At 73.5% G+C, this 52877-nt stretch carries 63 protein-coding genes and 6 tRNA genes (2 of these 69 only partly in view); 26 read left to right on the forward strand and 43 right to left on the reverse strand.

Annotation, left to right across the window (positions count from 1 at the left end; translation table 11 throughout):
* Window positions 1-447, reverse strand: partial view of a thiamine-phosphate kinase gene (locus ACGFI1_RS04790; RefSeq protein WP_392782930.1) — the 5' portion only. The gene continues 468 nt to the left of window position 1, outside the view; the window shows 447 of its 915 coding nt (coding positions 1-447); its start codon is at window positions 445-447; the stop codon falls past the left edge of the window.
* A 134-nt stretch (window positions 448-581) separates the two neighbouring features.
* On the opposite strand from ACGFI1_RS04790, the gene ACGFI1_RS04795 reads away from it, so the two are divergent.
* Both ACGFI1_RS04795 and ACGFI1_RS04800 read left to right on the forward strand, forming a co-directional pair.
* Complete coding sequence (locus tag ACGFI1_RS04795) at window positions 582-815, forward strand: Lrp/AsnC family transcriptional regulator (RefSeq protein ID WP_138639289.1); 234 nt, start codon at window positions 582-584, stop codon at window positions 813-815.
* Entirely contained in the window at window positions 816-1295 is a 480-nt protein-coding gene (locus tag ACGFI1_RS04800; protein ID WP_364552544.1) for a DUF3515 domain-containing protein, read from the forward strand.
* 34 nt (window positions 1296-1329) lie between these two features.
* Here the strand turns inward: ACGFI1_RS04800 and ACGFI1_RS04805 are convergent, their stop codons facing one another.
* The 10 genes from ACGFI1_RS04805 to ACGFI1_RS04850 form a co-directional block, all read right to left on the reverse strand.
* Window positions 1330-1881, reverse strand: coding sequence for a nuclear transport factor 2 family protein (locus ACGFI1_RS04805; RefSeq protein ID WP_138639290.1), 552 nt, complete (start codon window positions 1879-1881; stop codon window positions 1330-1332).
* Window positions 1881-2075, reverse strand: a complete 195-nt coding sequence (locus tag ACGFI1_RS04810; RefSeq protein ID WP_138639291.1) for a ferredoxin — start codon at window positions 2073-2075, stop codon at window positions 1881-1883. Before ACGFI1_RS04810 ends, ACGFI1_RS04805 begins: the two co-directional genes overlap by 1 nt.
* Window positions 2072-3412, reverse strand: coding sequence for a cytochrome P450 (locus tag ACGFI1_RS04815; protein WP_392782933.1), 1341 nt, complete (start codon window positions 3410-3412; stop codon window positions 2072-2074). The genes ACGFI1_RS04810 and ACGFI1_RS04815 overlap by 4 nt, the downstream gene beginning before the upstream one ends.
* Window positions 3409-4188, reverse strand: a complete 780-nt coding sequence (locus ACGFI1_RS04820) for an SDR family oxidoreductase (protein WP_392782936.1) — start codon at window positions 4186-4188, stop codon at window positions 3409-3411. Before ACGFI1_RS04820 ends, ACGFI1_RS04815 begins: the two co-directional genes overlap by 4 nt.
* Entirely contained in the window at window positions 4188-5384 is a 1197-nt protein-coding gene (locus ACGFI1_RS04825) for a cytochrome P450 (RefSeq protein ID WP_205719477.1), read from the reverse strand. Before ACGFI1_RS04825 ends, ACGFI1_RS04820 begins: the two co-directional genes overlap by 1 nt.
* Window positions 5385-5394: 10 nt before the next feature.
* Complete coding sequence (locus ACGFI1_RS04830; RefSeq protein WP_240808260.1) at window positions 5395-5982, reverse strand: TetR/AcrR family transcriptional regulator; 588 nt, start codon at window positions 5980-5982, stop codon at window positions 5395-5397.
* Between the two features lie 85 nt (window positions 5983-6067).
* Window positions 6068-6151, reverse strand: a tRNA-Tyr gene (locus ACGFI1_RS04835).
* 12 nt (window positions 6152-6163) lie between these two features.
* Window positions 6164-6254, reverse strand: a tRNA-Leu gene (locus ACGFI1_RS04840).
* Between the two features lies 1 nt (window position 6255).
* A tRNA-Leu gene (locus tag ACGFI1_RS04845) sits at window positions 6256-6329 on the reverse strand.
* Between the two features lie 211 nt (window positions 6330-6540).
* Entirely contained in the window at window positions 6541-7968 is a 1428-nt protein-coding gene (locus ACGFI1_RS04850; protein ID WP_392782939.1) for a protein kinase domain-containing protein, read from the reverse strand.
* A gap of 163 nt (window positions 7969-8131) precedes the next feature.
* Here ACGFI1_RS04850 and ACGFI1_RS04855 point away from each other — a divergent pair, with 163 nt between their 5' ends.
* From ACGFI1_RS04855 to ACGFI1_RS04875, 5 genes are all read left to right on the forward strand, one after another.
* Window positions 8132-9571 (forward strand): aldehyde dehydrogenase, encoded by a 1440-nt coding sequence (locus ACGFI1_RS04855; protein WP_392782942.1) that lies wholly within the window; start codon window positions 8132-8134, stop codon window positions 9569-9571.
* Window positions 9568-10302 (forward strand): SDR family oxidoreductase, encoded by a 735-nt coding sequence (locus ACGFI1_RS04860; protein ID WP_301176886.1) that lies wholly within the window; start codon window positions 9568-9570, stop codon window positions 10300-10302. The genes ACGFI1_RS04855 and ACGFI1_RS04860 overlap by 4 nt, the downstream gene beginning before the upstream one ends.
* A gap of 50 nt (window positions 10303-10352) precedes the next feature.
* Window positions 10353-11195 (forward strand): NAD(P)-dependent oxidoreductase, encoded by an 843-nt coding sequence (locus ACGFI1_RS04865; RefSeq protein WP_138636386.1) that lies wholly within the window; start codon window positions 10353-10355, stop codon window positions 11193-11195.
* Window positions 11188-11565: a carboxymuconolactone decarboxylase family protein gene (locus tag ACGFI1_RS04870; protein ID WP_138636385.1), complete on the forward strand. Its 378-nt coding sequence runs from the start codon at window positions 11188-11190 to the stop codon at window positions 11563-11565. Before ACGFI1_RS04865 ends, ACGFI1_RS04870 begins: the two co-directional genes overlap by 8 nt.
* A 66-nt stretch (window positions 11566-11631) precedes the next feature.
* Window positions 11632-13410 carry a beta-propeller domain-containing protein gene (locus ACGFI1_RS04875; RefSeq protein ID WP_392782946.1) on the forward strand — a complete coding sequence of 593 codons (1779 nt, stop codon included), beginning with the start codon at window positions 11632-11634 and terminating at the stop codon, window positions 13408-13410.
* Between the two features lie 9 nt (window positions 13411-13419).
* Here ACGFI1_RS04875 and ACGFI1_RS04880 read toward each other — a convergent pair whose 3' ends face one another.
* The 3 genes from ACGFI1_RS04880 to ACGFI1_RS04890 form a co-directional block, all read right to left on the reverse strand.
* Window positions 13420-14541, reverse strand: a complete 1122-nt coding sequence (locus ACGFI1_RS04880; RefSeq protein ID WP_392782949.1) for a D-alanine--D-alanine ligase family protein — start codon at window positions 14539-14541, stop codon at window positions 13420-13422.
* Between the two features lie 77 nt (window positions 14542-14618).
* A complete protein-coding gene (locus tag ACGFI1_RS04885) occupies window positions 14619-15608 on the reverse strand; it encodes an NAD(P)H-dependent glycerol-3-phosphate dehydrogenase (RefSeq protein WP_138636392.1) in 990 nt (329 codons plus the stop codon).
* 17 nt (window positions 15609-15625) lie between these two features.
* On the reverse strand, window positions 15626-16504 hold the full coding sequence (locus ACGFI1_RS04890) for a lysophospholipid acyltransferase family protein (protein ID WP_392782952.1): 879 nt from the start codon (window positions 16502-16504) through the stop codon (window positions 15626-15628).
* 101 nt (window positions 16505-16605) lie between these two features.
* Here ACGFI1_RS04890 and cofC point away from each other — a divergent pair, with 101 nt between their 5' ends.
* Both cofC and ACGFI1_RS04900 read left to right on the forward strand, forming a co-directional pair.
* A complete protein-coding gene (gene cofC / locus ACGFI1_RS04895) occupies window positions 16606-17283 on the forward strand; it encodes a 2-phospho-L-lactate guanylyltransferase (protein ID WP_138636381.1) in 678 nt (225 codons plus the stop codon).
* Between the two features lie 10 nt (window positions 17284-17293).
* Window positions 17294-17506 (forward strand): cold-shock protein, encoded by a 213-nt coding sequence (locus ACGFI1_RS04900; protein ID WP_387067852.1) that lies wholly within the window; start codon window positions 17294-17296, stop codon window positions 17504-17506.
* An 80-nt stretch (window positions 17507-17586) separates the two neighbouring features.
* Here ACGFI1_RS04900 and ACGFI1_RS04905 read toward each other — a convergent pair whose 3' ends face one another.
* The 4 genes from ACGFI1_RS04905 to leuC form a co-directional block, all read right to left on the reverse strand.
* Window positions 17587-17865, reverse strand: coding sequence for an HU family DNA-binding protein (locus ACGFI1_RS04905; RefSeq protein WP_021598708.1), 279 nt, complete (start codon window positions 17863-17865; stop codon window positions 17587-17589).
* A 158-nt stretch (window positions 17866-18023) separates the two neighbouring features.
* Window positions 18024-18257, reverse strand: a complete 234-nt coding sequence (locus ACGFI1_RS04910) for an SCO5555 family protein (protein WP_240807537.1) — start codon at window positions 18255-18257, stop codon at window positions 18024-18026.
* A gap of 251 nt (window positions 18258-18508) precedes the next feature.
* Window positions 18509-19096 carry a 3-isopropylmalate dehydratase small subunit gene (gene leuD / locus ACGFI1_RS04915; RefSeq protein WP_138636378.1) on the reverse strand — a complete coding sequence of 196 codons (588 nt, stop codon included), beginning with the start codon at window positions 19094-19096 and terminating at the stop codon, window positions 18509-18511.
* Window positions 19097-19108: 12 nt separating this feature from the next.
* Window positions 19109-20506: a 3-isopropylmalate dehydratase large subunit gene (leuC, locus tag ACGFI1_RS04920; protein WP_138636377.1), complete on the reverse strand. Its 1398-nt coding sequence runs from the start codon at window positions 20504-20506 to the stop codon at window positions 19109-19111.
* 112 nt (window positions 20507-20618) lie between these two features.
* Here leuC and ACGFI1_RS04925 point away from each other — a divergent pair, with 112 nt between their 5' ends.
* The 5 genes from ACGFI1_RS04925 (at window position 20619) to ACGFI1_RS04945 (ending at window position 24195) form a co-directional block, all read left to right on the forward strand.
* Entirely contained in the window at window positions 20619-21338 is a 720-nt protein-coding gene (locus tag ACGFI1_RS04925) for an IclR family transcriptional regulator (protein WP_364552571.1), read from the forward strand.
* Window positions 21339-21459: 121 nt separating this feature from the next.
* A complete protein-coding gene (locus ACGFI1_RS04930; protein WP_392737160.1) occupies window positions 21460-22089 on the forward strand; it encodes a MerR family transcriptional regulator in 630 nt (209 codons plus the stop codon).
* 96 nt (window positions 22090-22185) lie between these two features.
* Window positions 22186-22575, forward strand: a complete 390-nt coding sequence (locus tag ACGFI1_RS04935) for a YidH family protein (protein WP_138636374.1) — start codon at window positions 22186-22188, stop codon at window positions 22573-22575.
* Window positions 22572-22880: a DUF202 domain-containing protein gene (locus tag ACGFI1_RS04940; protein WP_138636373.1), complete on the forward strand. Its 309-nt coding sequence runs from the start codon at window positions 22572-22574 to the stop codon at window positions 22878-22880. Before ACGFI1_RS04935 ends, ACGFI1_RS04940 begins: the two co-directional genes overlap by 4 nt.
* Before the next feature lie 88 nt (window positions 22881-22968).
* Window positions 22969-24195 carry an NAD(P)-binding domain-containing protein gene (locus tag ACGFI1_RS04945; RefSeq protein WP_392782957.1) on the forward strand — a complete coding sequence of 409 codons (1227 nt, stop codon included), beginning with the start codon at window positions 22969-22971 and terminating at the stop codon, window positions 24193-24195.
* Window positions 24196-24214: 19 nt separating this feature from the next.
* Here the strand turns inward: ACGFI1_RS04945 and ACGFI1_RS04950 are convergent, their stop codons facing one another.
* Window positions 24215-25129 carry a LysR family transcriptional regulator gene (locus tag ACGFI1_RS04950; protein WP_386867377.1) on the reverse strand — a complete coding sequence of 305 codons (915 nt, stop codon included), beginning with the start codon at window positions 25127-25129 and terminating at the stop codon, window positions 24215-24217.
* Window positions 25130-25232: 103 nt separating this feature from the next.
* Here ACGFI1_RS04950 and ACGFI1_RS04955 point away from each other — a divergent pair, with 103 nt between their 5' ends.
* The 5 genes from ACGFI1_RS04955 to ACGFI1_RS04975 are packed head-to-tail and all read left to right on the forward strand — an operon-like array spanning window position 25233 to window position 28996.
* Window positions 25233-26063: an SAM hydrolase/SAM-dependent halogenase family protein gene (locus ACGFI1_RS04955; protein WP_392782961.1), complete on the forward strand. Its 831-nt coding sequence runs from the start codon at window positions 25233-25235 to the stop codon at window positions 26061-26063.
* 27 nt (window positions 26064-26090) lie between these two features.
* Window positions 26091-26960, forward strand: a complete 870-nt coding sequence (locus tag ACGFI1_RS04960; RefSeq protein WP_392782964.1) for an ABC transporter substrate-binding protein — start codon at window positions 26091-26093, stop codon at window positions 26958-26960.
* Window positions 26921-27838, forward strand: a complete 918-nt coding sequence (locus ACGFI1_RS04965; protein WP_392782967.1) for an amino acid ABC transporter permease — start codon at window positions 26921-26923, stop codon at window positions 27836-27838. Before ACGFI1_RS04960 ends, ACGFI1_RS04965 begins: the two co-directional genes overlap by 40 nt.
* On the forward strand, window positions 27835-28584 hold the full coding sequence (locus ACGFI1_RS04970) for an amino acid ABC transporter ATP-binding protein (protein WP_392782970.1): 750 nt from the start codon (window positions 27835-27837) through the stop codon (window positions 28582-28584). The genes ACGFI1_RS04965 and ACGFI1_RS04970 overlap by 4 nt, the downstream gene beginning before the upstream one ends.
* A 13-nt stretch (window positions 28585-28597) precedes the next feature.
* On the forward strand, window positions 28598-28996 hold the full coding sequence (locus tag ACGFI1_RS04975) for an NUDIX hydrolase (protein WP_138636368.1): 399 nt from the start codon (window positions 28598-28600) through the stop codon (window positions 28994-28996).
* Between the two features lie 12 nt (window positions 28997-29008).
* On the opposite strand, the gene ACGFI1_RS04980 is transcribed toward ACGFI1_RS04975, so the two are convergent.
* From ACGFI1_RS04980 to ACGFI1_RS05025, 10 genes are all read right to left on the reverse strand, one after another.
* The gene (locus ACGFI1_RS04980; RefSeq protein ID WP_392782973.1) at window positions 29009-30385 is read right to left on the reverse strand and encodes an NADH-quinone oxidoreductase subunit N; all 1377 of its coding nucleotides are present in this window, start codon (window positions 30383-30385) and stop codon (window positions 29009-29011) included.
* 12 nt (window positions 30386-30397) lie between these two features.
* Window positions 30398-31879, reverse strand: coding sequence for a complex I subunit 4 family protein (locus tag ACGFI1_RS04985; protein ID WP_392782976.1), 1482 nt, complete (start codon window positions 31877-31879; stop codon window positions 30398-30400).
* A 4-nt stretch (window positions 31880-31883) separates the two neighbouring features.
* A complete protein-coding gene (locus ACGFI1_RS04990; protein ID WP_392782979.1) occupies window positions 31884-33503 on the reverse strand; it encodes an NADH-quinone oxidoreductase subunit 5 family protein in 1620 nt (539 codons plus the stop codon).
* Entirely contained in the window at window positions 33500-33805 is a 306-nt protein-coding gene (gene nuoK / locus ACGFI1_RS04995) for an NADH-quinone oxidoreductase subunit NuoK (RefSeq protein WP_387067884.1), read from the reverse strand. The genes ACGFI1_RS04990 and nuoK overlap by 4 nt, the downstream gene beginning before the upstream one ends.
* Entirely contained in the window at window positions 33795-34301 is a 507-nt protein-coding gene (locus ACGFI1_RS05000) for an NADH-quinone oxidoreductase subunit J (protein ID WP_387067887.1), read from the reverse strand. Before ACGFI1_RS05000 ends, nuoK begins: the two co-directional genes overlap by 11 nt.
* Window positions 34302-34314: 13 nt before the next feature.
* The gene (locus tag ACGFI1_RS05005) at window positions 34315-35178 is read right to left on the reverse strand and encodes an NADH-quinone oxidoreductase subunit H (protein ID WP_392782984.1); all 864 of its coding nucleotides are present in this window, start codon (window positions 35176-35178) and stop codon (window positions 34315-34317) included.
* A complete protein-coding gene (locus tag ACGFI1_RS05010; protein WP_392782987.1) occupies window positions 35171-36001 on the reverse strand; it encodes a hypothetical protein in 831 nt (276 codons plus the stop codon). The genes ACGFI1_RS05005 and ACGFI1_RS05010 overlap by 8 nt, the downstream gene beginning before the upstream one ends.
* Window positions 35992-36336: an NADH-quinone oxidoreductase subunit A gene (locus ACGFI1_RS05015; protein ID WP_392782990.1), complete on the reverse strand. Its 345-nt coding sequence runs from the start codon at window positions 36334-36336 to the stop codon at window positions 35992-35994. Before ACGFI1_RS05015 ends, ACGFI1_RS05010 begins: the two co-directional genes overlap by 10 nt.
* A 70-nt stretch (window positions 36337-36406) precedes the next feature.
* Complete coding sequence (locus ACGFI1_RS05020) at window positions 36407-36712, reverse strand: hypothetical protein (protein ID WP_392782993.1); 306 nt, start codon at window positions 36710-36712, stop codon at window positions 36407-36409.
* 425 nt (window positions 36713-37137) lie between these two features.
* Window positions 37138-37338 (reverse strand): hypothetical protein, encoded by a 201-nt coding sequence (locus ACGFI1_RS05025; protein WP_392782996.1) that lies wholly within the window; start codon window positions 37336-37338, stop codon window positions 37138-37140.
* A gap of 110 nt (window positions 37339-37448) precedes the next feature.
* Here ACGFI1_RS05025 and ACGFI1_RS05030 point away from each other — a divergent pair, with 110 nt between their 5' ends.
* Both ACGFI1_RS05030 and ACGFI1_RS05035 read left to right on the forward strand, forming a co-directional pair.
* The gene (locus ACGFI1_RS05030; RefSeq protein WP_392782999.1) at window positions 37449-38633 is read left to right on the forward strand and encodes an ATP-binding protein; all 1185 of its coding nucleotides are present in this window, start codon (window positions 37449-37451) and stop codon (window positions 38631-38633) included.
* Window positions 38634-38684: 51 nt separating this feature from the next.
* On the forward strand, window positions 38685-39320 hold the full coding sequence (locus tag ACGFI1_RS05035) for a response regulator transcription factor (protein WP_301176787.1): 636 nt from the start codon (window positions 38685-38687) through the stop codon (window positions 39318-39320).
* A gap of 12 nt (window positions 39321-39332) precedes the next feature.
* On the opposite strand, the gene ACGFI1_RS05040 is transcribed toward ACGFI1_RS05035, so the two are convergent.
* Window positions 39333-39794 (reverse strand): hypothetical protein, encoded by a 462-nt coding sequence (locus ACGFI1_RS05040; RefSeq protein WP_392783002.1) that lies wholly within the window; start codon window positions 39792-39794, stop codon window positions 39333-39335.
* Between the two features lie 178 nt (window positions 39795-39972).
* On the opposite strand from ACGFI1_RS05040, the gene ACGFI1_RS05045 reads away from it, so the two are divergent.
* Both ACGFI1_RS05045 and ACGFI1_RS05050 read left to right on the forward strand, forming a co-directional pair.
* Entirely contained in the window at window positions 39973-40533 is a 561-nt protein-coding gene (locus ACGFI1_RS05045; protein ID WP_392783004.1) for an ArsR/SmtB family transcription factor, read from the forward strand.
* A 113-nt stretch (window positions 40534-40646) separates the two neighbouring features.
* Window positions 40647-42692, forward strand: coding sequence for an MMPL family transporter (locus tag ACGFI1_RS05050; RefSeq protein ID WP_392783008.1), 2046 nt, complete (start codon window positions 40647-40649; stop codon window positions 42690-42692).
* A gap of 217 nt (window positions 42693-42909) precedes the next feature.
* Here the strand turns inward: ACGFI1_RS05050 and ACGFI1_RS05055 are convergent, their stop codons facing one another.
* From ACGFI1_RS05055 to ACGFI1_RS05110, 12 genes are all read right to left on the reverse strand, one after another.
* Entirely contained in the window at window positions 42910-43557 is a 648-nt protein-coding gene (locus tag ACGFI1_RS05055) for a phosphatase PAP2 family protein (protein ID WP_392783011.1), read from the reverse strand.
* Window positions 43554-44588, reverse strand: a complete 1035-nt coding sequence (locus tag ACGFI1_RS05060) for an NAD(P)-dependent alcohol dehydrogenase (protein WP_449201603.1) — start codon at window positions 44586-44588, stop codon at window positions 43554-43556. Before ACGFI1_RS05060 ends, ACGFI1_RS05055 begins: the two co-directional genes overlap by 4 nt.
* 110 nt (window positions 44589-44698) lie before the next feature.
* Window positions 44699-44771, reverse strand: a tRNA-Glu gene (locus tag ACGFI1_RS05065).
* 430 nt (window positions 44772-45201) lie between these two features.
* Window positions 45202-45274: transfer RNA gene (locus tag ACGFI1_RS05070), tRNA-Glu, on the reverse strand.
* A gap of 27 nt (window positions 45275-45301) precedes the next feature.
* Window positions 45302-45373: transfer RNA gene (locus ACGFI1_RS05075), tRNA-Gln, on the reverse strand.
* A 100-nt stretch (window positions 45374-45473) separates the two neighbouring features.
* Window positions 45474-46112: a DUF2461 domain-containing protein gene (locus ACGFI1_RS05080; protein WP_392783015.1), complete on the reverse strand. Its 639-nt coding sequence runs from the start codon at window positions 46110-46112 to the stop codon at window positions 45474-45476.
* A 3-nt stretch (window positions 46113-46115) separates the two neighbouring features.
* Complete coding sequence (locus tag ACGFI1_RS05085; RefSeq protein WP_138642349.1) at window positions 46116-46883, reverse strand: fumarylacetoacetate hydrolase family protein; 768 nt, start codon at window positions 46881-46883, stop codon at window positions 46116-46118.
* 22 nt (window positions 46884-46905) lie between these two features.
* Window positions 46906-48162: a cellulose binding domain-containing protein gene (locus ACGFI1_RS05090; RefSeq protein ID WP_392783018.1), complete on the reverse strand. Its 1257-nt coding sequence runs from the start codon at window positions 48160-48162 to the stop codon at window positions 46906-46908.
* A gap of 83 nt (window positions 48163-48245) precedes the next feature.
* Window positions 48246-48617: a hypothetical protein gene (locus tag ACGFI1_RS05095; RefSeq protein WP_138637834.1), complete on the reverse strand. Its 372-nt coding sequence runs from the start codon at window positions 48615-48617 to the stop codon at window positions 48246-48248.
* Between the two features lie 183 nt (window positions 48618-48800).
* Window positions 48801-49205, reverse strand: a complete 405-nt coding sequence (locus ACGFI1_RS05100; RefSeq protein WP_392783021.1) for a DUF6292 family protein — start codon at window positions 49203-49205, stop codon at window positions 48801-48803.
* Window positions 49206-49354: 149 nt separating this feature from the next.
* Window positions 49355-49798: a hypothetical protein gene (locus tag ACGFI1_RS05105; protein ID WP_392783024.1), complete on the reverse strand. Its 444-nt coding sequence runs from the start codon at window positions 49796-49798 to the stop codon at window positions 49355-49357.
* Between the two features lie 46 nt (window positions 49799-49844).
* Window positions 49845-50033 carry a hypothetical protein gene (locus ACGFI1_RS05110; RefSeq protein WP_138637831.1) on the reverse strand — a complete coding sequence of 63 codons (189 nt, stop codon included), beginning with the start codon at window positions 50031-50033 and terminating at the stop codon, window positions 49845-49847.
* Between the two features lie 241 nt (window positions 50034-50274).
* Here ACGFI1_RS05110 and ACGFI1_RS05115 point away from each other — a divergent pair, with 241 nt between their 5' ends.
* Together ACGFI1_RS05115 and ACGFI1_RS05120 are read left to right on the forward strand one after the other, a co-directional pair.
* Entirely contained in the window at window positions 50275-51162 is an 888-nt protein-coding gene (locus tag ACGFI1_RS05115; RefSeq protein ID WP_301176780.1) for a GntR family transcriptional regulator, read from the forward strand.
* Window positions 51163-51295: 133 nt separating this feature from the next.
* Complete coding sequence (locus ACGFI1_RS05120) at window positions 51296-51955, forward strand: GNAT family N-acetyltransferase (protein ID WP_392783029.1); 660 nt, start codon at window positions 51296-51298, stop codon at window positions 51953-51955.
* 48 nt (window positions 51956-52003) lie between these two features.
* On the opposite strand, the gene ACGFI1_RS05125 is transcribed toward ACGFI1_RS05120, so the two are convergent.
* Entirely contained in the window at window positions 52004-52315 is a 312-nt protein-coding gene (locus tag ACGFI1_RS05125; protein WP_205719344.1) for a hypothetical protein, read from the reverse strand.
* 345 nt (window positions 52316-52660) lie between these two features.
* Here ACGFI1_RS05125 and ACGFI1_RS05130 point away from each other — a divergent pair, with 345 nt between their 5' ends.
* Window positions 52661-52877 carry the 5' end (the start) of a Crp/Fnr family transcriptional regulator gene (locus tag ACGFI1_RS05130; protein ID WP_392783031.1) on the forward strand. 1076 nt of this gene lie beyond the right edge of the window, so only the first 217 of its 1293 coding nucleotides appear in the window; the start codon lies at window positions 52661-52663; its stop codon lies off the right edge, out of view.

Genomic DNA, 52877 nt, shown 5'->3' on the forward strand with positions numbered 1-52877 from the left:
GAGCGGCGCGGCGCCCCCGAGATCGCCGAGCGCGGTGATCGCGAGGGTGATCCGCGGCGCGGACACGACGTCGCCGCCCGCGACCGAGGCCCCGGCGGCGCGGCACTCGTCGGCGAGCCCGTCGTACAGCGCCTCCGCCCAGTCCGCGGGGGTCTCGGGCGGGGCCGCGAAGCCGACCAGGAGGGCGGTCGGCCGGGCGCCCATCGCGACGACGTCGGCGAGGTTCTGCGCGGCGGCCTTGCGCCCGATGTCGTACGGACCGGACCAGTCGAGGCGGAAGTGCCGCCCCTGCACGAGCAGGTCGGTGGTGGCGACGACGCGCCCGTCCGGCGCGGCGACCACGGCCGCGTCGTCGCCGGGGCCGAGCCGGACCGCCGGGCCCTGCGGCAGCCGCCGCGTCAGCCGGTCGATCAATCCGAACTCGCCCAGCTCGCCGATCGTGCCCATCCGCGTCCGTTCCCCCGTGTTCCGCCTGCTCGCGCCGCCCCGCCGGGGCACCCGGCACCCCGGAACCCCGCGACGGCGCGTAACACGATACGGTGAACCGTCCGACGGCAGATTCTCCGCTTGGGGAGGACGTGATGGTGCAGGCCTACATCCTCATCCAGACCGAAGTCGGTAAGGCCGCCGAGGTGGCGAGCCACATCTCCGGCGTGACGGGCGTCACCCTGGCGGAGGACGTCACGGGGCCCTATGACGTGATCGTCCGCGCGGAGGCGCGCAACGTCGACGAGCTGGGCAGGCTCGTGGTGGCGCAGATCCAGGCGATCGAGGGCATCACCCGCACGCTCACCTGCCCGATCGTGCACATCTAGATGGTCTTTCCGGGGGGAGCGGGGCGGCGGCGCCTCGCGGCGGTGCTGCTCGCCGGGCCGATGGTGCTGGCCGCGGCCTGCGGCGACGGTGCCGTGCAGGTGCCCGTGCCGAGCCCGGACGCGGCCGTCGCGCGGCTGTGCGAGGGGCTGCGGCTGCCCGCGAAGGTGCGCGGGCAGGAGCGCCGAGACACCTCCCCCGACTCGCCGCTCACCGCCGCGTGGGGGTCGCCCGCGATCGCGCTGCGCTGCGGCGTGCCCCGGCCCGCGGCGCTGCAGCCCGCGTCCGAGCTGGTGACGATCAACGGGGTCGACTGGTTCGGGGTGCCCGCCGACCGACCGGTCACCTTCACCGCGGTCGGCCGGCAGGCGTACGTCGAGGTGACGGTGCCGCCGAAGTACAACCCGGCCGGGGACGTGCTGATCGAGCTCGGGCCGTCGATCAAGGCGACGATCCCGCCGAAGCCGGAGGGCCAGATCTGACCCGCCGGCCGCGGTCACCCGGCCGGGCCCGCGGTCACCAGATCGGGACGGGGCTCTCGCCGCGCCGGTAGTAGCCGGGGATCGGCTCGCCGGCCGCGGCCCGGTCGAGGCGCCGCTTCATCCCGTCCGACAGCACCCCCGCCTTCATCATCTCGACGAACACCGAGGTGACGTTGCCGAGGTCGAACCAGTCGCGCTGCCACGACCACCGCCGGTTCCCGGCATAGCGGAACCAGGACCCGCCGATGCCGAGCACCTCGTAGGGCGTCCCGTCCGGGCGGGCGGCGTCGGCGACCTGCTTCCAGAACCCGACGACCTCGCCCTTCACCTCGTCGACGAGGATGCTCTGGTACGGGTACGTCCAGCCGTCGAGGCCGCCCATCTCCGAGCCGAGCGCGAGGTCGCGGATCTCGTCCCGGCCGACGGCCATGAAGTCCTGGTCGGGGCCGATGTTCCAGCCGTAGGTGGCGTCCTCGGTGTAGAGGTCGGCCAGCGGACGCCAGTCGCCGGCCTCCTCGCAGCGGCGGTTCTCGGCCAGCCAGTGCTCGACCATCGCGTCGAGCTCTTCACGGGGGAACGAGGGCATCACGTCTCCAGCAGTCTGAGGGCCTGGGTGGGGCAGTAGCGGACGGCGGCGGCGACCTCGGGGCGCAGGTCGTCGGGGGGTTCGGCGTCGAGGACCCGCACCTTGCCCTTGTGCGGGACCTCGAAGACGTCGGGGGCCTCCAGTTCGCACATGGCGTGGCCCTGGCACAGGTCCAGGTCGGCCTCGACCCTCACCGCCGCCTCCTGCGGTAGCGGACGGCGCACGGCTGGGCGAGCTGGACGACCATCTTGGAGTGGTCGTTGCGGTAGGTCTCCGGCGGCTGCGCGGCCTCGAACTCCCAGTCCCGCAGCAGCACCGAGAAGATGGCCTTGAGCTGCATCATCGCGAAGTTCGCGCCGACGCAGCGGTGCCGGCCGGCGCCGAACGGCACCCACGTCCAGCGGTTGAGGAGGTCCTCCTCGCGGGGCGCGATGTAGCGGTCGGGGACGAACGCGTCCGGGTCGGGGAAGTCGCTCTCGATCCGGTTGGAGACGGCGAGGCTGCAGCCGACCATGGTCCCGGCGGGGATGCGGTGGCCGAGCACCTCCTGGTCGGACTGCGCGACCCGCAGCAGCAGGATCAGCGGCGGGTGCAGCCGCAGCGCCTCCTTGATCGCCGACTCCAGCCGGGGGATGGCGCGCAGCGCCTGGAAGGACACCTCGCGGCCGTCGGCGTACAGCTCGTCCAGTTCCTCGACGACGCCGCCGAGCACCTCGGGGTGGCGGAGCAGCTCGATGAGCGTCCAGGCGGCGGTGCCGGACGTGGTGTGGTGCCCGGCGAACATCATCGAGATGAACATGCCGGTGACCTGGTCGGCGTCGAACTTCAGCGTCCCGTCCGGGTCCTTGATGGACATCAGGACGTCGAGGAGGTCGCGGTCCTCCTTCGGCGGGCGCGGGTCCCGGCCGTCCATGATCCCCTGGACGAGCTCGACGAGCGCGGCCCGCGCGGCGTCCCGCTTGCGGAAGCTCTCGATGTCGGCGTGCGGGTCGACGTAGGCGATGGCGTCGGTGCCGCGTTCGAGGTCGTGGTACAGGTCGGCGAACCGGCGGTCGAGCTGCTCGCGGAACTTGCGCCCGATCAGGCACGCCGACGAGGTGTAGATCGTCAGCTCGGCGAAGAAGTCGAGCAGGTCGATCTCGCCCGCGTCGCCCCAGCCGGCGATCATCCGGTCGACCTCGGCGGAGATCGTCGCGGCGTGGCCCTTCATGAACGAGCCCTTGAGCGCCTGGTTGTGCAGGGCCTCGCGGCGCTGCTCGGGGGTGGCGTCGAACACCACGCCCTCGCCGAAGATCGGCGTCATGAACGGGTACGCCTCGGCCTGGTCGAGTTCCTCGTCGGGGGCGCGGAAGAAGAACTCGTTGGCCTCGGCGCCCGACAGCAGCACGACCCGCCGCCCGGCGAGCACGAACTCGCCGACGTCGCCGCACTCCTCCCGGACCCGGCGCATCAGCCCGATCGGGTCCGAGCGCAGCTCCTCCAGATGGTCGGGCCCGCCCGACACGGTGCGCGGCTCCACCAACGCTGTCATGACTCCTCCAGGGGGGCTTCGGGCTGAACTTCGACGAGCCGGAGATGGGCGCCGCGGGGGGTCGCGACGATCGCGGCGACGGCGGCGGCGACGTCGGAGGGGCGCAGGAAGTACGGGTGGCGGGCGTGGCCCCACTTCACCCAGTCCTCCAGGACGGCGCCGGTGGTGTCGGCGTCCCAGGTCATGCCCATGCCGGTCGCGGTGGGGCCGGGCCGGACGATGGACGCGCGGACGCCCGTCCCCTCCAGTTCCATCTGCATCGTGCGGGCCATGCCCTCGACGCCGTTCTTGGCGGCGACGTAGGCGCCCGTCCAGGAGCGCGGGGCGGGGACGGTGTCGGACGAGATGAACACGATGTCGCCGCGCCGCCGTCCCACCATCCGCGGGACGAAGTGCGACACGAGCCGGTGCGCGCCGACGAGGTGGACCTCGATCTGCGCGGCGAACGCGTCGGAGCCGATCTCGTGGAGGCGCCCGGCGGCCAGGTCGCCGGCGCCGGACACGACGACCTCGATCGGGCCGAGGGCGTCGCCGGCGGCGGCCGCGAACGCCTTGACGGAGTCGGCGTCGGCGACGTGCAGCGGGTGCGCGAACGCCTCTCCCCCGCCGGCCCGGATCGTCGCGGCCAGTTCCTCGCACTTGTCGAGGCGCCGCGCGCCGAGCGCGACCGGGTGCCCGGCCATCGCCAGCGCGGTCGCCGTCGCCGCGCCGATCCCGGACGACGCGCCGGCCACGACGGCGGGCCGCCGCTCGGGATGGGGGTCGAACCTGGGCATCACCGCACCTCCACGCGGACGGGCAGGGACGCGAAGCCGCGCACGTTCACCGAGTGGACCCGCTCGGCGTTCGCGTGGTCGACCTCGTAGGACCGGACGCGCCGGACGAACTCCGTCAGCGCGATCCGCGCCTCCAGCCGGGCCAGGTTGGCGCCGAGGCAGAAGTGCCGGCCGCCGCCGAAGCTGACGAGCTGGGAGGTGTCGCGGTCGAGGTCGTAGGCGTCGGCGTCGGCGAACACGCGCGGGTCGCGGTTGGCGGACCCGACGAGCAGCAGCATCCGGTCGCCCGCGGGGACCCGCCGGCCGTGCAGTTCGACGTCCTTCACGACCTTCCGGGCCAGCATCTGGCTGGAGGTGTCGTAGCGGAGCGTCTCCTCCACCCAGTCGTCGACCCGCGCCGGGTCGCCGAGGGGCTTCGCCGCCTGGCCGGGGTTGCGCGCCCCCCAGTACAGGGCGTTGGCGAGCAGCTTGGTCGTGGTCTCGTTGCCGGCGACGACCATCAGGAACAGGAACGCGATGACCTCGGTGTCGTCCAGCCGGTCGCCGTCGAGCTCGGCCTCCAGCAGCGCCGAGGTCAGGTCGGCGGCGGGCGTGCGGCGCCGTTCGGCGACCATGTCCTGGTAGTAGCCGACGAGGGTGAGCGCGGCGTCCATCCCGGCGGGCGGGACGTCGTTGAGGCCCTCCTCGCGGTGCACGACCGTGTCGGCGAGGCGGCGGACCTCGACCCGGTCGGCCTCGGGGACGCCCATCATCTCGGAGATGACGTCCATGGGCAGCAGCCCGGCGAAGTCGGAGACGAAGTCGAACTCGCCCTTCTCCAGGGCGGGCTCCAGATGGCGGAGGGTCAGCGCGCGGATGCCGTCCTGCATCTCCTTGACCCGCCGGGGCGTGAAGCCCTTGGACACCAGCGCGCGCATCCGCGTGTGGCGGGGCGGGTCGAGCGCCAGGAACGACATCGTCCGGTGCGCGTGCGGGCCCCAGGCGCTCGGCTCCACCGAGACGCCGTGGGAGTTGGAGAACGTGCCGTGGTCGCGGAACGCCGCCGCGACGTCGGCGTGCCGGGACAGCGCCCAGAAGCCGATCTCGTCGTTGCGGTAGAGGGGCGCCTCCTCGCGGAGGCGCGCGTAGAGCGGGTAGGGGTCCTCGTGGACGGCGTAGTCGAACGGGCTGTAGGAGACCTGCGCAGCAGGGTCCACGGCCGTCACCTCACTCGGGGGGTTCGGGCAGGATGAGCTCTGCCATCTCGGCGAGCCGGTCGGCCATGCGGGCGTAGGACGTGTAGCCCATGCCCGCGTGCACGAGCGCGCCGGTGTAGGCCAGCTCCAGCGCGCCGAGGATCTTGGGGTCGTCGTGGTCGCGGAGCGCGGCCCGCAGCCGCTCGCGGATCGCGACGCCGATCCGCACCCGCAGTTCCCGGACGTCGGGGTCGGTGCCGAGCAGCGCGGTGGTGCACGCCGCCGCCAGCTCCGGCTCGTCCGACACCAGCAGGGCGATCTCGCGCAGCACCTCCACCACGCGTTCGAGCAGCGTGCCGTCGGCCTCCACCGGCGGCAGCGCGCTGAGCCGCCGCCAGAACACCTCGGTGATGAGATGGTTCTTGGAGGCGAAGTAGGTGTAGGCGGTCGCGGGGGCGACCCCGGCGCGCCTGGCCACGTTGCGGACGGTCAGTCCCTCGTAGCCGGTCTCGCCGACCTCCTCCACGGCGGCGTCGGTCAGCCGCCGCACCGTGTCGGCCTGCCGCTCGGTGAGGCGGCGGCGGGTGGGCTCGGTCGTCAGCTCCTGGTTTCCGGACACGTGTCCAGACATTAGTTCAGCGATGCGGGATGCGCAACGGCGGCACGCGGCCGGGCCGGTGGGAGGACGGCAGGTGGTGTCGAGGTGGGGCGGGTGGGATTCGAACCCACTCAGCGCGAGGCACCTGGGTTACAGCCAGGACCGACTCTCCGAGCGTCGGCGCCGCCCCTTGACGTTGTCGTACCTCCGGAGGGATTCAGTGCCAGCCCTGGCCGACCAGATCCAGCACACGGCACCTCATGCCGCTGTCTCTGCCGTTGGACTACGGAGGCGTGCGGCTCCCGGGAGTCGAACCCGGAACGTCCACTTCCTGAGAGTGGCCCCTCTGCCGGTTGGGGTAGAGCCGCGTGGTCGCGAGGCTGGCGTCACTCGCGGCGGCTCGGCCGGGGTTCCTCAGAAGGCGGGATACCGGCCGGGGCGGGCGTGCGACGCCGAGGGCAGTCGAAGCCGATACTGCTCCAGAGCCATGGCCGGTCCTCCTCTCAGCCGTCGTGTGCGGGCCGACGACGTCCACGGTGCCATCGGCGGCGGGACGGCCGCAACGGGTTTTCCCGGCGGTCAGGTCTCGTCGGGCAGGGACCAGCCGAAGGCGACCAGCGCCCAGAACGCGACCATGATCCAGCCGAGCGCGATCCCGGTCACCGCGAGGCCGAGCCCGCGCTCGCCGGAGCGCCGCACCCGCACCCACGCCAGGTGCCCGGCGATGATCGCGGGGATGGACGGCAGCCCGCACGTGATCAGCCCGACCGCGCCCATCGACACCGCGTAGATCGCGAGGCTGTTCATCGGCGGCTTGCCCGGCGGAGCCGCGTACGGGTGCGGAGGCGGCGTCTGGTGACCGTGATGACCGGTGTGCTGCTGCCCGTACACGGCCGAGCGGGCGGCGATCGCGTCGGCGTAGCGCGTCCAGGACTCCGCCTCGGCCGTGCGCCCCTGGCCGTTCAGCAGCACCGCGAGGCTGCGCATCGCGGACGGGTCGCCGGCCTGCGCCGCGTGCCGGTACTGCTGCTCGACCAGCGCCTCCGCCTCCCCCGCGGCGAGCGGCGGCGCAGGCGGCGGGACGATCGAGGACGTGTGCGCACCGGCCGCCTGCGGGTGCTGCGGCGGCTGGGTGGGCCGAGACGGCGGCTGGCTGGACTGAGACGGCGCCCGGGTGGGCTGCTGGACGGGCGCGCGGGCGTCCTGCCGGACGCCGCTGGAAATCAGGCCGTCCAGCAGCGCCTGCGCGGACGGCCGCCGCGCCGGGTCCTTGGCGAGCGCCGCCCGGACCGCGCCGAGCAGCATGCCGTCCAGCCCGCTCAGGTCGGGCTCGCCGCTGACGATCTGGTGGATGACCGCCGGGATCGAGGTGCCGCCGAAGCACGTCCCGCCGCGCGCCGCGAACGCCACGGTCGCACCCCACGCCCACACATCCGACGCGGGGCCCGCGCCGCGGCCGTCGAGCTGCTCGGGCGACATGAACGCGGGCGTGCCCACGATGCCGCCGGTCGCGGTGAGGCGCGTGCCGTCCACGGACCGGGCGATGCCGAAGTCGATGACGCGCGGACCGAACGTGGACAGCAGCACGTTGGCGGGCTTCAGGTCGCGGTGCACGACGCCCGCGTCGTGGATGGCGGTGAGCGCGGTCGCGATGCCGACCGCGACGGCCTCCAGGTCGGCGCCGCGCAGCGGGCCGTCCTTCGCCACGGCGGCGTCGAGGCTCGGGCCGTTGACGAACTCGGTGACCAAGTAGGGCGGATCCGCGGCCGGGTCGGCGTCCAGGACCGGCGCCGTGCAGAAGGGGCGGACGCGCTGCGCCGCCGCGACCTCCGCCTGGAACCGCGCGCGGTACTGCCGGTCGGCGGCGAACTCCCGCCGGATCACCTTGAGGGCGACCTTGCGCCCGGACGCGTCCAGGCCCGCGTACACCGTGCCCATGCCGCCCTCCCCGAGGCGGTCCACGACCCGGTAGGGGCCGATGCGCTCCGGCAGGTCGGCGTGCGGCACGGACGTTCTCCTCGGGACGGCGGTCAACCCTCCAAGACTGGCATATCCGGACACCTCGCGCGGCCCGTCCGGCCGTCCCGCCCGGCGCCGCCCGGCGCCGGGCCCTTGCGCTCTGGGCGGGGCTGAACTGTAGTCTGGACAAGTGTCCAGAACTACCGATCGCTTGCTTCTGCTGGACGGGCGGCTCGTCCCCGGGACGGGCGGCGCCTTCGAGACGATCAACCCCGCGACCGAGGAGGTGCTCGGCACCGCCGCCGACGCCGCCCCCGCCGACATGGACCGCGCGATCGGCGCCGCCCGCCGCGCGTTCGACGAGACCGGCTGGGCGACCGACCACGCGTTCCGGGCGCGCTGCCTGCGCCAGCTCCGGGACGGCCTGCGGCGGCGCGCCGACGAGCTGCGCGACCTGACGATCCGGGAGGTCGGCGCGCCCCGCTTCCTGACGTTCGGGGCCCAGCTCGACGCGCCCGTCGACGACCTGGGCTGGTTCGCCGACCTGGTCGAGTCCTACGCGTGGGAGCGCGACCTCGGCCGGGCCGAGCCGATGGGGATGGCCAGCCACCGGCGGGTGCGCCGAGAGGCGGCGGGCGTCGTCGGCGCCGTCACCCCGTGGAACTTCCCCCACCAGATCAACCTGGCCAAGCTGGGCCCCGCGCTCGCGGCGGGGAACACGGTGGTGCTGAAGCCCGCGCCCGACACCCCGTGGTGCGCGGCGGTGCTCGGCGAGGTCATCGCGGAGGAGACCGACATCCCGGCGGGCGTCGTCAACGTGGTGACGTCGTCCGACCACGGGCTCGGCGCCCAGCTGACCCGGGACCCGCGCGTCGACCTGGTGTCGTTCACCGGCTCCACCGCGACGGGACGGGAGGTCATGGCGAGCGCGGCCGGCACCCTCAAGCGGGTCTTCCTGGAGCTCGGCGGCAAGTCGGCGTTCATCGTGCTGGACGACGCCGACCTGCGGGCGGCGTGCTCGTACGCGGCGTTCTCCGGGGTCGCGCACGCCGGGCAGGGCTGCGCGATCACCACCCGGATCCTCGTCCCGCGCGAGCGCTACGCGGAGGCCGCCGAGATCACGGCGGGGACGCTGGCCAAGCTCGGCGTCGGCGATCCCCAGGACGACCGGACGATCTGCGGCCCGGTGATCTCCGCGAGGCAGCGCGAGCGGATCGAGGGCTATCTGGAGCTCGCGGTCGAGGAGGGCGGCTCGTTCGCGTGCGGCGGCGGGCGCCCGGAGGGCCGCGACAAGGGCTTCTGGATCGAGCCGACGCTGATCACCGGCCTCACGAACGAGGCCCGCGCGGCGCGGGAGGAGATCTTCGGCCCGGTGCTGGTCCTGCTGCCGCACGACGGCGACGACGACGCGGTGCGGATCGCGAACGACTCGCCCTACGGGCTGTCGGGCGCGGTGCACGGCGGTGACGTGGAGCGGGCGCGCGCGGTCGCGCGGCGGCTGCGCACCGGGACGGTCAGCGTGAACGGCGGCGTCTGGTACGGCGCGGACGTGCCGTTCGGCGGCTACAAGCAGTCGGGCATCGGCCGCGAGATGGGCGTGGCCGGGTTCGAGGAGTACCTGGAGACCAAGGCGATCGCGGAGGGCTTGTGAGGTTCGAGGGAAAGGTCGCGGTCGTCACCGGGGCCGCGCAGGGCATCGGCGAGGCGTACGCGCGGGCGCTGGCGGCGGAGGGCGCGCAGGTCGTCGTCGCCGACGTGGACGAGCGCGGGCAGGGCGTGGCCGACGACGTCAAGGGGCTGTTCGTCCGGACGGACGTGTCCGACCCCGCGTCGGTGGAGGCCATGGCGGCGGCCGCGAAGGAGCGGTTCGGCGGGATCGACCACCTCGTCAACAACGCCGCCATCTTCGGGACGATGAAGCTGGACTTCCTCTTCACCGTCGACTGGGACTACTACAAGAAGTTCATGTCCGTGAACATGGACGGTGCGCTGCTGTGCGCGCGCGCCTGCTACCCCCACATGCAGGAGCGCGGCGGCGGCTCCATCGTGAACCAGTCGTCCACGGCGGCGTGGCAGTACTCCGGCTTCTACGGGCTGGCGAAGGTCGGCGTCAACGGGCTGACGCAGCAGCTCGCGCACGAGCTGGGCGGCATGAACATCCGCGTCAACGCGATCGCCCCCGGCCCGATCGACACCGAGGCCAACCGGACGGTCGTGCCCGGCAACATGTCGCAGAAGATCGTCCAGGACAAGATGGCGCTCAAGCGGATGGGCGCCCCCGAGGACCTCGTCGGCGCGTGCCTGTTCCTGCTGTCCGACGACGCCGCCTGGATCACCGGCCAGATCATCAACGTGGACGGCGGCGAGGTGTTCAGGGCATGAGCGACGCGAACCGGGGGGCGCGGGGGGTCGTCCCCCCCCACGGAGCACGCATGACGGTCGCGTTCATCGGGCTCGGCCAGATGGGCGCCCCCATGGCCGGGCATCTGACGGGCGCGGGCCTGGTCGTCCACGACGCGCGCCCGGAGGCGGTGGCGCCGCTGGTGAAGGCGGGCGCGCGGGCGGCCAAGAGCGTCGCCGAGGCCGCCGCACACGCCGACCTGGTGTCGGTCATGGTGCGGGACGACGCGCAGGTGCGCGAGGTGGGCGCGGAGGTGCTCGCCTCGGCCCGCCCGGGCACGGTGCTGGCGATCCACTCGACGATCCGGGCGGCGACGGCCGAGGACCTCGCGGCGCGGGCCCGGCGCTACTCGATCGAGGTCGTGGACGCGCCGGTCAGCGGCGGCTTCATGGGGGCGAGCGCGGGCACCCTCGCGGTGATGGTCGGCGGGACGGACGAGGCGTTCGAGCGCTGCCGGGAGCCGTTCGGCGCGTGGGCGGACCTCGTCCTGCACATGGGGCCGGTGGGCGCGGGCACCCGCGCGAAGCTGGCCCGCAACATGCTGCACTTCATCTCGTTCACCGCCGCCGCCGAGGCGCAGCGGCTCGCGGAGGCGTCCGGGGTGTCGCTGCGCAAGCTCGGGCGGGTCGTCCGGCACACCGACGCGATCACCGGCGGCGCCGGCTCGATCATGCTGCGCCCGACGACCGCGCCGCTGGAGCCGGGCGACGACCTGTACGACATCCTGTGCCACACCCGGGACCTCGGCGAGAAGGACCTGTCCCTCGCCCTGGAACTGGCGGACGAGCTCGGGGTGGACGTCCCGCTCGCCCGGATCGCCCGCGACCGGTTCGGCCCCGGGCTGGGCTTGCCGAAGGGAGATAGCCATGGATGAGCGGCGCGAGCGCGGGCTGGAGATGATGCGGCAGGTCTACGGCTGGGAGGTCGGGGACGGGCCGGGCGACTTCTTCGGCATCACCGTCGACCACCTGTTCGGCGACATCTGGACGCGTCCCGGGCTGAGCATGCGGGACCGGCGGCTGCTGCTCGTCGGCGCCCTCGCGGGGCAGGGGCTGAACGACGTCCTGGACATCCAGATCCCGGCGGCGCTCGGCAACGGCGAGCTGTCGCCGGACGAGCTCCGGGAGATCGGCATCTTCCTGACCCACTACATCGGCTGGCCGCTCGGCTCGCGGTTGAGCGTCCAGATCGACACCCTCATCGCGAAGCACGAGAAGCAGCAGCGGAAGAAAAAGGACGAATAACGGAAACCGGGCGGCCGGTACGGGCGTCCAACGTCCATGCGGGGTCGAATCTCGGCAACGGCCGCAGTGACGCTCCTGGCGGCCGGCTGCTCCGGTACGCCCCCGTCCGGGCCGCGCCCCGACCCGGCGCCGGCGGTGCGGCTCGTCGCCTACGCCGGGTGCGACGCGCTGCTCGACGACCTGCGCCGCGCCACCGTCGACCGGGTCGGCCCGGACGGGCTGAGCGACGCGCCGATGCTGCCGGCGGACGGGACCTGGGCGCTGAGCAAGGGCGGCCGGCTGCCCGCCGAGGCCGCCGGGCCGCAGGAGCACTCGGCGACGAACGCCCACGAGCCGGGCGCGGACGAGCCCGACCGCGTCAAGACCGACGGCCGCCGGATCGTGGCGGTCGCCGCCGGCCGCCTCCGGGTCATCGACCCCGCCACCCGCAAGATCGCCCACACGCTGGACCTGCCGGGCTCCGGCCGGTTCGACCGCGCCGAACTGCTGCTCGGCGGCGACCGCGCGCTCGTGCTGACGAACCGCACACCGTCCTACGCCGGCGACGCGCCGCCGCCCGGGTACCCCGGCCGCGCCATGCGCCTCACGCTGGTCGACCTCGCCGGCCCGCCGAAGATCATCGGGACGATGGACTCCGACGTCCAGTACCTGGACGCGCGGCAGAGCGGCTCGACGGTGCGCGTCGTGGTGCGGTCGGAGCCGCGGATCGCCTTCCCCGGCGGGACGGGCCGGGAGGACGCGATCGAGGAGAACCGGGTGGAGGTCTGGAAGGCCCCGCTCGACGCCTGGCTCCCGGCGTTCACCCTCGGCGACGGCAGGGCGTACCGCGCGCCCTGCGACCAGGTCAGCCGCCCGTCCTCGTACAAGGGCTCGTCGATGCTGACCGTGCTCACCCTGGATCTGGACAAGGGGCTCGGTGACCCGCAGCCCATCGCGGTCACCGCGGACGGCTCCACCGTCTACGGCAACGGTAAGAGCCTGTACGTCACGGGCATGCCGCCGGAGCTGTTCAGGTGGTCGACCAAGAAGCGCCCCGAGCCGCACACCGACATCTACAAGTTCGACCTGGGCGGGAGCGGGCGCCCGCGCTACGCCGCGTCAGGGTCCGTCAAGGGGTTCCTGCTCAACCAGTACGCGATGTCCGAGCACGGCGGGAACCTCCGGCTCACCACGACCACCGACCGGGACGGCGCCAAGTCGCAGAGCTCGGTGCACGTCCTCGCCCAGCACGGCGCCCGCCTCGACCAGGTCGGACGGCTCGACGGGCTCGGCAAGGGCGAGCGGATCCACGCCGTCCGTTTCCTCGGCACCACCGCCTACGTCGTGACGTTCCGGCGGACCGACCCGCTGTACGCGGTGGACCTCACCGACCCGCGCCGCCCCCGCCGCACCGGCGAACTCAAGATCACCGGCTATTCGGCGTACCTGCACCCGGCGGGCGGCGGCAGGCTGCTCGGCGTCGGCCAGGCCGCCGAGACGTCCGGCCGCACGACCGGCCTCCAGGTGTCGCTCTTCGACGTGTCCGGCGCGCCGCGCAGGATCGCCGCCTACACGCTGCCCGGCGCGACGTCCCAGGTCGAGTTCGACCCACACGCGTTCCTGTACTGGCCGAAGTCCGGACTGACCGTCGTCCCGGCGTCGCGCGGCGACGGCATGGCGGACGCGGAGGCGCTCGTCCTCACGGTGACCGGCTCGTCCATCACCCGGGCGGGCCGCATCCGGCAGCCGGGCGGCGTCGTCCGCTCCCTCGTCGTCGGCGACACCCTGTGGACGTTCTCCGACGACGGAGCCCGCGCGACCGGCACGGCCGCGCTCGACGAGGGCCTCTGGCTCCCCTACCGCTGACGCGCCCGGCTAGCGCAGGCCGGTCGAGCGCTTCAGCGCCGTCTGGATGAGCCGGTCGACCAGCGCCCGGTAGTCCAGCCCGGTCGCCGCCCACATCTGCGGGAACGCCGACGCCGGGGTGAAGCCCGGCATGGTGTTGATCTCGTTGAGGACCCACCGGCCGTCCGGCGTGTAGAAGAAGTCGACGCGGGCGAGGCCCTCGCAGTCGAGCGCCTCGAACGCCTGCACGGCGACGCGGCGGACCTCCTCGATCGCGGCGGGCGGCAGGTCCGGCGGGATCGCCATCGAGGTGGAGCCGTCGAGGTACTTGGTCTCGAAGTCGTAGAAGTCGTGCTCGCCCGCCATCAGCACCTCGGCGGGCAGGCTCGCCTCGGGCGGGCCGTCGTCCACGCCCTGCAGGACGCCGCACTCGACCTCGCGGCCCTCGATCCCGGCCTCCACAACCACCTTCGGGTCGTGCTCGCGGGCCGCCTCGACCGCCGCCTCCAGGTCGGCCTCGTCGGTGACGCGGGTGATGCCCATGCTCGACCCGGCGCGGGCCGGCTTGACGAACACCGCGGCGCCGTCCGCGAGGCCCAGCTCCTTGATCTCGTCGATCTTGCGCTTGCGCTCGCGCCGCCACTCCCGGTCGCCGACCAGCACGTACGGGCCGACGGGCAGGCCGCGCGCCTGCCAGACGAGCTTCATGTACCCCTTGTCCATGCCGACGGCGCTGGCCAGCACCCCGGCGCCGACGTAGCGGACGCCCGCCAGGTCGAGCAGGCCCTGGATCGTGCCGTCCTCACCGTAGGGGCCGTGCAGCAGCGGCAGCACGACGTCGACCTCGGCGAGCGTGTCGGGGACCTCGCCCGGCCGGACCACCATCAGCCCGCGGCTGTCGGGGTCGAACGGCAGCGCGAGGGCGCTGCCGGCGCCGGTCACCTCGGGCAGCCGGCCGCCCTCGATCGCGAGCGGCAGGTCGGCGGGCGGCAGCACCCAGCGGCCGTCGCGGGCGATGCCGATCGGCACCACCTCGTACCGGTCCCGGTCGATGGCGGCCATGACGGCGCCCGCGGTGACGCACGAGATCGCGTGCTCGGAGCTGCGTCCGCCGAAGACCACGGCCACGCGGATCTTAGAAACCTGGGACATGAGGTCCGACCCTACCGGTGATCAGTCCGGCTCGGCCACGAGCGGCCGGGCGCGGCGGGACGCGGGGCGGCGGCACGTCACACCCCGTACCGCTCGGGCTTCGGGGACCGCGAGATCAGCGAGACCGCCGCCTCCTTGATCGGCATGCCGTGGTGCAGCACGGCGGTGACCGCCTCGGTGATCGGCATCTCGACGTTGTGCTTGCGGGCCAGTTCCAGCACCGCCTCGGACGACTTCACGCCCTCCGCGGTCTGCTTGGTGACGGCGATGACCTCGTCGAGGGTCATGCCGCGGCCGAGGTTCTCGCCGAACGTCCGGTTCCGCGACAGCGGCGAGATGCACGTCCCGACGAGGTCGCCCATGCCGGCGAGCCCGGCGAAGGTGTGCTCGTCGGCGCCGAGCGCCGCGCCGAGCCGGGCGATCTCGGCGAGCCCGCGGGTGATCAGCAGCGCCTGGGTGCTGGCGCCGAAGCCGAGCCCGACCGACATGCCGACGCACAGCGCGACGATGTTCTTCACCGCGCCGCCGAGCTCGCAGCCGACCACGTCGGTGGAGGTGTAGACGCGGAAGTACGGGGTCATCGTCGCGGCCTGCAGGCGCCGCGCGACGGCCTCGTCCACGCAGGCGGCGACGGCCGCGCCCGGCTCCCCGCTCGCGATCTCGCGGGCCAGGTTGGGGCCGCAGAACACGCCGACCCGCTCCTGCGGGACGTCGGCGACCTCGCGGATCACCTCCGACATCCGCCGGGCGGTGCCCATCTCGACGCCCTTCATCAGGCTGACGAGCACCGCGTCCGGCGGCAGGTGCGGCACCCACGCGCCGAGGTTCTCGCGCAGCGTCTGCGCGGGCACGGCGAGCGCGACGAAGTCGGCGCCCTTCAGCGCCTCCGCCGGGTCGAGGGTGGCGCGGACGCCCGGCGGCAGCGTGACGCCGGGCAGGTAGTCGGGGTTCTCGTGCCGCTCGTTGACCGCCTCGACGACCTCGGGGCGGCGGCCCCACAGGACGACGTCGCCGCCCGCGTCGTGCAGCAGCTTGGTGAACGTCGTCCCCCAGGATCCGGCGCCCATCACCGCGGTACGGAAGGTCACGAGCCGTCCGCCTTCCGGTCGGCGGTGCCGCGCGCGGCGGGCGCGCGGCCGCCCGGCCCCGGCTCGGCCGGCTCCGCGGGCGCCGGCACCGCGGCCTGCGCGGCCTGCGCGGCCTGCGCGGCGCGGCGGCGCTCCTCCAGCACCAGGTGGTGGTCGTAGCGCTCCTTCGGCGGCTCCTCGCCGCGCAGCTCGCCGAGGAGGCCGGCGATCGCCGCCATGATGTCGTCGGTGGCGGCGCGCAGCGTCTCCTTGCTCAGCGGCAGACCCTCGTACGCCGACAGGTCCACCGGCGGCCCGGCGATCACCTTCATCGTCTTGCGGGGCAGCGGGTGGAAGCCCTTCTTCAGGCTGCCCGCGAGGCCCTTCTGCTCGCCCTTCTTGTACGGCATCAGCTCGTGCGCCCCCCAGCTCGCGACGGGGACGACCTTCGCGCCCGTCGTCAGCGCCATGCGGGCGACGCCCGTCTGGCCGGTCATCGGCCACAGCTCCGGGTCGCGGGTGCAGCTGCCCTCCGGGTAGAACATCAGGCACTCGCCGTCCAGCAGTGCCCTCTCCGCGTCCTTCAGGGCGAGCGAGGCGTCGGCGCGGTCGCGGTACACGGGGATCTGGCCGGTGCCGCGCAGCACGCTGCCGATGAACTTCACGTCGAACAGCGTGGACTTGGCCAGGTAGACCGGGTAGCGGCCCGACTCGTAGACGAAGTGGGCGAGCGCCAGGGGGTCGGACTCGGAGATGTGGTTGGCGGCGATGATGACGCCGCCCTTCCCGGGTACGTTGCCCCGGCCGCGCCAGTCCCGCTTCAGGAGCCCGAACAGCAGCGGGCGCAGGATGACGATGGTGAGCTTCCGCCAGCGCGGCGAGTACCCGTGGCTCATGCCCGTCCCCTCCTCATTCCTTCCCCTCCTCGCTTCATCCCCCGGATGAACGTGGGGTGTCATCAAGTGTCGCGGTTGCGTGCGCATAGTGTCGAGTTGCCATGTCTACAACAGCACGGGCCCGCGCCGCGCGGAACGCGCCCCGCCCGCCCTGGTCGCTCGTCGTCCCCGTCAAGGTGCTCGCCAGGGCCAAGACCCGCATGTCCGCCGCGGCGGGCCCGCACCGGGAGGCCCTCGCGCTCGCGGTGGCGGCCGACACGGTCGCGGCGGCGCTGCGCTGCGACCGGGTCCGCGACGTGATCGTTGTCACCGACGATCCCCTTCCGGCGGCCGAGCTCGCCGCCCTCGGCGCCCGCGTGGTGCCCGACGTGCCGGACGCCGGCCTGAACCCGGCGCTGGTGCACGGCGCGGGCCGGGGGCGCGAGCTGTTCCCGGACGCGGGCGTCGGCGCCCTCTCAGCGGACCTTCCCGCGCTGCGGCCGGATGAACTCGCCCGCGTCCTCGACGCCGCCGCGGCCGCGCCGCAGGCGTTCGTCCCGGACGCGGCGGGCGTCGGCACGACGCTGTACACGGCCCGGCCGGGCGTGCCGTTCGCCCCGGCGTTCGGCGGCGGGTCGCGGGCGGCGCACCGCTCCCGCGGCGCCGTGGAGATCGTCCTGCCCGGCATCGACAGCGTACGCCGCGACGTCGACACGCCGGAGGACCTCCGCGAAGCCCTCGCGCTCGGCACCGGCCCCCGCACCGCCGAGGTCGCGGCCCTGCTGCCCTCGGTGGCCTAGAGTTCCGGGCATGCAGGGAACGGTGAAGGCGTTCGACGCGGAGACCCGGTCGGGGAGCGTCCTCCTCGACGACGGCACGGAGCTGGCGTTCGACGCGGAGGCGTTCGCGGCGGGCGGGCTGCGGCTGCTGCGGTTCGGCCAGCGGGTGAACCTCGCGCTGGAGGGCGGCCCGGGCGGCCGGGTCACCGCCGTGACGCTGTCGACGTTCCCGCTGCCCACCTGACGTTCCCGCTGCCCACCTGACCCGTGGACGCGTCAGCGCCCGGGACCGTTCGGACGGTCCCGGGCGCTGACGCGGCGTGGCTACTTCTTGCCGGCCACCAGGTTCTTGAAGTCCGCGCCGGCCTTGAACTTCGGCACGGACGTCGCGGGAACCTCGATGGTCTTGCCCGTTGCGGGGTTGCGGGCCGTACGGGCAGGCCGGTCGGCCTTCTCGAACGAACCGAACCCGGTGATGGCGACCTTGTCGCCCTTGGCGACGGCGTTCTGGATCGCCTCCAGGATGGCGTCGACGGCCTCGGCTGCGGCCTTCTTGCTGCCCAGCCGGTCAGAGATGGCGTCGACCAGCTCACGCTTGTTCATGGGTTACTCCTCTAGTTCCCCCCTTGCCCGAACGAAACTAAGGGACCCTCAGCATGGACACAATCACCTGCACGCAAGAGTTGGCGTGTCGCTGGCGTTTTTGTCGGCCTCGCCCCCGTCTCGCCGGGTGACCGGACCGGATCCGGCCACTGCGCACGCTAACCGACGTCGGCCCCGTCTTGGAAATCGGCGAGGAACGCGTCCAGCCTGCGAGCGGCCAGTCCGGCGTCCCGTTTCGCCAGATCGGTGATCGCCAGCAGGTGCCGGATGAGCCGCTGCCGGGTCTCGGCCGGAAGCGGCGCCACCGCCCGATGAGCGTCACGCAACTGGCGCGCGAGCAGCATCAACGCGGGGTCGTCCCACTCCGGCCCGGTCCACGGGACCGCGCTCAATTCCATTCCCCCAAACGGTCGGCGAGCATGGCACACCCAAAATTGTCCCTGGTGCCGCCGACCACCGACACGCCCGGGGTCCCCATGAGCGCGGCCCGCGCCTTTCGGAGGGGCCTCGACAGGGTCATGTGGCCCCGCCTAACGACGCAGGCGACCGCCACGCCGCCGCGCACGCCAGAGCGAGGCTGACGTGCAACGGCGGCGTGGGGTCGCCTGCGTCGTGACAGGGTTCCAGGGGTCGCCCCCTGGGCTTACACGGTGGTGGGGAACCAGTCCTGGCGGGACTTCTCGAACTCGTTGATGGCGTCGGCGTGGCGGAGGGTGAGGCCGATGTCGTCCAGGCCCTCCATGAGGCGCCAGCGGGTGTAGTCGTCGATCTCGAAGGACGCGGTCTCCCCCGCGTAGCGCACCTCGCGCTTGTCCAGGTCGACGGTGATCTCCAGCGCCGGGTCCTTCTCGATCCGGGCCTGGAGGTCCTCCACCTGCTCGCCGGTCAGGATGACCGGCAGCAGCCCCATCTTGGTGGAGTTGTTCCGGAAGATGTCACCGAAGCGCGGGGCGATGATGACGCGGAAGCCGTACTGCTGGAGGGCCCAGACGGCGTGCTCGCGGGACGAACCGGTGCCGAAGTCGGGCCCGGCGACCAGGACGCCGGCGCCCTCGTACTGGGGCTGGTTCAGGACGAACTCGGGGTCCTCGCGCCAGGCGGAGAACAGGCCCTTGTCGAACCCGGTGCGGCTGACCTGCTTCAGCCAGACGGCCGGGATGATCTGGTCGGTGTCGACGTTGCTGCGGCGCAGCGGGACCGCGCGCCCGGTGTAGGTGGTGAACGCTTCCATCGTGGGTTCCCTCTAGAGGTCGGCGGGGGCGGTCAGGCGGCCGGTGACGGCGGTCGCGGCGGCGACGGCGGGCGACACCAGGTGGGTGCGGCCGCCGGGTCCCTGGCGTCCCTCGAAGTTGCGGTTGGACGTGGAGGCGCTGCGCTCGCCGGGCGTGAGCTTGTCCGGGTTCATCGCCAGGCACATGGAGCAGCCGGCCTCGCGCCACTCGGCGCCGGACGCGGCGATGACCGCGTCCAGGCCCTCCTCCTCGGCCTGCTTCTTGACCTTCATGGAGCCGGGGACGACCAGCATCCGGACGCCGTCGGCGACCTTGCGGCCCTCCAGCACCCCCGCGACGGCGCGCAGATCCTCGATGCGGCCGTTGGTGCAGGAGCCGACGAAGACGGTGTCGACCCGGATCTCGCGCAGCGGCGTCCCGGCGGTGAGGCCCATGTAGTCGAGGGCGCGCTCGGCGGCCTGGCGCTGGACCGGGTCGGCGAAGGACGCGGGGTCGGGCACGGACTCGCCGAGCGGCAGGCCCTGGCCGGGGTTGGTGCCCCAGGTGACGAACGGGGTCAGCGAGGCCGCGTCGATCACGACCTCCTTGTCGAAGACGGCGTCGTCGTCGGTGCGCAGGGACGTCCAGTACTCGACGGCCCGGTCCCAGTCCTCGCCCTGCGGGGCGTGCGCGCGGCCCTTGAGGTACTCGAACGTGGTCTCGTCCGGGGCGATCATCCCGGCGCGGGCGCCGGCCTCGATGGACATGTTGCAGACCGTCATGCGGCCTTCCATCGACAGCGAGCGGACCGCCTCGCCGCGGTACTCGATGATGTGGCCCTGGCCGCCGCCGGTGCCGATCTTCGCGATGATCGCGAGGATGAGGTCCTTGGCGGTGACGCCCGCGGGCAGCGCGCCCTCGACGGTGACGGCCATCGTCTTCGGCTGGACCTGCGGCAGCGTCTGGGTGGCGAGGACGTGCTCGACCTCGCTGGTGCCGATGCCGAAGGCGAGGGCGCCGAACGCGCCGTGCGTGGAGGTGTGCGAGTCGCCGCACACGACGGTCATGCCGGGCTGGGTGAGGCCGAGCTGCGGGCCCATGACGTGGACGATGCCCTGCCCGTCGTCGCCCATCGGGTGCAGCCGGACGCCGAAGTCGGAGCAGTTCTTGCGCAGCGTCTCGACCTGGGTGCGCGACACCGGGTCGGCGATGGGCTTGAGCAGGTCCGTGGTCGGGACGTTGTGGTCCTCGGTGGCGATGGTCAGGTCGGGGCGGCGGACCTTGCGGCCGGCCATCCGCAGCCCGTCGAACGCCTGCGGGCTCGTGACCTCGTGGACGAGGTGCAGGTCGATGTAGAGGAGGTCGGGCTCACCCTCGGCGCGCCGCACGACGTGCGCGTCGTAGACCTTCTCGGCCAGTGTTCGGCCCATCACTCCCACCTCACCTGTAAGGATCGTCGGTGCCCGGCGCAGGTCGCCGGCGCACCGTGGTCTCGGTCACCCTGACTTGCAATCTCACATTACGAGACGTCAATATCAAGACATGGACAACTCTAGCGGAGTCGGCGTACTTGACAAAGCGGTTCTCGTACTGAACGCGCTGGAGGCCGGCCCGGCCTCGCTCGCCCAGCTCGTCCAGACGACCGGGCTGGCCCGCCCGACCGCGCACCGGCTGGCCGTCGCGCTGGAGCACCACCGCCTCGTGCACCGCGACACCCAGGGCCGCTTCATCCTCGGGCCGCGGCTCGCCGAGCTGGCCGTCGCCGCCGGCGAGGACCGGCTGCTCGCCATCGCCCAGCCCATCCTGGCCCAGTTGCGCGACCTCACCGGCGAGAGCGCCTCCCTGTTCCGCCGCCAGGGGGACGTCCGGGTGTGCGTGGCCGCCGCCGAGCGGACCAGCGGCCTGCGCGACACCATCCCGGTCGGCGCGGCGCTGCCGATGACGGCGGGGTCGGCCGCGCAGATCCTGCTCGCCTGGGAGGAGCCGGACCGGCTGCACCGGGGGCTGCGCAACGCCAAGTTCGAGGCGACGACGCTGGCGTCGGTCCGGCGGCGCGGGTGGGCGCAGAGCGTCGGGGAGCGCGAGCAGGGCGTGGGGTCGGTGTCGGCCCCGATCCGCGGCGCCGGCGGCCGGGTGATCGCGGCCGTCTCGGTGTCCGGGCCGCTGGAGCGGCTGACCCGCTCCCCCGGCCGGCTGCACGCCGGGCCGGTGGCCGCCGCCGCCGAGAAGATCTCCGAGGGGATGCGCCGCACCGCGTCCTGACCCGGCGCACCGGACGACGGGAGAACCGAACAACCAGAACAACCCGGACAGACATTGGATAGTGCCAGTATCCAATCCCCCGGCCTCGCTACCGTTGGCCTCCGGCGAAGGGGGTTCGACGGTGCAGATCTCCGAGCTCAGTGATCGGAGCGGTCTGACGATCCAGACGATCAAGTTCTACATCCGGGAGGGACTGCTCCCCAAGGGCTCGACCGTCAGCGCGACCCGCGCGGAGTACGACGGCCGCCATCTGGAGCGGCTGCGGCTGATCAACGCCCTGCGCGAGGTCGGGGACCTGCCCGTCGCGGCGATCCAGCAGATCATCGCGGCCGTCGAGGACGACCGGGTCAGCCTGCACGACCTGTTCGCCACCACCCGGCACGCGATCGGCCCGCACGTCGCCGCCCCGCACGACCCGCACTGGCGCGCCGCCCGCGAGGACGTGGACGCCCTCGTCCGCGAGCTCGGCTGGACGGTCGGCCCCGACGCCCCCGCCCGCGACCTGCTCGCGCACACGTTCACGGCGCTGCGCCGCCTCGGCTTCCCCATCACGCTCACGGACCTGCGCCCCTACGTCAATGCCGCCACCGAGGTCGCCGAGCACGAGATCGGCCGGGTCGGCGAGGGTGCGCCCCGCAGCCGGACGGTCCATACGCTGCTCGTCTCCACCGTGCTCTACGAGCAGGTGCTCACCGCCCTGCACCGGCTGGCCCAGGAGGACGCCTCGGCCCGCCGCTTCGGCACCCGCTGAACCACCCCCCACCAGGCATTTCCCAGATTATCAGTCGGAATTGATTTTCCGTCCCGAAAATGGCGGGGGCACTTTCATCGCCTATTATGAATGGCGATGACCGCGACACGGCACTCGTCCTCCCCGCGCGGCAGGTGGGCCGACCGCCTGCTCGCCGAGGGCGACGACCCCGACCCCAGATTCACCCTCGCCAACGAGCGCACGTTCCTGGCCTGGATCCGCACGGCGCTGGCGCTGATCGCGGGCGGCGTCGGCGCGGCGCTCGCCGGCGACTTCCTCGAACCGGTGCTGCGGCACGGCCTCGCGATCGCGTTCGCCGGGACCGGCGCGCTCACCGCCGTGCTCGCGTTCCGCCGCTGGCTGCGCACCGAGCGCGCCCTGCGCCGCGACGAGACGCTGCCGCCGCCCGCGCTCGCCCCGGTCATGGCCTACGGCATCGCGATCGCCGCGATCGCCCTGCTGGTCGCGCTCCTGGTCACGCGGTGAAGCTCTGGGACCGGGGGGCGCAGCCGGAGCGGACGGCGCTGGCCTGGTCCCGCACCACCCTGTCCCTGACCGTCGCGGGCCTGCTGTGCGTGCGGCTCGCGCCCTCGGCCGCCGGGATGGCCGCCGCCGCGGCCGTCGTCTGCGGCAGCGCCGCGCTGCTGGTGCGGCGCACGCGGGCCGGGCTGCGGACGCGGGCGCACCGGCTGCCCGCGGGCGGCGGCGCGGCCGACCCCGGCTCCATCGTGCTCATGACGGGCCTGGCACTGCTGCTGGCCCTGGCTGCGATCCTCTTCGCCTTCGGCTGATCCGGCTGAGCCATGCGTTGTCCGCATGGCAGGCGTGCGAACCCTTCGCTGGTGTCATGGCATAAAGGCGCCTAGCGTCGATCGCGCCATGACAAGAATCGCTTTTCTCGGACTGGGGCGCATGGGCGCCCCCATGGCCGCGCGGCTGCTCACCGCCGGCCACGACCTGGCCGTCTGGAACCGGACGCCCGCCCGCGCGGCGCCGCTCGCGGGGGCCGGCGCCACCGCGGCGGCCACGCCCGCCGAGGCCGCCGCCGGCCGCGACCTGGTGATCACGATGCTCACCGACGCGGACGCGGTGGAGGCCGCCCTGTTCGGTCCCGCCGGGGCGGCCGCCGCGCTGGCGCTGGGCGCGGTGATCGCCGACATGTCGACGATCGGGCCGGACGCCGTCCGCCGCGTCCGGGACCGGCTGCCCGCCGGGATCGGCTTCGTGGACGCGCCCGTCTCCGGGAGCGTCCCGCAGGCGGAGGCGGGCGAGCTGGTGATCCTCGCGGGCGCGGCGGAGGCCGACCTGGCCCGCTGCGCGGCCGCGTTCGGGGCGCTCGGGCACGTCCGGCACGCCGGGCCGCCCGGCGCGGGCGCCGCGCTCAAGCTGGTGGTGAACGGCGCGCTCGTCGCGGGCTTCGCCACGCTGGGCGAGGCCCTCGCCGTCGCCGACCGGCTCGGCGTCGACACCGGTCTGGCCCTGGAGCTCCTGTCCCGCGTCAGCCCGCAGGCACGCCGCCTGCTGGACGGGGAGGGCCCGCCCCGCTTCACCCTCGCGCTCGCCGCCAAGGACCTCGGCCTCGCGCTCGACGGCGCCGCGCAGGGCGGCGTCCTGTCCGCCGTCCAGGCGCGCGCGCAGGCCGCGCTCGGCGACGGGCTCGGCGGCCGCGATCTCACCTCACTCACCGACCACATCAGGAGAAACGCACAGATGCGCGTCACGCTCGTCAACCCGGACACCGTTCCCGCACCGCCGAACCCCGCCTACTCCCACACCGCATACGTCACCCAGGGGCCGATGCTCTACGTGTCGGGGCAGATCGCCATGGACGAGGACGGCAAGGTGGACGCCCCCGGCGACATGACCCGCCAGTGCGAGGTGATCTTCTCGCTGCTCGGCCGCATCCTCGCCGCGCACGGCGCCGGCTTCAACGACGTCGTCAGCATCCGCACGTTCCTCACCGACATGGATCTGCGCGCCGAGTACGCGGCGGTCCGCTACCGGCACATCACCGGCACGCCGCCGACCAGCACGACCGTGGAGGTGCCCCGCCTCTTCCACCCGGACGCGCTGATCGAGATCGAGCTCGTCGCCGCGGTCCCCTGACGCCTCCGGAGCAAAGGGGCTAAGGGCGCAGGTCCCCGGCCACGTCGCGCAGATCCGCCAGGAACGCGGTGACGGCCGGGGACCGCCGCGCGTGCCGCCCCACCGCCGCGTAGACGGTGCGGCGCGGCCCCCGGCCGGACGCCACGGCGCGCAGCACCACCCCGTCCCGCACCACGGCCGAGGCCGCCAGCGCGGGCACGAGCGTCACACCGAACCCCTCCGCGACCAGGCCCAGCTTGGAGATCCACTCGGCGACCCGGATCGGGGTCTCCGGGACGAAGCCGGCGGCCTCGCAGCGGGCGCGTAGCGCGGCGATCGCCTCGGGGTCGTCGGCGACGATCCACGGCTCGGCGGCCAGCTCGTCCAGCGGGACGCGGTCGCGCGCGGCGAGCCGGTGCCCGCTCGGCAGCGCGACGAGCAGCGCGTCGTCCAGCAGCGGCACGAGGTCGTCGGCGTCGAGCGACGGGTGCTTGTGCGTGCTGACCAGCACGATGTCGAGGTCTCCCGCGTCCAGCATCGGCAGCAGCCGCTCGGTCGTCCCCTCCCGCAGCACCGGCCGCACGCCCGGATGGCGGGCCCGGAACCGGGCGAGGGCGCGCGGCACGAGCACGGCGTTGGCCGTGGGGAAGGCGCCGAGGCGCAGCGTCCCGGTGTCGAGGCGGCGCAGCCCGTCGAGCGCGCGGGCGGTGGCGGCGAGCCGGTCGAGCAGCGCCCGCGCGTGCGGCAGCAGGTGCTCCCCGGCGGGGGTCGGCCGGACGCCCCGCGCGCCGCGCGCGAACAGCTCCACCCCGCAGACGTCCTCCAGCGCGGCGACCTGCCGGGACACCGCCGACTGGGTGTAGCCCTCCGCGGCCGCGGCGGCGGTGAAGGAGCCGAGGTCGGCGACGGCGACGAACGTCCGCAGCAGGACGGGATCGAGGGCTTCGGCGCGCACCCGTGCAGGATACGAGCAGCCGGGGAGCACGGGCTGATCACCGGCTTGGTACCCTTTTGCCTCTCACCCTCCGTCATCACCGCAGGTCCCGCCGAGGTCGCCCATGTCCGAGAGCCGTCCGTTCGTCAGTCTGGCGACCGACTTCGGCGCCGCCTACACGTCCATCTGCGCCGGCGTGGTCTACACGATCGCGCCCGAGGCCACCGTGCTCGTGCTGAGCGACGAGATCACGCCGTTCGACGTCCGCGAGGGCGCGATGCTGCTGCGCCAGGCGCTCCCGTACCTGCCCGTCGGCGTCCACACCGGGATCGTCGACCCCGGCGTCGGGACGCCGCGCCGTCCCGTCGCGGTCGAGACCGGGCGCGGGGACGTGCTCATCGGCCCCGACAACGGGCTGCTCGTCCCCGCCGCCGAGGTCCTGGGCGGGGTCGTCCGGGCGCACGCCCTGGAGAATCCCGCGTACCGGCTGCCGGAGGTGTCGACCTCCTTCCACGGCCGCGACATCTTCTCCCCCGCCGCCGCGCACGTCGCGACCGGCGTCGCCGTCGCCGACCTCGGTCCGGCGGTCGAGCTGCTGCCGCTGGACGTCCCGCCCCCGGTGGCGGACGACGGCGGCCTCACCGTTCCCGTGCTCTACACCGACCGCTTCGGCAGCCTCGTCCTCGGCGCCGAACCCGGCGATCTGACCGCCGCGTTCGGCGAACTGCCGCCCGGGACTCCGCTGGACGTCGCTTGGACCGTTCCGGCCCCGGGCTCGGCGCGGGTGGCCTTCGCGGAGACCTTCGGCGCGGTCGCGCCCGGCGAGCCGCTGCTGTGGACGGACTCGTCCGGCTGGCTCGGCCTCGCCGTCAACCAGGGATCGGCCACCGATGCCCTCGGCCTCAAGGGTGTGCGGTCCCTCACGCTGCGCCCGGCCACTCCCCGTTCTGACTGATAACAAAACGACCGCTGGAGGCCCCCTATGCACCGCCGCCCCCTGGCGGCCGTCCTCACCGGACTGGCCGCGCTGACCCTCGCCGTCACCGCCTGCGCCCCGCAGGAGGACGACACCGCCGCCGCCTCCAAGAGCCCCGCGTCCTGCACGAAGGACAAGCTCGCCCTGAAGACGCCCGGCAAGCTGACGGTCGCCACCGACAAGCCCGCGTTCGAGCCGTGGTTCAAGGACGACGACCCGAAGAACGGGCAGGGCTTCGAGAGCGCCGTCGCCTACGCGGTCGCCGACAAGCTCGGCTTCACCAAGGACGAGGTGGCCTGGACGGTCGAGTCGTTCGAGTCGTCCTACGCGCCCGGCACGAAGAAGTTCGACTTCGACATCAACCAGATCTCCGTCACCCCCGCCCGCGAGAAGGCCGTGACGTTCAGCGACGGCTACTACGACGTCCAGCAGGGCGTGGTCGCGCTGGAGGGCACCAAGTTCGCGGACGCGTCGAGCATCGCCGAGCTGAAGGGCGCGAAGATCGCCGTGCAGGTCGGCACGACCTCCTACCAGGCGGTCAAGAACCAGCTCAAGCCGGACGCCGAGCCGAAGGTGTTCAACAACCAGATCGACGCCGTCAACGCGCTGAAGAACAAGCAGGCGGACGTGCTGCTGGTCGACCTGCCGACGGCGTTCTACGTGACCGCCGCCCAGGTCGAGGGCTCCAAGATCGTCGGGCAGCTGCCGCAGACGCAGGGCGGCGAGACCGAGCACTTCGGGCTGCTGCTGGAGAAGGGCAGCCCGCTGGTCGGCTGCCTCGACCAGGCGATCGGGGAGCTGAAGTCGTCCGGTGAGCTGGCGAAGATCGAGGAGCGGTGGCTGACGTCGTCGGCGGGCGCTCCCGTGCTGAAGTGACCGCGTCCGGGACGAGCGCGCCCGGCAACGGCGCCTGGGTCAAGAGCACACGGCAGCTCGACCGGGAGCGCCGGCGCCGCCGCGCCGGCGCCCGGTCGGCGTCCCTCGCCACGGCGTCGACCGTGCTGTTCGCGGTCGTCGTCGTGGCGGTCGTGGTGTCCTCGCCCGGCTGGCCCCGGGTGCAGGAGACGTTCTTCTCCTGGGGAGAGTTCACCGACGCGTTCCCGGACGTGCTGCGCGGCTTCTGGCTGAACGTCCGGATCTTCCTGATCGCCGAGCCGGTGATCCTGGTCGTCGGGCTGCTGGTGGCGCTCGCGCGGGGGCTGCGCAGCCCGCTGTTCTTCCCGCTGCGGGCGCTCGCCGTCGCCTACACCGACGTGTTCCGGGGCATCCCGACGATCCTGCTGGTGTACCTGGTCGGGTTCGGGCTGCCCGCGCTGCGCCTGCAGGGCATCCCGGACAATCCGGCCGTGCTGGGCGGGTTCGCGCTGGTGCTGTCCTACGGCGCGTACGTCGCGGAGGTGTTCCGCGCCGGGATCGACTCGATCCATCCGAGCCAGCGCGCCGCCGCGCGGTCGCTCGGCCTCAGCCGCACGCAGAGCCTCCGGTTCGTGGTGCTGCCGCAGGCGGTGCGCCGGGTCGTGCCGCCGCTGCTGAACGACTTCGCCTCGCTGCAGAAGGACACCGCGCTCGTCGCCGTCCTCGGCCCGCTGGAGGCGCTCCGGCAGGCGCAGATCCACTCGGCCGACACCTTCAACTACACGCCGTTCCTGGCCTCGGCGGTGCTGTTCATCGCGCTGACGGTGCCGATGGCGAGGTTCACCGACCATCTCGCGGCGCGCGCGGAGCGGCGCCGCGCCCCCGGAGGCGGCACATGAGCGAACCGCTGCTGCGCGTCGAGGGCGTGTGGAAGACCTACCACGCGCATCCGGTGCTGCGCGGCGTCGACCTGGACGTCGCGCCGCACGAGGTCGTCTGCCTGATCGGCGCGTCCGGCTCGGGCAAGTCGACGCTGCTGCGCTGCGTCAACGTGCTGGAGACGGTCGACGACGGGGCGATCTTCCTGGACGGCGACGACATCACCGACCCGGACGCCGACCCCGACGACGTCCGCAAGCGCATCGGGATGGTGTTCCAGTCCTACAACCTGTTCCCGCACATGTCGGTGCTGGACAACATCACCCTCGCGCCGGTGCGCGTCCACAAGCGGCGGCGCGCCGAGGCCGAGAAGGACGCCCGGGAGCTGCTGGAGCGGTTCGGGCTCGCCGACAAGGCCGGCGAGTACCCCGACCGGCTCTCCGGCGGGCAGCAGCAGCGCGTCGCGATCGTCCGGGCGATGGCGGGGCGGCCCAGCCTGCTGCTGCTGGACGAGGTGACGTCCGCGCTCGACCCCGAGCTGGTCACCGAGGTGATGGACATCATCCGGGAGCTGAAGGACTCCGGCATGACGATGGTCCTGGCGACGCACGAGATGGGCTTCGCCCGCGACATCGCCGACACCGTGTGCTTCCTGCACGACGGCGTGCTGCTGGAGCGCGGGCCCGCCGAGCAGATCTTCACCGAGCCCGCCGAGCCGCGGACCCGCGAGTTCCTGCGCCGGGTCCTGGAGTCTCGGAGGCTGTAGGAGACTGATCGGCGTGGCAGATCTCGATGTGGTGGCGTGGGTGCAGGTGGCGGACGGCCGGATGCTCGCGGTCCGGTCGCGGGGCCGCGACCTGCTCTACCTTCCGGGCGGCAAGCGCGAGCCGGGCGAGGACGACTGGTCGGCCCTGTCCCGCGAGGTCCGGGAGGAGCTCGCGCTGGAGCTGGACCGGGCGTCCTTCCGGGAGCTGGGCGTCATCCGCGCGCCCGCCCACGACCAGCCCGACTTCGCCCACGTGCGGATGGCCTGCTTCACCGCCGCGTACCGGGGCGCGATGACCGCGGCCGGCGAGGTGGACGAGTACGTGTACGTGGGGCGCGGCGAGCGGCACCTGCTCGCCCCGGCGGCGCGGGCCGCGCTCGACCTGGCCGGGGAGCACGGCCTCCTGAACTGACCGGTCCGGGGTTCACATCGCCAGGGCCACGCCGGCGCCGATCCCGAGCGCCAGCGAGAGCAGCGCGGCGGCGACGGCGACCGCCGTGGCGCCCCGCGCCGGACGGGACGTCACGTCCGGCCGCCGGAACGCCGGGACGATCCAGCGCAGGTAGTAGAAGACGCTCGCGACCGTGTTGACGGCGGCGACGACGGCGAGCCACAGGAAGCGGCCGTCCAGGGCCGCGCCGAACATCAGGACCTTCCCGACGAACACGGCGGTCGGCGGGGTGCCGATGAAGCCGAGCAGGCAGATCACCAGCGACAGGCCGAGCAGCGGTGAGCGGCGCATCAGCCCCGCGTATCCGGCGAGGTCGTCGCGTCCGGCCGCGAGGACCACCGCGAACGCGCCCGCGTTGGTCACCGCGTAGGCGGCGACGTAGTACAGCAGCGCGGGCTCGGCCAGGTCGGTGCGTCCCGCCATCGCGACGGGGACGAGCAGGTAGCCCGCCTGGCTGACGGTCGAGTAGGCCAGCAGCCGCCGCACGTTGTCCTGCCCGAACGCGGCGAGGTTGCCGAGCGTCATGGTGGCCGCCGCGATGACGGCGACGAGCGTGGGCCACCCTGCCGCGCCGGGCGGGAGGGCCTCGGCGCCGAACCGGTAGAGGGCGGCGAACGCGCCGATCTTCGGGACGGTCGTGACGAACGCGGCGACGGCCGGCGGCGCGCCCTCGGTGACGTCCGGGACCCAGAAGTGCCCGGGGACCGCGCCCGCTTTGAACAGCAGCCCGGCGAGCAGCGCGACGACACCGGCGGCGACCGCCGCCGAGGGGGCGTCGGCGAGGTCCGCGCGCAGCGCCGCGTAGGAGGTGCCGCGCCCCACCCCGGACAGCACCGTCACCCCGGCGAGCATGAACACGCCGAGCAGCGCCCCCATCAGGTAGTACTTCAGCGCGGCCTCGGTGCCCGGCGCGTCCTTGCCGAACCCGGCGAGGGCGTAGGCGGGGATGCTCGCCAGCAGGTAGGCGGCGACCAGCACCAGCAGGTCGGACGAGGCGCCCAGCACGATCGCCCCGAGCGCCGACAGCAGGATCAGGACGTAGTGCTCGCTCTCCCGCGGATGGCCGCGCACCGGCCCGGCGGCGAGGGCCAGCACGGCGAGCGTCGCGGCCATCACGGTGATCCGGGTGACGTGCGTGATCGGGTCGACCTCGAACGCGTCGAACACCGCCAGGTCGGCGCGGGTCGCGGCCACCCCGGCGGCGACGAGCCCGGCGGCGAGCCCGGCCGCGCAGATCACCGCGACCCGCCACTGCCGGGTCCGCGGCAGGAACAGCCCGTTGACCAGGCCGAGGACGGCGGCGAGCAGGACGCACAGCTCGGGGGCGAGGTCGGCGGGGTTCTCGTTCATCACCGTGCCGCGTCACCGTCCCACGAGCCCGACGACGGCGGCCGAGACGGGCTCGATCGTGTCGAGCAGGCCGCGCGGCACCACGCCGATGAGCAGCGACAGGAGCAGCAGCGGGACGAGGGCGGCGAGCTCGGGCCGGCGCACGTCGGTGACCCGGCCGGTCAGCTCGCCGGGCGGCCCGAGCACGGCCCGGTGCAGGACGCGGAGGAACAGCCCGGCCGTGATCAGGATGCCGAGGACGGCGAGCGCACCGGCCACGGCGGCCGCGGCGGTGCCGCTCCCGATCGTCCCGGCGAAGATCTGGAACTCGGCGATGAACCCGGACAGGCCGGGCAGCCCGAGCGAGGCGAACGCGGCCACCGCGAACAGCCACGCGAACACCGGCGCGTTCCGCGCGATCCCGCCGAACCGGCCGATGTCGTAGCTGTCGGCGCGGTCGTGCAGGACCCCGGCCAGCAGGAACAGCGCGCCGGTGACGAGCCCGTGGCTGACCATCTGCGTCACCGCGCCGGTCACCGCGAGGCGCCGCGCGTCCGCGTCGCCGGACGCGTACCCGGCCGCGCCCAGCGCGAGGACGATGTAGCCCATGTGGTTCACGGACGTGTAGGCGATGAGCCGCTTGACGTTGTCCTGCGCGAGGGCGACCAGTGCCCCGTACAGGACGCTGACCAGCCCGACGATCAGGAAGGCGAGCGCGTAGCGGCGCCAGGCGTCCGGCAGCATCGGCATCGCGATCCGGACGAGCCCGTAGGTGCCCATCTTCAGCATCACCCCGGCGAGGATCGCCGACCCGGCGGCGGGCGCGTCGGTGTGCGCGGGCGGCAGCCAGGTGTGGAACGGGACGACCGGCGTCTTGATGCCGAGCCCGATCGCCACGGCGAGCAGCGTGAGCCCGGCGAGCCCGCCGTGCAGCGGCGGGTTGCGGGTCAACTCGACCATGTCGAAGGTGTTGGGGTCGGCGCCGAGGTAGAGGCCGATGAAGCCGAGCAGCAGGACCAGCGACCCGAGGAAGGTGTAGAGGAAGAACTTCAGCGCCGACCGCGACCTGTCGCCGTGCCCCCAGAGCAGGATCACGAAGTACATGCCGACGATCGACAGGTCGAAGAAGACGAAGAACAGCAGGAGGTCGAGGGCCGCGAACAGGCCGAGGCACACCGTCTCCAGGAAGAGGAACAGCATCGCGAACGCCCGCACCCGGTGCGTGTGCCGCAGCGAGTACACCGCGCAGGCCGCGAACAGCACGGCGGTGAGGGCGAGCAGCGGCAGCGACAGGCCGTCCACGCCGACGTGGTAGCCGGCCCCGACGGACGGGATCCACCGCACGTCGGTCTCGTACGAGAGACCGCCGCCCGTGCCGTGCGCGATCCACATCCAGCCGACGAGCGCGACCTCCGCGAGGCTGACGGCGGTCCACGTCCACGGCACCGCGCGGCGCGGGACGGCCGGCAGCACGGCCGCGACCAGGACGGGCAGGAAGATCACCAGTGTCAGCATCGGCTCACCCGGCCAGGACGGCGACGACGACGAGCACCGCGAGCACCACCGCGGCCTGGGCGTAGTACAGGTGCACCTGCCCGGTCTGCGGGCGGCGGGCCAGCGCGGCGAGGGCGCGGGCGGCGCGCACCACCAGGGCGGTCACACCGTCCACGCGGATCTCGACCCGGCGCCCGGCCAGGCCCGCCGCCCACCGGCCGCCGCGCGCGGCGCCCCGGACGGCGCCGTCCACGACCCGGTCGTCGAACCGGGCCAGCGCCCGCGCGGCGGCGAACGCCGGACGCACGACGACCGCCCCGGCGGCCCGCTCCAGGTACAGCCATTCCACCGCCCATCCGGGCGCCGGAACCCGCCTGGCAGCTCCGACCGCGCCGACCGTGAGCACCGTCAGGGCGCCGGACAGGACGAGCACCTCCAGGTCGGGGCCGCCCTCGTGCGGCATGCCGAGCATGCGTCGCCAGGCGTCCGCCACCGCGGGCACCCCCAGTACGCCGAGCACCGCCGCCGCGAAGGCCAGCACGACCAGCGGAGCCTGCCCGAGGACCGGCACCCGAATCCCCGCCCCCACGACAGGACGGAACACCGCGAACAGCGCCTTCGCCGGGTAGGCCGCCGACAGCACCGACGCCGCGAGCCCCACCGCGAGCAGCCCGGCGGGCAGGCCGCGCAGCACCTCGTCCTTGGTCACCCACAGCGACAGCGGCGGGACGCCCGCCAGCGCCAGCGCCCCCACGCCGAACGCGGCGCCGACGAGCCGGTGCCGCCGGGCCGCACCGCGCAGTTCGTCCAAGCGCTCGGTCCCGAGGGCGGTCAGCCAGACGCCCGCGCAGAGGAACAGCAGGCTCTTCACCGCCGCGTGCGCGACGAGTTGGGCCGTCGCCCCGCCCACCGAACCCGCTCCGGCGCCCAGCACCATGAAGCCGATCTGCGCGCACGTGGACGCGGCGAGGAGCTGCTTGAGGTCCCGCTGGGCCAGCGCGACGGCACCCAGCAGCAGGGCGGTCACCGCGCCCGCCCACGACACGAGCACGTCCGCCCAGCCGGTCGCGGCCAGCAGCGGATGGACGCGCATCAGCAGGTACGCCCCGGCGGCGACCATCGTGGCCGAATGCAGCAGCGCCGACACCGGGCTCGGGCCCGCCATGGCCCGCGCCAGCCAGAACGAGAACGGCAGCTGCGCCGACTTGCCCAGCGCGGACACCACGATCCCCGCCGCGACCAGGTCCCGCCAGGGGGCGTTCGCCTGCGCGAGCGCGTCGAACCGCAGCGAATGGGCGCCCGCGAGCGCGAAGCCCGCCGCCGCGTACAGGCCCATGTCGGCGGCCCGGGTCGTCAGGAACGCCACGTCCGCCGACCGGACCCGCTCGGCGTCCGGCCACACGTAGCCGATGAGCGCGTACGACATCGCGCCCATGACCTCCCAGCCCATCAGCAGCATGAGCAGGTCCGTGGCGGTGACCGTGACCGCCATCGCCGCCGCGAACAGCAGCATCAGCGCGTGGAAGCGGACCCCGTACCGCTCCCCCGCCGCGAACACCAGCACCGCGACCAGGACGACCGCCAGGGTCACCAGCAGTACGGCGGACAACCCGTCCACCGCCAGCCCGCCCAACCGGAGAATCATCCCTTGAGATCCCCGGCCTCATCGGTCAGGTCGACGTCCCGCGCCCGGAACAGGGCGGTGACCACGGCGAAGCCCATCGCCATCTCCAGCGCCATCACGGTGATCGCGACCAGCACGAGGACCTGCCCGTCCGGCAGGCCGGGCGACACCCAGAACCAGAACCCCGCCGCCGCGACCACCACACCGTTGATCATCAGTTCGAGGCCCATCATCAGCATCACGACCGACTGCTGGGACAGCGCCCCGAACAGCCCGACGCAGAACAGCGCGGCGGCCAGCAGCAGGAACGTCTCAAGCGTCATCGCCGTACCGCCCCCGGTGCGTCGCCAGCACCACCGCGGCGATCATGGTGGCCAGGATCGCGATCCCGATCACCATCATGACCAGCATCTTCGCCCCCATGATCGACTCGCCGAGCGCGAACGTCGGGTCGCGGGGCGGGCGGCCCGACCGCTCCGGCCACGGCACCGCGAAGATCCCGGCGGCCAGCGCGGCGAACAGCCCGGCCGAGATCCCGGCCGCGCCGCGCGCGTTGTGCGTCATCGTCATCGGCATCAGCCCGGCGGGGTTCATCATGTACATGACCATGAAGACCGCCATCACCAGCATCTCCATGATCATCATGAGCACGACCAGCACGCCGAGGTAGTGCAGGTCGATCAGCAGCAGCTCCGCGCCCACGCACAGGAAGGACGCGAGCAGCGCGAAGGTCGCCCGCGCCATCGAGTCGACGACGAACACCGCGACGCCGGCCGCGACCGCGAGCACGGCGAGCACCCAGAACGCGGCGTCCTCCATGAACCCCCTCCTCTCAGACGACGACGATCGCGACGACCAGCATCTGCAGCAGCACGGCGGGGATCAGCACGGTCCACGCCGCCGCCATGGCCCGGTCCATGCGCAGCACGGGCACCCTGCCGCGCGTCCACACCAGCAGGGCGAGGACGGCGCACGCCTTCACCAGTGACCACAGCCACCCGGGCAGCAGCGGGCCCGCGCCGCCGCCGAGGAACAGCGGGACGGCGGCGGCCGCCGCCACCGCGAGCAGCCCGTACCGGCCGGCCAGGAACACGAGCCGGTCGGGGCCGGACAGCTCCGCCATCGCGCCTCCGGCGAGGTCGCCGCCCAACGGATGCCCCAGCGGCCCCCAGAACGCCATCGCCAGCGCCGAGAGCAGGTAGACGGCGAACGCGACCGGCATCCAGACCGCGAACCACAGCCCGTGCTGCGCCGCCGCGATGACCCGCAGGTCCAGCGAGTGGGCGCCCAGCGCGGCGGTGATGAGCGCGAACATGTGCGGCAGCTCGTAGGCGAGGCCCTGCGCGAGGAACCGGTACCCGCCGACCAGCGCGTACGCCGAGTTGACGCCCCATCCGGCGAGCCACACCGAGGCCCAGGCGACAACCTCCATCGCGTTGAACCAGACGACGCCGACGCTCGACCCGACGGCCACCCGGTCGCCGAACGGCACCACCAGCGCCGCGAGCGCCGCCGCCACCGGCAGCGACACCACCCCGACCGCGGTCAGCAGCCGGTCGGCGCGGTGGGTGGCGCGCCGCTGCACGGTCAGCAGCCGCACCGCCTCCTGGAACGGCGCGGCGGGACGTCCGGCGAGCGCCCCGCTCAGCGTCGCCGCCGCGACCGCCAGCGCACCGATGACGACCACCTCAACCATCGGCGAGCGTCCCCAGATCGGGGTCGAGGCTCGCCACGATCAGCCGTGCCTCGCCCAGCTCGGCCCCCTCCAGCAGCGCCGGCAGCGCGTCGAGCGCCTCCCCCGCCGGCATCGGCCGCGGCGCGTCCGCGCCTTCGATCTCCCTGAGCCACCCCTCGACCCGCTCCCGCACACCGCCGGCGCCCCGCGTCATCCACCGCAACACAAGGGAGCGCCGGATCCTGCGGGTGAACGGCGCCAACCGCTCGGACGGGACGACGCCGGTCAGGGCCTCGTCCCGCAGCGCGGCGGCCCGTTCCGCCGCCGCGTCCCAGCCGGCGACGCGCAGGAACCGCGAGAGGCTGTCGAGGCGGGCCGCGACGCGCCGGTCGTCCGTCCAGAAGGTCGCGTCCGCCCGGTCGACGGCGATGGCGTCCGCGGCCTGGACGACGTCCCCCTGCAACGTCAGGTCGACGCGGAGCCCGGCGGGCCAGTAGGGCAGCACCGGCCCGAGCGGCACGTGCAGGACGTCCAGCCGCAGCCCGTCCCGGTCGTCGGCCCGGTCGGCCATCTCCGCACCGGACTCCAGTGGAGCGCGCTCCCCGCCCCCGGCCGGGCCGTCCAGCCCGCGCCGCCTCGGCTCCGGCATGTCCCGCCAGACGGTCTCGATGGCCTCGGCCAGCGCCGGTCCGGGACGGCCGCAGACGACGAGCGTGCCCGTCTCGGCGGGGGCGAGCGCGGGCCGCCACCGGCGCCGCCGCAGCTCGGCCTCGACGGCGAGCCGGTCCGCGGTGCCGTCCGCCGCCGCCACGACGAACGGGCGCGGGTCTCCCGTCACGCCCACCGCAGCGCCCCCTCCCGCCACGCGTAGAGGACGCCGACCAGCAGCAGGGCCAGGAACGCGAACATCTCCACGACCGCCTTCACGCCCACCGACGCGACGACGAGCGCCCACGGGTACATGAAGACCATCTCCATGTCGAAGGCCAGGAAGACCATCGACACCGTGTACCAGCGCACGTGGTAGCGGGACAGCGCGTGCTCGGCCGGGCGCGCCCCCGACAGGAACGGTCCGCTCTCGAACCCGCGCGGCGCCAGCGCGAACGAGACCGCGTACACGCCCGCGACGAGCGCCAGGACGAGGCCGACCACCGAGAGGGCGACGGCGTACGGCGGCATTGCCCCTCCGGGGTACGGGTGGACCGACTAGTCCGCCTCTACCTGATCGGAAGGGCCGCGAAACATCGCCTCACCCCGAGATGTCCACCCCCTCCGGCCGGGCCGCGCGGCGGCGGCGCAGCCGGGCACCGAGGGTGACCAGGCCGATACCGACCCCGTAGATCGCGACGTTGACCGCCGCGTAGCTCCACGGGACCGCGTCGGGATCCTTCACGAAGGCCCGGGTGTCGCCGCCGACCCACGCCCGGGTCAGCGTCATGGTCTGGAACGTGAACGCGAACGAGTGGACGGCGACGTAGGAGAGGTAGGCGGCCACCCGGTCCCGGACGAGGTAGCCCAGCGGGAGGGGCAGCAGCAGCATGAGGACGAGTTCCATGCCGCACAGCGTCGCCCGGCCGGCGCGCACCGCACATCCAGGGCAGCGCTGAAGAAAACGCACGTGGTGGCACGGATGTGCACGGGTCCGCCGGAGCTGCATGATGGCGGGATGCGCATCCGCCCCGGCCTCGCGTTGCGTCCCCGAATGGCGCTGCCCGCGGGCGTGTTCGCGGCGGGCGCGGCGGTACAGGCCGTGCTGTCCGCGCGGCCGGGGCAGGGCGACCCGGCCCCGGTGCTGGTGGCGACGCTCGCCGTCCTCGCGATCCCCGTGCTGTTCGGCTGCCTGGTCGGATGGCGGGTGCCGGACGGGCAGGTGGGCGCGGCCCTCGCCTGGGTCGGCGCCGCGCCCGCCGCCGTGTTCGCGGTCGAGCTGTGGGGCGAGACCGATCTGACGTCGCGTCCCCTGCCGGGCGCGCACGCGCTCTACGCCGTGAAGCTCGGCGCGTGGGTGTGGAACCTCGCCGGGTTCGCCGCGCTGTGCCTGGTGTTCCCGTCCGGCCTGCCGCCCGGCCGGCGGTGGCGCGCGGTCGCCTGGACGGCCGCGGCGACCGGCGTCGCGGTGAACGCCGCCGTGTCCTGGACGGCCCTGTCCCTCCGGGACGGCCCGTTCGAGGTGCCCGCCACGCTGGCCGCGTTCGGGGCGCTGCTCGCCTGTCTGTGCGCGGTCGTCGTCGTCTCGCCGCCCCCGCTACCGCGGGGGCGGCGAGACGACCCGCCTGCAGCTGCGCTGGCTGGTGCTGGGCGCGGGCTCGGTCCCGGTGCTGCTGGCGTGCGGCTGGGCGGCGCAGACCTGGTGGGACGCGCCGCCCGACGTCGCCTACTCCGGTTTCCTGCTGGCGATGCTGGTCGCGGTGCCCGCCGCCGTCGCCGTCGCCGTGCTGCGCCACGACCTGTTCGACGTGGACCGGCTGCTCGGCTCCTCCCTCGCCTGGCTGCTCACCTCGCTGGTCTCCGCCGGGGTGTTCGCGTGCGTCGGCTACGCGGCCGGCGGGCTGCTCGGCGCGGACGGCCGGCTCGGGGTGAGCGGCGCCGCGTTCGCCGCCGCGCTGGTGCTCGTCCCGCTGCACCGGCAGGTCAACGACCGGGTCGGGCGCCTGGTGGACCGGGAGCGGTTCGTCCTGGACGCCCGGCTGCGCCGGTTCGTGCGGGAGGTGCGGGACGGGACGGCGCAGCCGGAGTCGGTCGAGACGGTGCTCCGGGACGTCCTCGACGATCCGGGGCTGCGGCTGCTCGTCCGGCTCCCGCACGGGGCGTCCGGCGAGTACGCCGACCGGTCCGGCGCGCCGGCCGTCCCGGAGCCGGGGCGGGCGCGGGTCCCGCTGCGCACCGGCGAGGTCGAGGTCGGCGTGCTCGTCCTCGGCGCCGCGTCGGCCCGCAGGCTGCGCCGCGCCCGGCACGCGGCGGTGGAGGCGCGCCTCCCGATCGAGGTGACGCGGCTGCGGCTGGAGCTGCGGGCCGCGCTGGAGGAGGTGCGGACGAGCCGCGCCCGGCTGCTGTCGGCCTCCGCCGAGGAGCGCCGCCAGCTCGAACGCGACCTGCACGACGGCGCGCAGCAGCACATCGTCGCGGCCGGCATGCGGCTGCGCTCCCTCCAGCGCCGCCTCCCGGCCGGGACGCCGGAGCACCGGGACGTCGACGCCGTCGTGGAGACCCTCGAGTCGACCGTCGCCGAGCTGCGGCGGCTGGCGCACGGCGTCCGCCCCGCCCGGCTCGACGACGGCCTCGCCGCCGCGCTGCGCGCGCTGGTCGCGGCGAGCCCCGTCCCGGTGCGGCTGTCCGTGCCCGCGGAGCTGCGGGCCGGGGAGGTCGCGGCGACGACCGCGTACTTCGTCGTGTCCGAGGCGTACGCGAACGCGCTCAAGCACGCGGCGGGTTCACCTCCGTCCGGGACCGGGTGGCGTCCGCCGGCGGGAAGCTGACGGTGTCCAGTCCGCCCGGCGGCGGCACGGTGGTGGAGGTGAGGATCCCGCATGCGGATCGTGGTGGCCGATGACTCGGTGCTGTTCCGGGAGGGGCTCGTCCGGCTGCTGGCCGAGGCGGGGCACGACGTCGTCGCCGCCGTCGGCGACGCGGACGCGCTGGAGGCGGCGGTCGCCGCCGCCCGCCCGGACCTCGCCGTCATCGACGTGCGCATGCCGCCGACGATGACCGACGACGGCGCCCGCGCCGCCCGGCGGCTGCGCGCGGCGGTGCCGGACCTGCCGATGGTGCTGCTGTCGCAGCACGTGGAGACGCGGCACTCGGTCCCGCTGGTGGCGTCCGGCGGGTTCGGCTACCTGCTCAAGGACCGGGTGCTGCGCGTCGACGACTTCCTGGACGCGCTGGAGCGCGTCGCCGGCGGCGGGTCGGCGCTCGACCCCGAGGTCGTCGGCGCGCTGCTCTCCCCCGGCGGCCGGGGCTCCCTGGCGGCCCTGACCGGACGCGAGCACGACGTCCTGGCCCTGGTCGCCGAGGGCCACACCAACGCGGCCGTCGCCGCGCGGCTCCACCTCGCCGAGCGGACCGTCGAGACCCATATGCGGGCCGTCTTCCAGAAGCTCGGCATCGCCGACGACGGGGACCGGCACCGGCGGGTGCTGGCCGTCCTGGCGTACGTGTCGCGCTAGGCCCGAGCGCGGCTAGGCGTTGCGGTCGCGGTCGGCCGCGGCGGCGGCGAGGATCATCTCGTCCACGACCCAGCGGGCCCGCGGGGACAGGTCGACGAGGGCGCGCAGCACCTCAGGCCGGATGATGCCCTGCTCCACGTCCCGCCGCAGCGCCTGGATCGTGAGGTCGTCGCCGATCGGCGCGGACTCGCCGGCGAACCCGAAGTAGCCGATCGGCACGCCGAAGAACGTGGCGAGCGCGGTCAGCGTCCTCAGCTGCGGGTTCTCCTGCCGCCCGGTGCGCAGCTTCCACACGGTCGTGGACGAGATGTCCTCGCCGGTGGCGCTCGCGATGGCGGCGGCCGTCTCCACGTTGTTGCGCGGCGGCGCGGCGTCCGCCGGCCACAGGTTCCGGATCAGCCACTCGACCTTCTCGGCCAGCGACGCCCCCGGCGAGACCCCGTCCGCGTGCTCGCGCATCATGCCCCTCCCCATGTCAGTGATTTTAGTTGACCACATCAATGCTCGTCAGCCAAGGACACGCGCCGTCCCGCCGGCCGGGACCGGAGAGGGAGGCGGCGGCTCCCCCTCAGGTCGGAACCCGCCCCGCCCCGCCGGCGAACTTTGCCGAGACCCGTTGCAAAGGGCCTTTGCAACTCCTAGCGTCGGCGCCATGAAGGAGCAACCGGCCCCCGAGGTGATCACCGACCCGGCGCAGGTGCGGCTTCTCGCGCACCCGCTGCGGCGGCGGATCGCCGAGGTGCTGCGGCGCGGCCCCGCCTCGTCCACCACCCTCTCCCGCGAGCTCGGCGAGAGCACCGGGTCGACGAGCTACCACCTGCGGCAGTTCGCCAAGCACGGGTTCGTCGAGGAGGTCCCCGAGCTGGCGCGCGGGCGGGAGCGCTGGTGGCGGGCGGTGCCCGCCGACCGGCGGCTGCCGCCCCACCGCGAGCAGTCGCCGGAGATGCGGGCGGCCGTGGCGGAGGCGACCCGGCTGGAGTTCGCGAACGAACTCGACATGCTCGACCGCTACCTGCGCGAACGCGACGGCCTCGGCCCCTGGGCGGACGCGCTGCTGTACTCGTTCGGCACCGTCACGCTGACGCCCGACCAGGTGCGCCCCTTCTTCGAGGAGTACATCGCGCTCCTCTACCGCTACAAGCGCGCCGACGACGACCCGCCGCCCGGCGCGCGCACCCTCCACGCCAGGTTCCTGGCGTTCCCGGAGGTCTAGAGCCCGGGCCGCCGAGTTGCCCCTCGCCGGCCCGGACGGGCGGAAGCCCGCATCACCACGCCGAACGGCGTGTTCCGCGCAACGCGAACCCCCACCGGAAAGGAGAGCACCTCATGCTGCTCTCACGCAAACGCCGCCTCCTCAAATGGGCGGTCCTGCTGACCTGGGTCGTGGTCACGATCCTCGCGACGCCCCTCGCGGGCCGCCTCTCGGACGTCGTCCAGGCGAACTCGTCGGCCGAACTGCCGCGCGGCGCCCAGTCCACGCGGGTCGAGGAGCTCGTCTCCCGCTTCCCCGGCGGCGAACTCGCGCCGGGCGTCATCGCCTACGTCCGGCAGGCGGGCATCACCCCGGCCGACCGCGCGAAGGCCGAGGCCGACCGGACCGCCCTCGCCCCGCTCGCCGCCGGGCCGATCGGGCGGGCCGTCCCGTCCGCCGACGGCAGGGCGCTGATGCTCACCGTGCCGCTGAAGGACGACGACGCCCTCACCGACCGGGCCGAGCGGCTCCGCGACCGGGCCTTCTCCAACGCCCCGCCCGGCCTGGACGTGCGCCTGGCCGGCCCGGCGGGCGCCGCCCTCGACGTCGGCGACGCCTTCGAGAAGGTCGACAAGCCCGTCCTGGTCGCCACGGTCGCGCTGGTCGCCGTCGTGCTGCTGCTCACCTACCGCAGCCCGGTCCTGTGGCTGCTGCCGATCGTGAACGCGGCGATCGCCCTCCAGGTGACCGGCGCGGTCGTCTACCTGCTCGGCAGGCGCGCCGGCCTCTACGTCGCGGACGGGACGTCCACGATCCTCAATGCCCTCGTGTTCGGCGTCTCGACCGACTACGCGCTGCTCCTCCTCGCCCGCTACCGCGAGGAGCTCCGCCGCCACCCCGACCGGCACGACGCGATGCGGGCCGCGCTGCGCCGCGCCGCCGCGCCCATCGCCGCGTCCGCCGCGACGGTCTCGCTCGGCCTGCTCTGCCTGCTCGCCGCCCGCATGGGCTTCAACTACGCGCTCGGCCCGGTCGGCGCCATCGGCGTCGCCGGCGGCCTGCTGGTCGTCATGTCGCTGCTGCCCGCGCTCCTCGTGGTCCTCGGCCGCTGGGTGTTCTGGCCGCGCATCCCCCGCTACGGCGACACCCCGTCCGGCCGCGGCGCCTGGGACCGCATCGGCCACCGCATCGCGGCCCGGCCCCGCCTCGTCTGGGTCGGCGGCCTGGCCGTCCTCGGCGCGCTCGCCGCCGCCTGCCTCGGCATCAGCACCGGCTTGGACCGCGCCCACTTCCTGACGAGCACGCCCAGCTCCACCGTCGGCGAGAAGCTGCTCGCCCAGCACTACCCGGGCGGCCAGGGCCGCCCGCTCCAGGTGGTCACCGAGAAGCCGGACGCCGTCACCGCCGCGCTCCGGGACGCCCCCGGCGTCGCCCGCGTGGGAACGCCGCAGACCTCCTCGGACGGCCGCCTGGCCAGGTTCGAGGTCGTCCTCACCGCGCCGCCCGACAGCGCGGCGGCGAAGCGGACCGTCCGCGACCTCCGCGCGGCCGTCCCCGACGCGCTGTTCGGGGCGAGCACCGCCGCCGAGATCGACCTGGCCGACGCCCAGGCCCACGACCGCACAGTGGTGATCCCGCTCGTCCTGGCCGTCGTGCTGCTCGTCCTCATCGCCCTGCTCCGCGCGCTCGTCGCCCCGATCCTGGTGGTCGCGACGGTCGTCGGGTCCTACTTCGCCGCCCTCGGCGCCTCCTGGCTGCTGTTCAGGCACGTGTTCGGCTTCCCCGCCCTCGACATCCAGGTCGCGCTCATGGGCTTCCTGTTCATGGTCGCCCTGGGCGTGGACTACAACCTGTTCCTCGTCTCCCGCGTCCGCGAGGAGACGGCGCGCGCCGGCCACCGGACCGGCGTCCTGCGCGGCCTGGGCGTCACCGGCGGCGTCATCTCCAGCGCCGGGCTCGTCCTCGCGGCCACGTTCGGCGTCCTCGCCGCCATGCCGGTCACGATGATGGTGCAGATAGGCGTCCTGGTCTCCCTCGGCGTCCTCCTGGACACCTTCTTCGTCCGCTCGGTCATCGTCCCCGCCCTGGCCCTCGACGCGGGCCCCCGCTTCTGGTGGCCCGCCCGCCGCACCCCCCACCCGGCCGCACAAGCCCACCCAAAGGAGCCGGCACACCACTGACCACGCAAAAAGGCGGAGGGACCTCGCGTCCCTCCGCCACCATGGTCGGATCACCACCGGCCTCTCCACGGTCATCTGGCCGGCCGGGTTAGGACTGTACGAGGTAACTACGCGCGCCAGGCCGTCCGAGCCCGCGCCCGCAAGAAGGCCGCCCTGTGGTCCGCGGCGGGACTGGTCGGATTCGTGGTGAGCCTCTTCGGCATCGGGCTCTCCTACCTCACCTGATCGGGCGCCACCGGGTCAGCAGTGACAGCAGGACCGGGCCCAGGGCGAGGCTGAACAGCACGTCGGTGAACCAGTGCTCGTCCGCCACGGTCAGCGCCACCGCCGTGACGCCGCCGGTCGCGAGCGCGATGCCGCGGCGGCGGTGCGCGGGCAGCCGGACGGCGGGGAACGCGACCACCAGCAGTTCCAGGATGAGCCAGATGAGCACGAACGCGTTGAGGGTGTGGCCGGACGGATAGGCGTTCCCCTGGGCGAACAGCACGTCCATGCCGCTGTAGGGGTAGGTCCGCGGGATCACCGCCTTCAGGCCGTTCTGCAGCAGCGACAGGCCGACCACGATCACCGCGCTCGCCAGGAGGGGCCGGGGCGACCGCGTCCGGACGCAGGCGATGACGGACAGCGGAAGGATGAGCAGGACCAGGTCGCCGCGCTGGCCGAACTTCGTGGCGAGGTGGACGGCCGTGAGCAGGCCGTCCCGGACGTGCGCGTCGAAGAACTCGTGGGCGGTCCAGTCGAGCCGCCTGAGCGGGCCGTCGAGGAGCACGTCCACGGTGACCAGCACCATGATCGCGACGGGGAGCAGGTACGCCCCCCACCGCACGGACGCGGCATGCCCGCGCACCGCCGTCTCCGCCCTCACGGCGTGAGGATCGCGCGGCCCCGCACCCGTCCGGCGTCCAGGTCGCCGACCGCGGACTGGAAGTCGTTTAGCGCGTACTTGCGCGTGTGCAGCGTGACGGCGCCGCGGGCCGCGAGCGCCATCAGGTCGCACAGGTCGTTGTAGGAGCCGACGAGGTTCCCGATGATGTTGATCTCGGCGGAGATGATGTCGATCGTCGGGACGTCGATGTTCTCGCCGTAGCCGACCACGTGGTAGTCGCCCGCCTCCCGCAGCATCCGCAGCCCCTCGGCGGTCGTGCCGCCCTCGCCGACGAAGTCGAGGACGACCTCGGCGCCGCCGCCGGTGAGGTCGAGGACCCGTTCGACGTGGTCGCCGTCCGCGACGATCCCGTGGTCGGCGCCGATCTCGGTCGCGAGCCGCACCGCGTCCGGTTCGCGGTCCACCACGATCAGCTCGGCGGGGCTGATCGCCTTGAGCACCTGGACGCCGATGTGCCCGAGGCCACCGGCCCCGATCAGCACGCACCGGTCGTGCGGTGTGAGCCGCCGCGCCGCCTTCGCCGCCGCGTGGTAGGCGGTGAGGCCCGCGTCGGCGAACGCCGCGACGTCCGCCGGCTCCAGCGACTCGTCCAGCTTCACCACGCTGCGCGCGGACGTCTTCAGATAGTCGGCGTATCCGCCGTCGGAGTCGATGCCGGGGAACCTGCTGTCGGTGCAGTGCACGTCGTCGCCCGACCGGCAGGCCCGGCACAGCCCGCAGGTGACGATCGGATGCAGGATCACCTTGTCGCCCTCGGCGACGTTCGTGACCGCCGGCCCGACGGCGTGCACCCACCCGGCGTTCTCGTGCCCGATCGTGTACGGCAGTTCCACCCCGGACTTCTCGGCCCACTGCCCTTCGAGGATGTGCAGGTCCGTCCGGCACACCCCGGCCCCGCCGATCCTCACCACGACGTCGAACGGCCCGTCCGCCACGGGGACGGGCACCTCGGCCATCCGCAGATCCTCGCCGTACCCGATGACCTGCACGGCCCGCATAGTGCTGCTCATGGACACGCCCCTACCCACGCATGCCCGGTGGTGATCGCCCGGCAGCCGCCCTTCCCACGGGCAGCCTCGCAAAAAGAAAAAAACCGCAGGTTCCCCTGCGGTTCCACATGTACCCCCGAGCGGATTCGAACCGCCGTTACCGCCTTGAGAGGGCGGCGTCCTAGGCCACTAGACGACGGGGGCCGGACTTTTCACCCGGCGCGATCTCCCGCCCGGGCCTCGCCCAGCCTACCGGACGCAGCCCCCCGCCTCGACCAGATTTCCCCCCGCAGCCCCCACATGTAGGTCACACACGTAGACCACACAGAAGCCCCCACCCGACCCCAGCACCGACGGCACCCCCATGATCTAGACGCTCGGCACGTTCGCCTAACAGGCGAGCAGCGAGCACACCGACGAGTCCCATCAACTGTCAGGGGATGAGGAGCAAGCAAGAAGCCCATACACGTTCGCACAGGAACGCTCTTGGACGTCGCAGAAAATGATCCCCCGAGTACGCCCCAGCCACCGTGAGGGCGAAGCCCGAACATCGGGGGTTCCAGGGGGTCGCCCCCCTGGGAAACACCAGAAGGCAGCGAAATCGGCCAAAGGCCGATGAGCAGCCGTAGGCAAGTACCCCCGAGCGGATTCGAACCGCCGTTACCGCCTTGAGAGGGCGGCGTCCTAGGCCACTAGACGACGGGGGCGTGTGTCCGCCTGCAGGACGGACGCAGCTGGGGTACCAGGACTCGAACCTAGACTAAGTGAACCAGAATCACTCGTGCTGCCGATTACACCATACCCCAGTGAGGTACGAGCTTCCGTTCCGTTTCCGGCTGGTCGCTCGCGCCTCGATGAGAATACAGGGTCTTGGGAGAACCGCCAAAACGATTGGCGGTGCGGGTCTCAGCGGGTGAAGTCGGGCGGCCCGATGTGCTCCCGCCCCCAGTCGACGAGGGGGCGCAGGCGCCGCCAGGACGTCCGTACGCGCGTGCGCACCTCGTCGGGGTCCGCCGCCCACGGGTCGGCGGGCCAGCCCGTGTGGGCGTACAGGGAGCGGTGCCGCAGGAGTTCGAGGCGCGGGTGGTCGGGGGGCGTGCCGCGGGGGCGGGTCTTGAGCCGGTCGCCGGCGATCTCCATGCCGGCGGCGCGGAGGTCGTCCACGATGGACTGGAGCTCGCCGCCGAAGGTGTCGGACGCGACGGCCTCGCGGTAGCGGCGGAGCTGGTCCGGGGTGGGCGCGTACATCCCGCCGGCGACCATCAGGCCGTCGGCGTCGATCTGGATGTAGAACCCTTCGGCGGTGTGCCCGCCCTGGTGCGTCTTGTAGGGCGTCTTGTCCTTGCTGAAGCGGACGTCCCGGTAGGGCCGGAAGAGCTTGACCGCGCCGAACTCGTCTTCGAGCTCGGCGCACAGCTCGGTCAGCGGTTCGCGCACATGGCGCTCGTAGGTCTCTTTGTGGGACGTCCAGTAGGGCTTGCTGTTGTCGCCCTGCAAGCCCTCGTAGAAGGAGAACGCCTCGTCGGTGAAGCCGCCGAACGCCATGGCTCAGTCGCGGGAGACGACTCGGTTGGTGAGGCTCCCGATGCCTTCGATGGTGACGGTCACCTCGTCCCCGATCTGCATCGGGCCGACGCCGGCGGGGGTGCCGGTGAGGATGACGTCGCCGGGCAGGAGCGTCATGACCTGGCTGACGTACTCGACGAGGGCCGGGACATCGTGCAGCAGCTGAGACGTCCGGGCGTCCTGGCGGACCTCGCCGTTGACGGACGTGGTGATCGCCAGGTCGGCGGGGTCGGCCTCGGTCTCGATCCAGGGGCCGATCGGGCAGAACGTGTCGAAGCCCTTGGCCCGCGTCCACTGCCCGTCCTTCTGCTGCAGGTCGCGGGCGGTGACGTCGTTGGCGCAGGTGTAGCCGAGGATGACCTCGGCGGCGCGGGACGCGGGCACCTCGCGGCACATGCGGCCGATGACGACGGCGAGCTCGCCCTCGTGGTCGACGCGCTCGGACAGCTTCTCCGGGTACGTGATCGCCTCGCCCGGGCCGATCACGGCGGTGGACGGCTTGGAGAAGATCACCGGTTCGGCGGGCGGCGCGTCCCCGCCCATCTCGCGGACGTGGTCGGCGTAGTTCTTCCCGATCGCGATGATCTTGCTGGGCAGGATCGGCGCGAGCAGCCGGACGTCGGCGAGCGGGAGGCGCTGCCCGGTGAACGTCGGCTCCCCGAACGGGTGGGCCGCGATGGCGGCGACGGTGTTCTCCTCCACCACACCGAAGGACATGCCGTCGTCGGTGGAGAACCTGGCGATACGCATGTTCGAAAGCCTAGTACCCCGGTCAGAAGCCGCATGCCTCGCCGTTGAGCTCGCAGCCCTCCGGCGTGGACGCCCGCCCCGCCGCGCCGTACTGGATCTCCCAGGTGCCGCCCGGCGGGATCGCGCGGGCGCCGTCCAGGTTCCGGATCTCGACCTCGGTGCCGCCGTGCACGAGCGCCGCGCCCCAGATGTTCTTCACGTCCGCGCCGGGGGCGCGGAACGTCAGCGTCCACGTCGTCATGGGACGGCCGGTGCGGTTGGTGATGACCATCCTGCCCTCGAAGTACCCCTCGTCCTGCTGGACGAGCTGGTAGGTGATCCCGTCGCCGCCGACGAGCGGGCCGATCGGGGCGGTGGTCACCGGAGGCGGCCCGCTGGGCTGCTCCGCGGGCGGCTGACCGTTCGCGGGCGGCGCGGCGGGCGGCGTCTCGCCCGGGGTGGGCGCGCCGGACGACGGCACCGGGGCGGGCCCGCCGGTCGCGGGGGCGGACGCCGCCGGAGGGGCCGGATTCGGGGCGGCCTTCTCGTCCTTCGAGTCGTTCCCCGCGAACAGGAGTGCCACGAGCGCGGCGGCGGCCAGCAGCACCACGGCCCCGACCACCGCGATCAGGATCATCGGGCGCCTGGACCGCGCCGGCGGCACTGCGCCGGCCGGCATCGCCGGGGCGGTCGCGTCGGGCTGGGGACCGGCGGCCCCGGCGAGGTCCGGCGACGGCATGGCGAAGGCGGCCGCCGCCGGCGCGGCGGCGCCGGAAGCCGCCGTCTCCTGCTCCGCGCCGAACTGCTCCGTCCAGGGGGCCTCCCCCACGACCGGCGCCGGCGGGGGCGGGGGCGCCGGCCGTTCCGGCTCCTCCCGAGGCGGGGCGTGCTCTTCGAGTCGGATGTCGGTGACCGTCGCGGACGCCTTCTCCGGCGCATCGCGGGACGTCACTCCGGGGCCCTCCGCGGCGAGATCCTGCGACGTCAACTCGGGATCGTCTTCGGGGTCGTCTTCCGGATCGTCCTCGGGGTCGCCCTCGGGGTCGCCCTCGGGGTCGCCCTCGGGGTCGTCGACCGGGAGGGCGTCGTCGAGGGTGACGTCCGGGGCGCCGGCCAGATCGTCCACCGGGACGTCCTGGACCGTCGCGTCCGCCGGGCCGTCCGCGGGTTCGTCGACGAGGGTGGCATCGCCGCCCGTCCCGGCGTCCGGCGCGGCGGCCCGGCCGGGGACACGGAACTCGGCGGTCGTCTTGTGGTCCGGGGGCACGTACCCGGGCTCCTCGCCGCTCAACTCGTCCACCCTCCGCTGTCGTCGATCTCATGGAGTCCGACGACGGGCGAAGCGGTTCGGTTCATATCGAACCGGGCGGCGCGCGGAGGGCGTCAGCCGGCCGGGGCGGGCTCCAGCCCGCGGCGCGCGGCCTGCCGCAGCTGCCGGTTGAGCATGTCGGTGATGAGCTCGATGGCGTCCGTGCTGGTGGTGTCGAGGGCCCCGCTGAGCCAGCGCGCGGCCTCGGCGATCAGCTCCCCGGCCGCGTCCCCGGCGGTCCCGGCGTCGGCCATCCGCCCCAGCACGGCGCCGAGGCGCAGCGCGGCGTCGGCGCGGCCGGACTCGGCGGCCCGCCGGTACCAGCCGGCGGCCTGCTCCAGGTCGCCCTCGTGCTCGTACATCTCGCCCAGGCCGAAGGCGACGTCGGCCCATGTCCCGTCCGTGGGACGCCCAAGGTCCTCGGGGGTCCAGGGTCGAGCGGGCATGCGATCACTCCGGCGATTCGGTTCGATGGACGCGGGCACGCGGGGACGCCACGCGTACCGTGCAGACCCCATATTGGACGCCGTTCACAAAATCCGCCACCGGTTTAGCCGAGTTTGGCGAACTTTCTGCGTAGCCGCCCCGATACCGATGGAAACATCCTCGTTCGTGCGAACGACCGGTTTTCAGCCGGCGGTGTAGCGGAGCAGCGCGTCCTCGAGGCCGTCGTGCCCGGCACCGTAGGACCGCAGTGCGACCGGCGCACCCTCACCGCCGCGTTCCAGCGCCCGCACCACCGAGCGCGGGTCGGGCAGCACGCCGTCTCCGAGCCGTACGGGGTCGCGCAGCACCGTCCGCACGCCGGGCTCCCCGGAGACGAACTCGCCGAGCACAAAGCCCTCGGACTCGTTCCACACGACGGCCCGGAGCCCGAGGACGAAGGTCGCGTCCCGGGGGCTGCACGGGTCGAGCCAGACGTCGCGGAGGGCCACCCCGCTCGCCTGCAGCTCATCGCCGACCCGGGTGATGTAGGCACGGGTGGCGTCGACGAAGGGGTCCGAGTGAGGCAGGGGCCGAATTCGGTCGATCACTGGGTCATCCCTCTCTTCGATCTCATTACGAAGTATGAGGGAAGTTGATCCCATATGTCCTGTTTCTGAGGGAGAAATTTGGCTGAAGGCAGGCCAAACAGCCCCTTTCACCACTTTCCTCCCTTCAGTACCCCCTGTTCTCCGAAGCGTCAGGCCGAGGCGAGCCGGGGGACGAACTGCGGGACGAGCCACGGCCCGACGGCCATGGCGCACGCCCCTGCCGAGCACACCGCGGTAAGCCGCGCCGGCGCGCCCGCCCGCCGCCCCAGCTCGGCCGTGATCACCAGTACCGTCACCCCGGTGACCGCCAGGCGCAGGGCGCCGTCCCACGGCTCCCGTGCCGCGCGCGCCTCGGGGACCGGCGTCAGGCTCAGCACTGGAACCGCCCCCGGGCCCGGCTGATCCATCAGGGTCGGCCCGTCCACCAGGAGGCGCTCCCCCACCGCACGGCGGCCGCCCGCCGGACCGGCCCCGGCGGGCGGGTCCGGCCGGCCGGGCCACCCCGGCGCGCCAGGCCGCACCGCACCCGGCCGCACCGGCGCGCCCCGCTGCTCCGGCGCGCTCGGCGCCGTGTCCATCCGGCTGTCTTCCACCTCGAACGCTCCTTAGGTCAGCGGCCCGCCCCGCGGCGACCGGGGATCATGTGCGCGGCCCGTCCAGGCCGCGGACGGTGACCAGCCGCGGCGCGCGGCCGTCGGCCCCCGCCGCGGCGGCCTCGCCGCGCAGGTCCGCGTTCCGCGTCCGGAGGCCGATGCCGACGGTGTAGAGGACCAGGGTCAGGAAGAGCGCCGCGGGGACCAGGATCCACAGCGCGACCAGCGCGGTCATGGTGAACCTCCTCCGGGTTCGCGATATGCCTTACGTCTGGGACGTCCTGCTGATACCGTTGTCGCTGTTCTTATTTCATCGACTTGTACCAACAAGTCTCTCAGTCAAGGTGTACCCTTTCTTGGGATTGCAAACACCTGGGATGGGAAGTACTTGTTCAGAAGTCCGGTTCCGTGCACGTCCCGCTCATCCGGCGGTCGGCACGACCGGACCGCGAACCGGCAGGAAGGGAGCGGATCCGATGGCCCGCACGACGCCTCTCCGCTGGCGTGACATCGCCGACGACCTGCGCCGGCGCATCGACTCCGGGGACCTCGCGCCCGAGGACGGGTCGTCCGGGCGGCGCCCGCTCCCTCCCGAGAAGGAGCTGGAGCTGCACTACCGCGCGTCCCGCAACACGGTCCGGGACGCGCTCGCCTGGCTCCGGCAGCAGGGGTACGTCGTCTCGGAGCAGGGCAAGGGGACGTTCGTCGTGCCGCGGCCCGACATCGTCCACGTCACGCTCCGCGCCGTCGAGCTCGGGCTCGCGCCCGGCGCCGTGTCGGACGACTGGTACAACCGCGACGCCGCCATCCCCGCGGGCCGCAACGCGTCGGTGTCGCAGGTCAAGGTGGAGGTCCAGGAGGGCACCAAGGTCATCGCCCGGTACCTGCAGACGAAGTCCGGCTCGGAGTTCATCTCCCGGCACCAGGAGATCTTCCTGGACGAGAAGCCGTGGGTGCTGCAGACGTCCTTCTACCCGCTGGAGTTCGCCACCAACGGCGCGTCCCGGCTGCTGTACCCGCGCGACATCCCCGAGGGCGCCGTGGCGTACCTGGGCGAGGCGCTCGGGTACCGCGAGGTGGGCTTCCACGACGAGATCAAGGCCCGCGTCCCGGACGAGAACGAGAAGCGCTTCTTCCGCCTCGGCGACTCCGCGGCGAGCGTCGTCTTCGAGACCGTCCGGACCGCCTACTCCTCCGACGGCAAGGCGTTCCGCGTCACCGTGACCGTCTGGCCCGCGGACCGCACGCGGCTGCACTACAACGACGGCGACGTGCCCCTCGACGTCCTCAAGACGCCCGGTCTGGCGTCCACCGAGGAGTCCGGGGCCGAGCCGCCGCCGGACGACGGCGCCGGAAGCGGATAGCCCGGCCGCCGCCCGGCCGCGGCGGCCGTCCCACACTGCCCATACGCCCCCCTTCCCGACCGGACGGGAGCCCTCGCGCTCGCGTCACCCGGCCGGGAGGCGGGGGCTCGGTCTTTCTCGGAGTCAGGAGCACGTGGACACAGACACCGGGGCCCGCCGACGCAGCCGGGCCGCTGATCCCAGGTACCGCATCCGCACGGCCCGGCCGGACGAGCTCCGCGTCGTCCTCGACCTGATCGACCACGCGGCCGGCTGGCTGCGGGGGAAGGACACGCGGCAGTGGGAGCGGCCCTGGCCGAGCCCGGAGGGGCGGATGAAGCGGGTCCACGAGGCCCTGGCCAACGGGGAGACCTGGCTGCTGTTCGACGCGGACGACCCGATCGGGACCGTCTCCATCAGGACGCTCGGCCAGGAGGAGCTCTGGACGGCGGAGGAGCGCGAGACCGAGGCCGTCTACCTGCACCGGCTCGTCGTCCACCGGGGGCACGCGGGCACGGGCCTCGGCGCCGAGCTGATCGACTGGGCCGGCCTCAAGGGCGCCTCGCTGCAGCGGAACGCGGAACTGATCAGGATCGACGTCTGGACGGACAACCACGCGCTGCACGACTACTACCGCGGCTTGGGCTTCGTCGATGTCGCGATCCGCACGACCAGCGACAACACACCCTCGGGCGCCCTTTTCCAGAGACCTCTCGCCGCGATTCGGCGGGACCGCCCATGGCGCATCACCGAGGAGCCCCCGCAGCGGCTCGCGAAGCCGGCGTCCGCCCGGCAGGACGTCCACATCCCCTGACGTCACCGAGCCGACCCCGCTTCGCGCGGCCGTGCCGCACGACGCGAATCAGACGAAGCGGACGAGCATGAGGTCGCTGTCGGGGGTCTCGCGCCAGTAGAAGGCGCCGGGTTCGCGGGACATGCCCTCGATCTCGCCGGCGATGATCAGCGCGCGGTTGATGCAGTCGGTCTTGTTGTAGCCGGTCTGCTCCTGGAGGCGCTGGAGGGCTTGGACGGCCTTGCCGGTCAGGTTGACCGTGACGCGCTCGCTGTGCGGGACCGCCTCCGCGCGCGGGTTCCCGGCGGGCGCGGCGCGGCCGGGATCGTCCGCGTCCATGGACCCGCCCGAGGTCTCGGAGGCTGCTCGGGATGTCGTCATGAGCGCTCACTCCTATCCGGGGGCGCGGAGCCCGGCCCGCCCCGTCCCTTCCGGCGCCGGGACCGGAATGCCCCGCCGGTCAGGCGACCATACAGCCCTCCGTCAGCAAATCCATGCCCAACGTACAGCATGCACGGGAAGGGTTCCCCGGAGGGCGGGGCGAGAAACCTGCGATATCTCCGTCTTGCCATCGGGTGACATAACCGTTCCTGAGCTTTAGACAGTCATCGTATGGCTTTCGTATGCATCTCGCTCTACTCTCTTCAGTGGGAGACGTGGGGACGGAACCGACGCCGAGAGGCCGGGTGACACTACGCCCGGCCTTCCCGGGGGAAGGAAGACTCCGTGGAACTGAACCGCTGGAGGGCGCGGTGGCGGAGGCGCACGGCCTCGCACGCGGGCACGATGAACGCGAAGGCCATCACCGCGGTGACGCTCGCCGCCGTGGTGCTCGGATACGCGGTGGGCGGCTCGGCGACCGCCGCTGTCTGCGGGTTCCTGACATTCCTGACGTTTCCGGCGGTGGCCGTGGCCAACGCCCTCGTCCAGTACCTGAAGGCCG

Origin of the sequence: Actinomadura geliboluensis, assembly GCF_043197915.1 — a bacterium.
GTDB classification, from domain to species: Bacteria; Actinomycetota; Actinomycetes; order Streptosporangiales; family Streptosporangiaceae; genus Spirillospora; species Spirillospora geliboluensis.

Coding starts and splice junctions, on each gene's coding strand:
- ACGFI1_RS04795 (WP_138639289.1), top strand. CDS start 582: ATGGTGCAGGCCTACATCCTCATCCAGACCGAAGTCGGTAAGGCCGCC.
- ACGFI1_RS04800 (WP_364552544.1), top strand. CDS start 816: ATGGTCTTTCCGGGGGGAGCGGGGCGGCGGCGCCTCGCGGCGGTGCTG.
- ACGFI1_RS04805 (WP_138639290.1), bottom strand. CDS start 1,881: ATGCCCTCGTTCCCCCGTGAAGAGCTCGACGCGATGGTCGAGCACTGG.
- ACGFI1_RS04815 (WP_392782933.1), bottom strand. CDS start 3,412: ATGACAGCGTTGGTGGAGCCGCGCACCGTGTCGGGCGGGCCCGACCAT.
- ACGFI1_RS04820 (WP_392782936.1), bottom strand. CDS start 4,188: ATGCCCAGGTTCGACCCCCATCCCGAGCGGCGGCCCGCCGTCGTGGCC.
- ACGFI1_RS04865 (WP_138636386.1), top strand. CDS start 10,353: ATGACGGTCGCGTTCATCGGGCTCGGCCAGATGGGCGCCCCCATGGCC.
- ACGFI1_RS04870 (WP_138636385.1), top strand. CDS start 11,188: ATGGATGAGCGGCGCGAGCGCGGGCTGGAGATGATGCGGCAGGTCTAC.
- ACGFI1_RS04880 (WP_392782949.1), bottom strand. CDS start 14,541: ATGTCCCAGGTTTCTAAGATCCGCGTGGCCGTGGTCTTCGGCGGACGC.
- ACGFI1_RS04885 (WP_138636392.1), bottom strand. CDS start 15,608: ATGGGCGCCGGATCCTGGGGGACGACGTTCACCAAGCTGCTGCACGAC.
- ACGFI1_RS04890 (WP_392782952.1), bottom strand. CDS start 16,504: ATGAGCCACGGGTACTCGCCGCGCTGGCGGAAGCTCACCATCGTCATC.
- cofC (WP_138636381.1), top strand. CDS start 16,606: ATGTCTACAACAGCACGGGCCCGCGCCGCGCGGAACGCGCCCCGCCCG.
- ACGFI1_RS04900 (WP_387067852.1), top strand. CDS start 17,294: ATGCAGGGAACGGTGAAGGCGTTCGACGCGGAGACCCGGTCGGGGAGC.
- ACGFI1_RS04905 (WP_021598708.1), bottom strand. CDS start 17,865: ATGAACAAGCGTGAGCTGGTCGACGCCATCTCTGACCGGCTGGGCAGC.
- leuD (WP_138636378.1), bottom strand. CDS start 19,096: ATGGAAGCGTTCACCACCTACACCGGGCGCGCGGTCCCGCTGCGCCGC.
- leuC (WP_138636377.1), bottom strand. CDS start 20,506: ATGGGCCGAACACTGGCCGAGAAGGTCTACGACGCGCACGTCGTGCGG.
- ACGFI1_RS04925 (WP_364552571.1), top strand. CDS start 20,619: ATGGACAACTCTAGCGGAGTCGGCGTACTTGACAAAGCGGTTCTCGTA.
- ACGFI1_RS04935 (WP_138636374.1), top strand. CDS start 22,186: ATGACCGCGACACGGCACTCGTCCTCCCCGCGCGGCAGGTGGGCCGAC.
- ACGFI1_RS04945 (WP_392782957.1), top strand. CDS start 22,969: ATGACAAGAATCGCTTTTCTCGGACTGGGGCGCATGGGCGCCCCCATG.
- ACGFI1_RS04955 (WP_392782961.1), top strand. CDS start 25,233: ATGTCCGAGAGCCGTCCGTTCGTCAGTCTGGCGACCGACTTCGGCGCC.
- ACGFI1_RS04960 (WP_392782964.1), top strand. CDS start 26,091: ATGCACCGCCGCCCCCTGGCGGCCGTCCTCACCGGACTGGCCGCGCTG.
- ACGFI1_RS04970 (WP_392782970.1), top strand. CDS start 27,835: ATGAGCGAACCGCTGCTGCGCGTCGAGGGCGTGTGGAAGACCTACCAC.
- ACGFI1_RS04980 (WP_392782973.1), bottom strand. CDS start 30,385: ATGAACGAGAACCCCGCCGACCTCGCCCCCGAGCTGTGCGTCCTGCTC.
- ACGFI1_RS04985 (WP_392782976.1), bottom strand. CDS start 31,879: ATGCTGACACTGGTGATCTTCCTGCCCGTCCTGGTCGCGGCCGTGCTG.
- ACGFI1_RS04990 (WP_392782979.1), bottom strand. CDS start 33,503: ATGATTCTCCGGTTGGGCGGGCTGGCGGTGGACGGGTTGTCCGCCGTA.
- nuoK (WP_387067884.1), bottom strand. CDS start 33,805: ATGACGCTTGAGACGTTCCTGCTGCTGGCCGCCGCGCTGTTCTGCGTC.
- ACGFI1_RS05000 (WP_387067887.1), bottom strand. CDS start 34,301: ATGGAGGACGCCGCGTTCTGGGTGCTCGCCGTGCTCGCGGTCGCGGCC.
- ACGFI1_RS05005 (WP_392782984.1), bottom strand. CDS start 35,178: ATGGTTGAGGTGGTCGTCATCGGTGCGCTGGCGGTCGCGGCGGCGACG.
- ACGFI1_RS05015 (WP_392782990.1), bottom strand. CDS start 36,336: ATGCCGCCGTACGCCGTCGCCCTCTCGGTGGTCGGCCTCGTCCTGGCG.
- ACGFI1_RS05020 (WP_392782993.1), bottom strand. CDS start 36,712: ATGGAACTCGTCCTCATGCTGCTGCTGCCCCTCCCGCTGGGCTACCTC.
- ACGFI1_RS05035 (WP_301176787.1), top strand. CDS start 38,685: ATGCGGATCGTGGTGGCCGATGACTCGGTGCTGTTCCGGGAGGGGCTC.
- ACGFI1_RS05040 (WP_392783002.1), bottom strand. CDS start 39,794: ATGGGGAGGGGCATGATGCGCGAGCACGCGGACGGGGTCTCGCCGGGG.
- ACGFI1_RS05045 (WP_392783004.1), top strand. CDS start 39,973: ATGAAGGAGCAACCGGCCCCCGAGGTGATCACCGACCCGGCGCAGGTG.
- ACGFI1_RS05050 (WP_392783008.1), top strand. CDS start 40,647: ATGCTGCTCTCACGCAAACGCCGCCTCCTCAAATGGGCGGTCCTGCTG.
- ACGFI1_RS05060 (WP_449201603.1), bottom strand. CDS start 44,588: ATGAGCAGCACTATGCGGGCCGTGCAGGTCATCGGGTACGGCGAGGAT.
- ACGFI1_RS05080 (WP_392783015.1), bottom strand. CDS start 46,112: ATGGCGTTCGGCGGCTTCACCGACGAGGCGTTCTCCTTCTACGAGGGC.
- ACGFI1_RS05085 (WP_138642349.1), bottom strand. CDS start 46,883: ATGCGTATCGCCAGGTTCTCCACCGACGACGGCATGTCCTTCGGTGTG.
- ACGFI1_RS05095 (WP_138637834.1), bottom strand. CDS start 48,617: ATGCCCGCTCGACCCTGGACCCCCGAGGACCTTGGGCGTCCCACGGAC.
- ACGFI1_RS05110 (WP_138637831.1), bottom strand. CDS start 50,033: ATGACCGCGCTGGTCGCGCTGTGGATCCTGGTCCCCGCGGCGCTCTTC.
- ACGFI1_RS05115 (WP_301176780.1), top strand. CDS start 50,275: ATGGCCCGCACGACGCCTCTCCGCTGGCGTGACATCGCCGACGACCTG.
- ACGFI1_RS05125 (WP_205719344.1), bottom strand. CDS start 52,315: ATGACGACATCCCGAGCAGCCTCCGAGACCTCGGGCGGGTCCATGGAC.